The sequence below is a fragment of the Bacteroidetes bacterium SB0662_bin_6 genome (assembly GCA_009839485.1).
GTDB lineage: Bacteria > Bacteroidota > Rhodothermia > Rhodothermales > VXPQ01 > VXPQ01.
The window spans coordinates 173014-230684 of sequence record VXPQ01000046.1 but is presented as its reverse complement, the minus strand read 5'-3'; the positions used below and the strand labels follow the sequence as shown (position 1 = coordinate 230684).

Genomic DNA, 57671 nt, shown 5'->3' with positions numbered 1-57671 from the left:
CAGGGTAGACGAAGTGATCACAGGAATAGAGATCCCCATTGTGCTCGAGCGCGAGCGCATCGCCGCACGTTTCGCGAAACACACAAAGGCCTGGTTGCCTCCCGATCCAGGATTCAAGCGCCACATCAAAGAGTTGGACGAAGTATTGACCGACATCATTGCGCACCCATTCATCGAAGATGGTGCACAGGAACCGGCCATACTGCTCCGGCTCGACCGACCACTCGGAAACAACGGCCTCATAGGTAAAATCAGGGGAAACAAGCGACAAGTGATCCAACCCCGGCTCGGTTGCCACACGCTCTACAATCGGGATGAATTGCATAAACCCGCTGCCGATCTCCTTCAAAAACCGGTAGACCTCAAGTGGATAGTCTCCGTTATGACGCTGGACGACCGTCAGCGTGTTAAAGGCCACGTCGTATTTCTTCAGATAGGAAAGCCCCTGTATCACCCGATCGAAAGTAGGCTGCCCCCCCTTGTCCACCCGGTATCTGTCGTGTAGCGCGCGCGGGCCGTCGATGGAAAGCCCGATCAGAAAGTTGTGCTCCGCAAAGAAAGCGCACCACGTATCATCAAGAATTACCCCGTTGGTCTGGAAAGCATTCTCGACTTTCCTGCCGTCTGCGTATTCTTCCTGGAGAGCTACGACCTTTCGGAAATATTCCACCCCCAGCAGCGTGGGCTCACCTCCCTGCCAGGCAAAGCTGACGACCGGCGTGTCCTGCGATGCAATGTATTGCCGAATATAGGTTTCCAGGACGTCGTCCTGCATCGACCAGACTGCTTTCTTCTGCGCTTGAGGATAGAGGTTTTCCTTCTCCAGATAGAAACAATATGTGCAGTCCAGATTGCAAAGCGGCCCGATGGGTTTCGTCATCACATGGAAGGCCGTCTTCGAATCGTTCGCTACAGGCTCCATAACGGGATTCAGATCATGTTCCTTTTTCATGAGGATGTCTTTTCCAACCATTATCCACATGTCCGAGGGCCTTCCGGACAAAATGCGGGTTAGCGATATCGGGTAGACGGTACATCCCTTCCCATATCCTGATGTCTCTGTTGCGTTCGCAGGTGCCGCAGACGGCGGCGGTCGTCCATCAAGTGTTCAATGGGTTTCTGATCCCTGCCCTCTTGCTCCCACGATCCCAATTCGGCTCGAATTTGTTCGGCCTTCGCCAGTAGCCGCTCAACAACCTCCGGGCGCTGCGCAGCCAGGTCGTTCGTTTCGCCGGGATCCGTTTCCAGATCGAAAAGCATGGGCGCTTCGAGTTCGTCCAATCCTGAATCCCACCACACAAGCATCTCGGACCGACGCGGCAGATGCAACTTCCACCGGCCCTCACGCACGGCTTGCAGGTTCAGCCCGTTGTAGTAATAAAACATCCGGTCAGGAGCTATGGTCTCTTCGGCGCCGGAAAGCACCGGCCGGAGGTCCATTCCGTCGATTACCCGGTCTTCCGGCAGGCGGGCCCCTGCCAGGCCGGCTATCGTCGGTAACAGGTCCATCACATTTATCATTGCGGCGTTCGTTCGCCCGGCAAGGACCCCACCGGGCCAGCGCATGATGCAGGGTACGCGCATGCCCCCCTCGAAGGTAGAGCCTTTCCCGCCGCGCAGCGGTGCGTTCGATCCATGCGTAGGCGACGGACTGGCTCCATTATCCGAGGCAAAGATCACGAGGGTGTTTTCCGTGAGGCCGAGCTCGTCCAGTGTTTTCAGCACCTCGCCCGTACTCCAGTCGATCTCCTCCACCATATCTCCGTAGACACCGTCCCGGGATTGCCCCGCAAACCTCGGATTCGCCATCCACGGGGCGTGCGACCGGGTGTGGGGGAGATAGATGAAGAACGGCCGATCCTGGTGCGCACGGATGAAGTCGGTCGCGCGTCGGGTGAAATGCTCCGTAATCGTCGTGATATGAGCATCCGGATCCACGATGCCATCGTTCTCAAGGAGCGGGGTGGATCCATCCGGGTTCGAGTTACCCACCATGCCGTAGAAGAGGTCGAAGCCATGCCGGTTCGGGTGGAACTCCGAAGAAGACGTAAATCCCTCGTGGGTCTGGTAATTGAAGCCCTGGGGTACGCCGAGGTGCCATTTGCCGATACAGGCCGTCGCATACCCTTCGTCCTTAAGTAACCCGGCTACCGTGATTTCGCTTTCTTGCAGGCCCAGGTCCGAATAGACCCCGCCCACAGCATAGGGCATCCCGCAGCGAGACGGATAGCGCCCGGTCAACAGGGAAGCTCTGGAGGGGCTGCACACGGAGCACGTCACGCGAAAATCCGTGAAGCGCATGCCCTCAGCAGCAAGGCCGTCCAGATTGGGCGTGCGGATGGTTTCCGAGCCGTAACAGGCCAGGTCGCCATAGCCCAGGTCGTCGGCGAAGATAACAATGACGTTGGGTGGTCGTCCGTCCGGTGTATCGTCCAGGCAGGCAGAAAGACCCGGCACGGTAGCGGCCACACCGGCGGTTGCCGCCAGTTTCAGGAATTCCCGCCGGCTTTGCTCCCCCGGTTTGTTCTTTCGGAAGGCGCCTCCCGATATATCACGTGGTTCGTTCATCGATACCCCCTCTCGTTTTACGGTCCTGCCTGTTCAAGAAGCAGTGCTCTGATTTCATCGTGGCCGTAGTGCGTTGCCAACCACATGGGTGTATTTCCCTGCGGCGTGGGCCCTGTCCCGGCCCTGGCATGAACCTCTGCACCGGCATCGATCAGATATCGGACCAGTTCCAGGCTACCGCTAAAGGCCGTCCAGTGCAGCACGGTCCAGCCGTTGTGGATGCTTCTCTGGTTGACCCCGGCTCCGGCTTGAATCAGGAGATGCCCTGTTTCAGCCCGTCCGGCCATTGCTGCCCGAAGCAGTGGCGTCCAACCGTGGATGCCCTTCGCGTGTACATCCGCCCCGCTTGCCAGGAGCAGCCTCGCCATCTCCACCTGCCCCATCTTCACTGCCCGGTGCAGCGGCGTCCATCCGGCCGTGCCCCGGGCATCTACTTCGGCGCCTGCCGCAAGGAGCCGCCGGGCGATCGCTACGTGCCCCGCCACCGCCGCGCGATGCAAGGGGGTCCAATCGCCTATACGAGCATTCACGTCGGCGCCCTGTTCGATGAGCGTGGAGACCGTCTCGAGGTCTCCCGCCTCCGCGGCGCGATGAAGCAGGTCATCAGGGCGATTCTGGATAGTCAGGGCCGCCACAAGCATGCAGGTTACCAGCATCACGGCCACGTATCGTATTTCCCTGATCCTGTGCATCTTTTCCATAGGTGTTGATCAGAACGATATTGGGACACCAGCTGCTCTTGCAGTGCACGACAGGCCTTGCGACAGCACGAAGGCGGTTGTGTCGGCGCCTGTTAGCCGCAAGAATGTTCTCCGCTCCATCGTGGCGATTCGCAGAGAGCGGGTGTTATCGATAACATTTACGAAGAAGCTGGCATGATGTCAATAGCATGGGGGAGTTAAAGCATGGAATGTGCCCGCAAAATCTATTGAACGGGCTGTCCTCTATAGCATGTCCGGCAAACAGACCGGGCCTTCACCCTGACCGCCTGATCTTGCCTATCCCGGTGAACGGGATGATGCGCGGAGTGCTCGCCTGATAATCCGTATAGGACGGGTATTTGGAAAGCGAGATGGACTCGGCAAGCCGTGACGAGCCGAAGAAAACCATGGTCAGCAGAATGAACCCCGGCATGGTCCAATTGACGAGTTGCCCCGAGGCCGCGATCGTGAACCAGTAGAAACTCCACCACATGCCGAGTTCGCAGAAATAGCTCGGATGCCGGGACCAGGCGAACAGGCCCGACGTTATGAAGCCCTGCCCGACCGGTTCGCCGGCCGCGATCTTGTGCTTCTTTTCCTGCTGAAAGCGCCACATCTGTTCATCGCCCACGATTTCTCCGATCCAGAGGGTGAAAAACACCAGCGCCGTCACGATATCGATCCAATTCAGCGGCGCGTCCTGATGCATCCAGGCAATATGTATGGGCGCCGTGAACAGCCAGACGATGAGCATCTGCCCGGGAGCGATGAACACCAGGTTCAGCAACTGAAACCGAAAGGGGCCGATGCGCTTGCGGATCTCCAGCCAACGGTAATCTTCCCCGCCTTTGGCGAATCCCCCTTTGCGCGCATAGTTGAAGGTGAGCCGTGCTCCCCACAATAAAACGAGCAACGTCATCAGGTTTACCCGGGCGGATTCGAAATCCAGCGATGCGGCGACGATCAAACAGTAGATCGGCGGGCAAGTCGTCCAGAGGCGGTCGACCCAGGAATACTCGCGTGTGATCACCGACAAGAGGTAGGCGATGATCGCAAGGATAATGCACAGGTCCAGCGCTGCGCCGTAAGGCGTTCCAACCAATGGATGGGGTATGAAGTTGAGGTCAGGCATAGCGGGAGGCGATGGGCTCCTGAACGGGGTGATCGGTTCGGGCTTTCTTGATCATCGTGTACTCGACAGTGTTTTTGGCGAGGCCCCTTCCAGGCCGGGGATTTCCAGGCGGTCTCGGCATCGGCGAGACGCTCTACGTCGAGGTTGATGTGACCTTACTGGCGAATCCTGTTATTCTGCTGCCTCCGGCTTTGTGGCGCAGATCGTTCCCCCGTGTATCGATTCCAGGAAGGCGTGGACCTCTGCCTCGCGCGCGGGTTGGCGGCGGATTACCGCCTGCACCTGGGGATCGGCGAGAATGTGCTCGGACGGATAGCGCTGCCGCTTTTCGACGTTGATGTCCGTGAATCCCGCAGCGGCGAGGTCGGCTTCGTACTCGGCGACCTGGACCGGAAGGCAGCCGACCAGCGACGCCTTCGAGTGCGCGATGAAGTCCGGCATGGGGTGATCGGAAACCAGATCCGAGATCATTACACGGCCGCCGGGCCTGAGCGCGCGCATTGCCTCGGCCAGGACGCGCGGGCGGTTGGCCGACAGGTTGAGGACGCAGTTCGAAATGATGATATCCGCGACGCCGTCGGGCACCGGCAGAGCCTCTATCTCGCCCAGCCGGAACTCGACGTTCGCGAAACCGCCCTTGAGCGCATTGGCGCGCGCCCGTTCCACCATCTCGGAGGTCATGTCCACCCCGATGACCCGGCCCTCGGGCCCGACGCGTTCCGCAGCCAGGAAGCAGTCGAAGCCGGCGCCCGAACCGAGGTCGAGCACGGTCTCGCCCGGAGCCAGCGACGCCAGCGCCACAGGGTTGCCGCATCCGAGACCGAGGTTGGCGCCCTCGGGGACGCGGTTCAGTTCGTCCTGGCCGTAGCCGACAGCGCAACTGATCTCGTCGGCGGTAGTTTTCGCGCCGCTGGCGGTTGCGGCAGAACCGTCGGTTCCAGGGTCGTCGTTTGCGGGCTCGCAGCAGGTGTCTCCCGTCACGGCTGCGCGGGCGTATCGTTCGCGCACGGCGGTGCGTCTTTCGGTGGCATTGAGGGTCAATCTGTACCTCCTTGAGGGATGGGCGCCTTTGGATCGCGCACCCGTTACAACAGGATACGTCCAATGAGAAAGATTGTGATGAGAACCAGTAAGCCGTTGCTCGTGTTTCCTTCCTGAATGGAGAGGATTTTGGGGTGATTGTGCGGGTGGGGTAGGGAAAGCGGGCAGGAGTTTAGGGCGAATCCTGTGGCGCACGTTCCGGCAATATTGCCGGGAGGGAGTCAGCGGCATTCGCTGAAAATGTCGCACGGGAACCGGTAATGGGTTACGGAATACGCTATCGCGGGTCTACAGGAGGGCATTGAAGCTCGAAAAAAGGAGGGATTCGGGATGACGAACGTAGCGTTATTGCAGGAAAAAGAGGCGGAAATAAAATCCGCCGTCGAAAAAATACTGCGTGATTGCCTGAAGACGGATGTTGTCTTCGACGATATCGTCATGAAGATGGAAAAGTTTTATTTCGATGACGAAGTCGAAGAATATCTTCGGATACGAGTTATTTTCGATGGGGAGCAGGAATTGCTGAATCTCAAAACGGCGAGGGGCTTGAACAGGAATCTTCGCAATGGGCTGGAGGAATTCGGTATGGAAACGTTTCCGGTTACTACCTTTGTGGAAAAATCAGAGTGGGAGGAGAGTTATGCGGTACGTAAAAAACATGCTTGATGCATCAAGGGAATTGGCTTATATCGATAAGCGCAAGCCGAGGCAGGTGAATCTGCGGCGAGCAACGAGTACCGCCTACTATGCATTGTTTCATTGTCTGGCGCAGAATTGCGCGGATGCGCTTGCTGGCCGTAGCTATTCGAATCGTAATACGCGGGCGTGGAATCAGGCTTATCGGGCATTGCAACACGGTGATGCAAGGAAGCGATGCCAGCGCAAAGGGATCATTGGGCGATTTTCTCAGGATATTCAGGATTTTGCAGAGGTGTTCTGTGAGATGCAGGCCCAGCGTCATCAAGCGGATTACGACCCGCATGTTACGCTGCACAGGTCGGAAGTCGTCGGCGACATTGACAGGGTGGAGAACTGTGTCGATCGCTTCGGGAAGGCTTCGATACAAGATCGCCGGACCTTTGCTATTTATGTGTTGTTACCGTTGAGGTCGTGAGGGGTGTTTCCCGGGAGGAGCCTGATTTCCGGAGCATTAAGCTCCGGCCTCATTGAAACATTTCTACGCGGGTGAAGCTGGGGCCGGGGACGCCCGCCCTGAACGGGGAGAACTTTGCGGTGATTACTAAGGAGAAGCCGGATGCGGGGAGGAACAATGTGGTTTGTTTTTTGTCATCATACAGGAAGGAACGCAAATCATTGTGCATCCCGGAGGATACCATGAATACTCCCCAAAGCTGCAAGTGCTGCTCTTGTGAGAAGTGCTGCTCTTGTTGCTGCTGCTGCCGTAAAGCGTAACGCCTTGCTTCTATCAGGTCCTGTTCTCCGAACGCATGTGGAGTAAGGAACCTGCATGAATCTGCAACTCATCAAGGCTATTGTCATCCTGCCCGGGACGGCCCTTGTTTTTATTCCGGGGGCAATACTATGGCTTTCGGCGGGCTCGCCAGGGGCTATGGCGCTGGCAGGGCCTGAAGATCCCAGGTTCTGGATAGGTGCTTTACTGGGAGTCACCGGCCTCTTCTTTGCCGCCTGGACGGTCAGGTTGTTTGTGAAGGTTGGCAAGGGCACGCCTGCGCCGTGGGCGCCGCCGAAGAAGCTGGTGGTTCGCGGTCCCTACAGCCATGTCCGGAACCCCATGCTCACGAGCGTAAATGTCATGCTCGTCGCCGAGTCGTTGCTATTCGGTTCGTGGTATCTGGTCGGCTGGATGCTCGTCTTCTTCCTGCTCAACACGGTCTTTTTCGTATTTTTTGAAGAGCCGGGCCTCGAACGGCGCTTCGGCGAAGACTATCGGCGCTACAAGGCCAATGTGCCGCGCTGGATACCCCGCCGCCGGCCTTGGGACGGGTCGTGATGGGAGTATCGGGCTAACCGAAAGCGATGCCAGGCGGCGTGACGCGCTCACCGCGCCTGCATTTCGGGACGGGGCGAGTTTACAGCGAGGAAGAAAAGGGTCTGATGGAAAGAGACAGTATGAAAGGCATAGGGGGTTGGCTACTGGTCTACGTTGTTGGCTCGATCCCGGTCATATTGTTCTATTCGGCGGGCTTGTCAGGGTGGTTTTTCGACTATCCCGTGTTGCTTATGGCCGTGATCTTCCTGGCGCTTGCAAGTCCGCTATTGCTCATTATAAGGGGGTCTCCCAGGGCGCCGAAGTGGAATATCGCTGCGTTGTGGGCTGCATCCATCCTGATTACCCTGCGGATAATATATGGCGTGTTGTTTCAGCGGATTATAGAGGGTCAGCCGCGATTGAACAGTGAGGAATTGCTCGCCGCATTGCCTATTCTTCTGGGAATAGTGATTTTCTCGCTGGGATGGGCGATCATTTGGACGAAATACTTCAGGAACTCGGTGCGCGTCAGAAACACTTTCTCGTAAAAGAATGCCGGATATCTACCACACCCTGTCGATCGCTGGTTCGAAAGAACGCATCTTTGAAGCCATCAGCACCGCCGAAGGCCTTAATTCCTGGTGGACCCTGACCGCCGGCGGGATTCCCGAATTCGGCGCAATCTACGATTTCGGGTTCGGTCCGGATTATCAGTGGCAGGCCGAAGTCGTCCGGTGCGAGCCCGGGGCCGTGCTGGAATGGAAAATGATCAAAGCCGCCGACGACTGGATGGGAACGCATGTCGGTTTTCGACTCAAGACCGTCGGCGATGCCACGCAGATCGATTTTTATCATACGGGATGGGCCGAAATAACTAACCATTATCGGGTGTGCTCATTCTGGTGGTGCATGTATCTCCGGTTGCTGCGCCGGTACATAGAGCGGGGGGAAGTTGTGCCTCACCATGAGCGCAACGATGCATAGGCGCCTCGCAGGGATTTGTAGCTTCGGTCTTTGCATAGCCTCGACGGATTTGCACTCGCCTGCGGGAAAAATCCGGAATGTGGAAGGCGCATCCGGCAAACCCTGCAACACGCGTATCTTTATCCCGTACAGGAACGTAAGGGCCCGTATTGCGCCGTTTCGTCGCGAGAGGTAGTTTCACGGTGGTCGCAATGGGGCGACAGGACCTGTATTTTCGGTCATTTCCCGCTGTTTTCCACTCCGCTATGTCCACCTATACGCCGGTCGCTCCCGGCGAGCGGATCCAAAGTCTCGATGTGCTCCGGGGCTTTGCTTTGCTCGGCATTCTCATCATGAACGTACAGTCGTTCTCCATGCCGACCGCCGCCTACGTGAATCCGACGGCGTGGGGTGATCTGACCGGCATCAACCTGATGGTTTGGCTGGCCAGCCATGTCCTGGCCGATCAGAAATTCATGACGCTGTTTTCGATCCTGTTCGGAGCGGGCGTCTGCCTGTTCGCGGACCGGGCTGAGGCCCGCAGTGGACGATCCGCTTCCGTACACTACCGGAGGATGTTCTGGCTGCTGGTTTTCGGCCTGCTCCATGTCTATTTCCTTTGGACGGGGGACATTCTGGTGCCGTACGCCATATGCGGCTGCGGGATATACCTGTTCCGCAACCGCTCTCCCCGGAGACTCCTTGTGCTGGGAATTTGTGTTTTCTCGGTGGCCACATTTCTGAATCTCTTTTTTGCCTGGGGACTGATGAATTATGCGTCTCCGGAAGCTGTCGCCGGCGTGGCGTCTTTCTGGACGCCGGACGCTGCCGCGCTTGAGGCGGAACTGGCTGCGTACCAGGGAGGATGGATGGCCCAGCAGGCCTACCGTGTGCGTGCAGCCTTTGAAATGCACACCTTCGTTATGCCGGTGTTCATGCTATGGCCGTGCGGCGGGGCCATGCTGGTGGGCATGGCGCTCTACAAATGGGGCGTGCTGAGCGCAGCGCGGAGCAGCCGGTTCTACCGGCGTATGATCGTTATCGGCGTGGCGGCGGGCCTGACGGCGATTGGCGCAGGCGTGTGGTGGAATTTCTCCGGCGGTTGGACCTGGCAGAGTTCTTTCTTCACAGGGGTGCAGTTCAACTACTGGGGCAGCACGGGCGTGGCGCTCGGTTATCTGGGCCTGATCATGCTGGCGGTGCAGAAGGGCGTCTTTTCGAACCTGCAACGCCGTCTTGCCGCTGTGGGCCGGCTGGCGTTCACGAACTACATCCTGCAAACCGTTTTGTGCACGCTACTTTTCTATGGGCACGGGTTCGGGCTCTTCGGGAGTGTCGAGCGCTATCAGCAACTCTTTGTCGTACTTGCCGTATGGCTTATTCAGTTGTGGCTGTCGCCCGTCTGGTTGCGGCGCTACGCGTACGGCCCGCTGGAATGGGCTTGGCGCGCCCTGACGTACTGGTATATTCCGAAGATGCGTTTGCGCGAAAGCCCGGCGCAGTGACGGGAGCGCTTCGCGCCTGACCGTGCCATGAATCAAGGACCTGATTCTCAAATGCACAGCATCCGTATTCCTTTTGCCGCACCCTTCGGTATGCCCGTACTTTGTTTGGTTCCTTCCCGGCTTCTTCGGGCGTTTCCCGCTTAGCTCCACATGTCTTCCTCCATACTGGACATACTGATCGCCGCCGGTTTGCTGATAGGGTTGGCGCGCGGCTTGTCGACCGGGGCGGTACGCCAGATCGTGGGGCTTGCGGGTACGGCGCTGGCTATCGTACTTGCTCTTGAACTGATGCACCCCGTAGGGAACGCCATCGGCGGGATTTTGGGCGCCGGGGCAGGCATCGTTCCGATTCTGGGCTTCATTGTCGTGTTTGCGGCAGTCCAACTGGCGCTTTACGTGCTTGCGAAGGTCATCGAAACCAGTCTCAAGATGCTCAGGTTGAGCATGGCGAATCGGGCGGCTGGGGCAATAGTCGGCCTGTGCAAGGCGGCGCTTCTGCTGAGTGTGCTGTTTCTGGTGCTGAATTTCTTCAACATCCCGAATCCCGAAAACCGCGAGGCCTCGGCATTGTACAGGCCGGTAGCCGCGGTTTTCCCCGCAACATGGGACTTTGTCGCCGAAAGATTTCCTGCCGTCCGTAATCTGTCGGACCGGTTCGGGGAGGAGGTCCGGGAGCGGTTCGACGATGTGCTACCCGGACCCGAGGATATGATGCCTGAACCCGACGGTGTGACGCCTGGGCCTGACGAGGCGTTATCCGAACCCGACGACACACTGCCCGGATCCGAAGATGCACTGCCCGGATTCGAAGACGAAGCGGCGGGGGAATAGTGACGCCCAGGGCCTGTTGTTTTCGATACGTGAAAACAGGCGTATAAGGCAAGAAATTTTTACATTGCTGTTGCCTGTACACGTCTGGTACGTAACCCCGCGAAAACCGAAAGAACGTTAAGAGGTCAACCATGGAACCGTTTTGTCTGATCATCGACGGCGGCAGGGTGTCCACCGAAGAACATTTTGAGGTACTTAATCCTGCCAAAGAGGAACCGGCCGGCCTGGCGCCGCTCGGGCAGAAAAAACACCTTGACGATGCCGTAGCAGCCGCAAAAAGAGCGTTCGGAAAATGGCGTGAAGTGCCCGAAGCCGATCGGCAGGCGGCCTGCATGGAGGTCGCCTCAAAAATCGAGGAAAATGCGGAAGAACTGGCTCAGCTCCTGACTGCCGAGCAGGGCAAACCCCTTAACGGTCTTGGCTCCCGCTGGGAGATCGGCGGAGCTGTGGCCTGGGCCCAGTATACGGCGAGCCTTTCCCTGCCGGTGAAGGTCCTTCAGGACAACGAACAGGGCAAGGTCGAACTGCACCGCAAGCCGCTCGGTGTCGTGGGGTCCATCACCCCCTGGAATTTTCCGGTTATGATCGCGGTCTGGCACAGCATTCCCGCGATCCTTTCGGGCAATACTGTGGTGTGCAAGCCTTCGCCTTTCACGCCCCTGTCCACGCTGCGGCTCGTGGAAATCATGAACGAGGTATTGCCGCAAGGCGTGGTCAATTGCATTACCGGAAAGGACACGCTCGGACCGGCAATCACGGCCCATGAGGGGATCAGCAAGATTATTTTCACCGGTTCCTGCGCCACCGGCAAGAAAGTCATGGTGAATGCGGCGGAAACCATGAAGCGGCTTACGCTTGAACTCGGGGGAAACGATGCTGGCATCGTGCTGCCCGATGTCGATCCGAAGGAGATCGCCGAAGGGCTGTTCTGGGGCGCCTTCATCAATAGCGGCCAGACCTGCGCTGCGCTGAAGCGGCTCTACGTTCATGAGGATGTGCATGACGAGGTGTGCAGCGAACTCGTCGCCGTTGCCGAAAACATGAAAATGGGCGAGGGCACGGGCGAGGATGTGATTCTGGGTCCGGTTCAGAATGCCAAACAATATGACATCGTGGCGGATCTGGCTGCCAGCGGCAAGGCGGGCGGCCGGGTGCTCCTCGGGGACGATCCGGAGAAATACCGGGACAAGATGGGCGGCAAGGGATATTTCTATCCGCTGACGATCATTACGGATCTCGACAACGGCGACCGGCTGGTGGACGAGGAGCAGTTCGGTCCTGTCCTGCCCGTCATCCGGTACAGCCAGGTCGAGGAGGCCATCGAGAAGGCGAACGACAATCCGAGCGGCCTTGGGGGGTCCGTCTGGAGCCGGGACATTACACAGGCCAGGGAAATCGCGAATCGCATGGAGTGCGGTTCGGTCTGGATCAACAAGCACGGCATGATCCAGCCCAATGCCCCGTTCGGCGGGGTGAAGAGCTCCGGGTTCGGGGTTGAGTTCGGCGAAGAAGGCCTGCTGGAATACACGGATATCCAGGTGGTCTTCTCCTGAATGGTGATGGCGCCGGCCCCTGTTTGGACCGGGTCTTGCAGATCGGGCAAAGCCGGGGTACGTCTGCGGTTCCGCTGATCGTCTCCGTCACACCGGGGCCGCTTTCCGGCGCATGCCGCGCAGGATCAGGAGCCCCCCGATCACGGTGGCGCCGCCGATAATCTGGATGAGGCTCACCGTTTCGCCCAGCAGAAGGTAACTCGCGGTCAGTGCCGTAAGCGGAACCAGATTGCCGTATGCAGCCGTGTGCGAGGCGCCTACATGGTTCACTGCGTTGTTCCACAGCGCCAGGACCAGGCCCGTGGAAAGCCCCCCCGAATACACGATGATTGCCCAGTGCCTCGGGGTCACAGCGCTCCAGTCCGTGTGGGCAATCTCCGGCAGGCCCATTCCGATCAGTACGGGAAGGGCGAACATCAGTGCAAGGAACGTCAGTCCGGTTGCGGAGACATGACGCAGCATGGGTTTATTGAGTGCCGTATAGCAGCCCCAGGAACAGGCAGCGCCCAGCATCAGCACATTCCCGAGGAATATCCCGCTGTCGAACGAAATCGTTCCGGCGCCGCCCACCACGATCACCATGGCGCCGACCAGTACGAAGGGAAGGGCAAACCACGTTCTTCCCCGGATTCGCTCTGTACCCAGCGTAGCGCTCAGTAACACCGTCCACAGGGGCACGCTGGTCATGATCAGGGCCGCGTTGCCCGCCGTGGTATGATATATGCCGTGAACGAACAGGTGCTGGTAGACGATAAAACCCAGCGCGCCCAGTCCGGCGATCCGAAGAGGGTATTTTCGGAGGGGCTCCCAGACGGGTAAACCTGTTTGCCGGCGCCGGTACAGGTAAATCCCGCCGAGCACGAGAATCGAGATCGAAAACCGGAAGCTGTTGATCATGTGCGGATGCATGACCTCCATGACCGATTTCAGCAGCGGATAATTCACTCCCCAGACGGTCACGACAAAGAGAAGAGCCGCTTCCGCGTGCCATTTTTTTCCGGAGGATTCACTTACCCGCAAGACGGAATACGTTGCCGCAAGATGGAGTCTGATATTTTTCAGGATACTCTGGCTCGCCTGCGACATTTGCCTTCGCATTCGCTGCCGGGTTTTCGTACCTTATCCGCGATGTTGTGTTCTTGTTCGCAGAAGCTTCATGCAGGAAAAGAGTATTCAGAAGCTCTACTATTCGATCGGCGAAGTCAGTGAGATGACGGGCCTCGAAACGCACGTCCTGCGTTACTGGGAAACCGAGTTCAGGGAGCTGAAACCCCGAAAGAACCGCGCCGGGCGCCGCACCTACACGAGCGAGGACATCCGCATTGTGGAGCGCATCCGGTACCTGCTGAAAGACAGGGGGTTAAAGATAAAGGCAGCAAAGAAGGTACTTTCTGCGGAGGAATCCGGGGCGGGGGGCGAGCACATGCGCAATCTCGCCGAATTGCGGCGCTTTCTCAAAGAGGCGCTCGACCAGCTTGAAGCGAACTGACCGGACCGATCCTCATAGCAATTCTTGTCGGGGCCGTCGTTTTCGTCATTGTGGCGACGGCCCGTTTTCGTGCGCATCCGTTTCTTGTGCTGTTGATCGCGGCCTATCTGGTCGGGCTTGCAGCGGGATTGCCGGGAAATGAGGTCATTACAGCTATCACGGAGGGGTTCGGCGGCACGATCGGCTACATAGGGATCGTCATCGCCGCGGGTACGATCATTGGCGCCCTGCTTGAAAAGACCGGCGGGGCGGCGCTCATGGCCCGCTCCGTGTTGCGCTGGATCGGCAAGGCGCGTTCGCTGCTCGCCATGGGCATCACCGGCCTGTTCGTGTCGATCCCCGTTTTCTGCGATTCCGGGTTTGTCGTGCTGTCGCCGCTGAACCGTTCGCTGGCCAGACAATCCGGCACATCGCTCGCCTCCTTTACGGTGGCGCTGAGCATGGGGCTGTACGCCGGCCATGTGTTCATCCCCCCCACGCCGGGCCCCCTTGCCGCCGCAGGAGAGCTGGGAGCGGACATAGGCCTGGTGATGCTGCTCGGCTTCGCTGTTTGCGTACCTGTCATTGCCGCGACATGGTTTTTCGCGCAGGTTGCCGGGCGCCGCATCGTCATAGAAGGGGAGCATGATGCGGAACAGGCAGGCGAAGCGCCTGGAAACGTCTCTCCCGTCGACACTGCCGCCGGGGATATCCAGCTCCGTTCCGCATGGCTGGCCTTTCTGCCCATTCTGCTGCCCGTGGCGCTCATTGCGGCGCAGTCCATCGCGTCGTTGCCCGGGCGTCCGTTCGGGGAAGGGAATCTCTTTGTCCTGCTCCGGTTCATCGGGAATCCCAATTCGGCGCTGCTTCTCGGGGTAGCTGCGGCCTGTGCGGCGGTATGGCGCTCGGGCGGACGCGTACGCATGGAATGGATATCGGAATCGCTCCGAACGGGCGGCCTGATTATTCTCATCACCGGGGCAGGGGGCGCTTTCGGCAAGGTGCTTCAGGCGACGCCCATAGGGGAATACCTCGGAGGTCTTCTCGGTTCGATAGGGCTGGGGGCTTTCAGCATGCTCGTTCCGTTTCTCTTGGCCGCCTCGCTCAAGACGGCGCTCGGCTCCTCGACCGTGGCCATCATCACCTCCGCGTCCATCATGTTTCCGCTGCTGCCGGCATTGGGGCTGGCGTCGTCGTTCGGGCCGGTGCTGACCACGCTCGCCATCGGGGCCGGCTCCATGACAGTCTCGCACGCGAACGACAGCTACTTCTGGGTGGTGAGCCAGTTTTCCGGGATGACGGTCTCGCAGGCCTACAAGCTGCATACGGTCGGTTCCGCCGTGGCGGGCGTGACGGGCATCGTGGCTGTGCTGCTGCTGGGTTTTGTCCTGTCGTAGCTCGGGCGGGCGGGAAAACATTTTGAACTCGCGCGTATCATGCCATCGAAAAAAATCCTATCTTCGGGTCTGTTTTCGGGACGTGGCGCAGTCCGGTAGCGCACTTGCATGGGGTGCAAGGGGTCGTGGGTTCAAATCCCGCCGTCCCGACATAATACACTGTTGTTTCTGGCGGCATAGACCGTCCTTCCGGGTGATTTCTCACCCGTTTTCGTCGGAAATCGTCGATCGAAAGGCGACAGGATCATGCCTTTGAGCAGAAAACTCCGTTACGGAATGGTAGGCGGTGGTCCCGGCGCCTTCGTCGGAAAAATACACCGCAAGGCCGCTGCCCTCGACGGATTTACGACGCTCGCAGCGGGAGTTTTTTCGACGGATCCCGCCAAATCGCGGCAGCATGGGGAGGCGCTGCATCTGGATCCGGCCCGCCTCTACGACTCCTTCGAGGAAATGGCCGAGCGGGAGGCGGCCCTTCCCGAAGACGAGCGCATCGACTTCGTATCGATCGTTACGCCCAATTTTTTGCATTTTCCGATAGCGAAGGCGTTCATCGAACGCGGCGTACATGTCGTATGCGAAAAACCCATGACGACCACGCTCGAAGATGCAGAGGAACTATGCCGGCTCGTGGCGGCCCACGATGTCGTGTTCGCCCTCACGCACAATTACACGGGCTACCCGATGGTCAAGCAGGCCCGCGCCATGGTGCAGAACGGCGAACTTGGCGAAATCCACAAGGTGGTGGTCGAGTATCCGCAAGGCTGGCTTGCCACGAAGCTGGAAGACGCCGGCAACAAGCAGGCCGAGTGGCGCACGGATTCCTTGAGGGCCGGCGTGTCCTTGTCGGTGGGAGACATCGGTTCTCACGCGGAAAACCTTGCGCGCTATATCACCGGCCTCGAAATGGAGTCGCTCTGCGCCGACATTCATACGTTCGTGCCGGGACGGACGCTCGAGGACGACGCCAGCATGCTGATTCGCTACCAGGGAGGCGCGCGCGGCGTATTGCATTGCTCCCAGATTTCCGTAGGCGAGGAGAACGACTTCAACATCCGCGTCTACGGCGCGGCCGGCGCGCTCGCGTGGGGCCAGCAGAATCCGAATTACCTGCGCTTTCTGTCCAACGACGGGCCCGAGCGCGTGTACAAGCGAGGAAATCCTTACCTCGCGGAAGCGGCCCGGCGCAACACCCGGATTCCCTCAGGACACCCCGAAGCGTTTCTGGAGGCGTTTGCGAACATCTACGTGAATGCGACGCACGCCATCGAAGCGCACCGCACCGGAGCGGAGGTGGACGACATCACAATGGACTTCCCTACCGTGCAGGACGGCGCAGCAGGCGTGCATTTCATTCATACGGCGATAGAAAGCGGCAAGGAGCGGGCCTGGGTGGACGCTTCGTACGCGCCGCCGGGGTAGGGGGCGTTTCTTTCGTTTTCACAGGAAACCAACGATACCATACAGCGACAGCACTATGTCTTTGAGCAGAAAACTCCGTTATGGAATGGTGGGCGGCGGCCCCGGCGCCTTCATCGGCGAGGTACACCGCAAGGCGGCTGCCCTCGACGGGCTTACGACGCTTGTAGCGGGGGCTTTTTCATCGAATCCCGCCAAATCGCGGCAACAGGGGGAGGCGCTGCATCTGGATCCGGCCCGTGTGTACGATTCCTTCACGGAAATGGCCGAGCGGGAGGCTGCCCTTCCCGACGACGAGCGCATCGACTTCGTATCGATCGTTACGCCCAATTTTATGCATTTCCCGGTCGCGAAGGCGTTCATCGAACGCGGCATCCATGTCGTGTGCGACAAACCCATGACGACCACCGTCGAGGAAGCGGAGGAATTATGCCGGCTCGTAGCGGCGCATGACGTCGTCTTCGCCCTCACGCACAATTACACGGGCTATCCGATGGTCAAGCAGGCCCGCGCCATGGTGCAGAACGGCGAACTGGGCGAAATCAACAAGGTGGTGGTGGAGTATCCGCAAGGCTGGCTTGCCACGAAGCTGGAAGACACCGGCAGTAAGCAGGCCGCGTGGCGCACGGACCCCTCGAAGGCCGGCGTGTCATCGGCGGTGGGGGATATCGGTTCGCACGCGGAAAATCTGGCGCGCTATATCACCGGCCTCGAAATAGAATCGCTCTGCGCGGACATTCATACGTTCGTGCCGGGACGGGCGCTCGAGGACGACGCCAACATGCTGATCCACTACAAGGGAGGGGCGCGGGGCGTGTTGCATTGCTCCCAGATTTCCGTAGGGGAGGAAAACGGCCTTAACATTCGCGTCTACGGCGCGAAAGGCTCCCTCGCATGGGTGCAGGAGAATCCGAATTACCTGCGCTTTCTGTCCAACGACGGGCCGGAGCAGGTGTACAAGCGGGGGAACCCCTACCTCGTGGAAGCGGCCCAGCGCAGCACCCGGCTTCCGTCAGGGCACCCCGAAGCGTTTCTGGAGGCGTTTGCGAACATCTACGTGAATGCGGTGCATGCCATAGCCGCACATCAAACCGGAGCGGAGGCGGACGACATCACAATGGACTTTCCTACCGTGCAGGACGGCGCGACAGGCGTGCATTTCATTCATACGGCGATAGAAAGCGGCAAGAAGCGGGCCTGGGTGGATGCTTCGTATGAGGCGGTGTAGGGGGGTGTATGGTGAGTGAGGCCCGGCAGTTCTGACCAGAAAGGAAGGAGGAATGCGATGGTTCACCACGATCCGAGACGGTGGTTCGGCGTACTGGCGCTCGTGGCTGGATTGGTGGGGGCCTGCGGAAGCAGCGATCCGGCGCCTTTCGACGAAGCGGCTCCCGTGGACCTGACACCTCCGAAGCTTGAGGAGACGGGCGTGTCCGCGTTCGCGGCGCTCGCCCTCGACTGCGTGACGAAGGAGTATCCGTACGGCCTGCGGGTGCGCTTGGAGAGCGACGACGACCTCGGCTTGCCCCGGGATCTGACGCCGGTCTTCTACGGCTGCTATGACTGGCACTCCGCAGTCCACGGACACTGGCTGCTGGCGCGCCTGACCCGCCGGTTCCCTGATGCCGAGTTCGCTTCCGATGCGCGGATGGCACTCGATCATAACTTAACCGATGAGCGGGTTGCCGGCGAACTTGACTTCGTTTCGAAGGAGGGCCGGCGCGGGTTCGAGCGTCCCTACGGCCTGGCCTGGCTTCTCCAGCTCGACGCGGAGCTTCACGAGTGGAGCGCCGATCCGGAATCCTCGGATGATGACCGAGGGCGGGCCGCCCGCTGGCGCGAGACGCTCGCGCCCCTGGTTGCGAATGCCGTGGAGCGGCTCGTTGAGTTCCTGGACAAACTCGAATATCCTGTGCGCGTGGGCGAGCATGAGCAGACGGCCTTTTCAGCGGGGTTGATCCACGACTGGGCGATGTCCGTGGGCGACCAGTCCATGCAGGATCTGCTGGCGGCTCGGGCGGGTGCCTGGTACGGCGACGACCGTGACTGTCCGGTGGACTACGAGCCGTCGGGGCAGGACTTCCTTTCGCCCTGTCTTGCCGAGGCCGACTTCATGCGGCGGGTGCTGCCGCCCGGAGAGTTCGCCGCTTGGCTCGACGGCTTTATGCCGGGCCCGCTACCCAGGATGCTGGAACCGGTACACGTTCCCTTTGACGAAGAGGATGCTTTCGGGCATCTGCACGGCCTGCACCTGAGCCGCGCCTGGATGCTGCAGGGCATCATGAGCGCGCTTCCGGAAGATGACGACCGAAAGGCAGCGATGGCGGCGCTCGCGGCCCGGAATGCCGAGGCCGGCTTCGCCGGGGTAGATCCAAACAACTACGTCGGGAGCCATTGGCTCGGCAGCTTCGCGACGTATCTGTCCACGCAGCGGGGCATCAGGCAGTAGCGGCCGTGCGCGGCGACTGTGCGCTGGCAGAGTTGGCCGGGTCTCAATGATCTTTTTTTACTCAAAAGGGGGTATTCAAGGCACCTACGCAATCCCGAAAACCTCCCGGGCCGTCCGGCTCCGGCCTCATTGAAGCCACCTGCATGACGACATTTCTGGTCGCTCACTCGGCGCTCGCCCTCGCGGCCCTCACCCTCGCCGCATGGGTGGCTTTCGCCATCGGCGCCCTGTTCGATCATTACAGGATCCCCCGGCTGGAGGATGTGGCCCCACCAGGCCCCGACGATTCTCCACTTCCCCGCCTTTCCATCATTGTCACCGCCCATAACGAGGAGCGCTCGATAGAAGGCGCCCTGCGGTCGCTTCTCGCCCTCCGATACCACGACTACGAAATCGTCTTCGTCAACGACCGCTCCACCGACTGTACGGGAGAAATCGCCGAACGTCTGGGCGCCCGGGACCCGCGTCTCAACGTCCTGCACATCGACGAACTCCCGGCGGGTTGGTTCGGCAAGCCTCACGCGGCCCAACGCGGCGCGGATGCAGCCACCGGCGACGTCCTCCTCTTCACCGACGCCGACGTGGTCTTCGCCCCCGACGCCGCAGCGCTTGGCGTGCGCTACCTCGTCCGGCAGCGACTCGATCACTTGGCTGCGGCGCCGCGACTCACGCTCACTGGCGTCATGCTACAGGCTTGCACGATTACATTTCACCTCCTGGTCGGCGCCAGACAGCGGCTCTGGAAGGTGCAGGATCCGCGCAGTTCCGCCTTCATTGGAGTGGGCTCCTACACGATCATGCGCGCCGACTCGTACCGCGCCGTCGGGGGACACGCACGGGTCGCCCTCCGGCCTGACGAGGATATCCGGCTGGGCCAGGCCGTGAAGATGCGGGGGATGCGATCAGCCTTCCTGAAAGGAAAGGCGATGCTGGAGTGCACCTGGTACCACTCGCTCGGCGATTTCGTTCGCGGGCTTGAGAAGAATCTGTTCGCCGCCCTGGACTACAGTCTCTTCCTGGCGACGGGCGCCACCGCCACGCTAATTTGGCTCGCCGCCGCACCGCTCGTCCTCGCACCGCTGCTTCTGGCCAACGGGCAGCCGCTTGCCGGCCTGCTCTTTGCCGCCTGCCCGCTCATCTACTGGGTAGTCGCTACAACCGCCTCACGGGACGACTCCTACCCCTGGTGGAGCGCGCTGCCCTTCCCGCTTGCGGTACTCATTTTCGTCTATGTGCTGTGGCGCTCCACGTTTCTCACCATCTTCCGCGGAGTCATCTGGGGAGGCCCGCCAATCCCGTTTTCCAAGTTGCGCAAGGCGCGGATTCGGGTGCGGGGCTGACCAACCGAAGAGGGCTGGACGTTTTTTGTGAGGTTCTTTTTCGGGTACTGACGGCGCGCTACGGGGATATGCTGTGGGAGTGCTGGTATCTATTGCTTGAAGAGCATTTCCGGAGCCTTAGCGCTCCGGCCTCATTGAAGTAAGAAGGCTTGGCATCCTAAACACCACCTCGGAGGTGATATGAATGAAAAGGAGCAAGCCAATGAAAACGATCGTTCGGTGCGTGCTCGTCTGTTTGATGGTCACGGCGGGTTCGCGCACCGTCGCCGGACAGGCGCCGTCAACGCCGGAGCGGCGGGCCGGCGCGGCCTTCACCGTCTCGACGCTTGGCCTCGGTGCCGATGTCGCCGTCCCGATCGCCGAGAGGATGAACATCCGCGGCGGTTTCAGCCTCTTCAGCTACAGCTACGATTCCGAGAATGACGGGATCGTGCTCGACGCGCAGTTGCAGCTGCGCTCGGTTTCCGCGCACCTCGACTGGTTTCCGTTCGGCGGCGGCTTTCACCTGAGTCCCGGAGTGATGCTGTACAACGGCAACGAGGTCAACGCGGATGCGCGCGTGCCTGGCGGCGACGCGTTCGATCTCGGCGATGAGGATTTGATCAGCGATCCTGCCAATCCGATAGTCGGCACGGCTGTCTTCTCGTTCGAGACGAAGGTGGCTCCCAGCTTCCGGATTGGATGGGGCAACATCATTCCCCGCGGCGACCGGCGATGGAACGTTCCATTCGAGCTCGGGGTCGTCTACTCGAGAGCGCCGCCGTCGGCGCTCAGCTTGCGCGGCCACGCATGCGAGAGCACCGGCGACAACTGCCGGAGCGTTGTCACCGATCCACAACTGCAGGCGGACGTGCGAGAGGAGCAGGACGAAATCAACGATGACATCAGCGTGTTCCAGGTGATCCCCGTCATCTCGATCGGATTCAGCGTCAGCTTCTGACCTAGGGAACGGGCGGCAGCGGTCCGCTCTCACCTACTCACGACCCTTAAACAAAATATATGCGGCGAAGGCCCGCCGGTCCGCAGATGATACCTGCTCAAAATCCGAAATAGCATCTTTCGCTTCCTTAATACTCCGGATCACATCCGACTTTTGCAGTACCTCGTCCGGAGCGTAATCCGCACGATGGCGGCTTTCCTGCATTCGAGCGAACGTCTCGGCGAATGCACGAATGTCTAATGGAAATTGGCCGAGGCTGTTTTCATCCCGGCATCGTTGTTTGGTAGGACGATGATTCAGTGCTCGGTATGTCAGTATCCAGGCATTTGTCTTGCGAACCGAGCTGGAGCCACCTATGAGCGTATCCGCACAGGAGCGCGCAAGGCAGTGAAACAGAGCATAGTACGTTGTACTAACAGCGCGGCGGAGATCGGTGTTTCTCGGCTTCCCCTGCCCGACTGGGATCAACTCCCATGCCGTCCTGATGAAATTTTCCGGAGACATGAGTCTGGTGACGGTCGCTGTAAAGAATTATTTATAGCATATTCGGCCCTTCGAAGAAGAACAGGGCAGAGGCTGCGGCGCCAACCGCAACTTACGTCTCTTCTTCCCACCAGGGAATGTTGTACGCCGGATCTTCCCACTCGGACTTCTCGATGAACGAGGTAATCGGGTAAGCGGTTATGTCCAGCTTTTCCAATTCGGGGTAAATGCGCCCGACTATCCTCGCCGTCCAACGGGTATCGAGGTTGTTCTGATCGCCATCGAAAATAATCTTTATCCGGAGGATCTCGTCTCCGTCATGGTCAAGATCATGCTTGACTATGATGGGATCGAAGGTGAATTCTTCAGGACTGAAGCGTTTCGCCAGGTCCCGGGCCACGATGTCCCTGACCTTGTCCAGGTCCTGCTCCGATATTTTTGTTCTGATCATGATATCCCCCGTTCTGTATTTTCCGACAAGAGGGCAGGGCGGCGATTTGCTGCGTTGTCTTTACCTCTCCAATGGTGCGTTACGGATGCCTGTGTTGGCGGTTCCTTGCTTCTCAACCTTGTTACAATCGGACGGGCGGCTCGTAACCTCGGCAACAAAGGTGGTTCGGGTTGATTGGACAGATTTTGCGGAATTTAGGGTATACTGTTATGACCTTGTCCCGACCCGATCAACCAGAGGAGACTCATGCCGAGACGCACCCGCAGAACCCACTCTTCTTCGTTCAAGGCGAAGGCAGCCCTCGCCACCGTGCGCGGCAAGGGCGCGCTGGCCACACTCACCACGGCCCTTCTCGCCGCGGGGTGTCTGCAGGATGCCCCGCCCCCTGACCACACCGCCGTCTTCACCGGCGACGCGGGCGAATGGGTCGAGCTCTCCCACGCCTTCGGACCCTCCACGATCTACTGGCCTACCGACACGGTAGGTTTTCAGCTCACCGAACTGGCGTACGGCTACACGGACGCCGGCTTTTTCTACGCGTCCTACTCCTTCGCCTCCGCCGAGCACGGCGGCACCCACCTCGACGCGCCGATCCACTTTGCGGAGGGGCGCATGACGGCGGACGAGATCCCGCTCTCGAGCCTTATCACGTGTGCGCGGTAGTCGCTCGACTGGCCGTAGTCGATGCTGCCGACGCCGATCCCGATTACCTGCTGTCGGTCGAGGATCTCACCGCGTGGGAGACCGAGCACGGTCAGATTGCCGACGGCGCCGCGCTACTCGTCCGCACGGGGTGGTCGTCACGCTGGAACGACCGCACCGCCTACCTGGGCACGGATCTCACGGGCCCCGAGGCCGTGCCCGAGTTGCACTTTCCCGGAATCGGCCCGGAAGCCGCACAGTGGCTGGTGGACAACCGCAACGTCGCGGCGGTCGGGATCGACACGCCCAGCATCGACTACGGCCAGTCGAGCGACTACCGCGCACACGTGATCCTGTACAGCGCAAACATCGTGGGGTTCGAGAACCTGACGAACCTGGACGCGCTGCCGGCGACGGGCGCCGGAATCGTGGCGTTGCCGATGAAGATTGTGGGAGGGAGCGGGGGGCCGCTGAGGATTGCGGGGTGGGTGCCGAGGTGACGAGCCCGCTATGCTGTCCGCTCCGCTCATTCCGCAGCCTCCGCCCGGCATTCCCAGGCCGCCGCGTCCAGTAACCGGGCCGCTCGCTCCGCATTCGAGGCCGCCCGTGCCGGATCGACGGCAAACGCTGAATCTTCCGGGTGCCGCCACAATCTCGCCGTTTCTTCCCATGCGTCCGCCGAAGCCTCTAACGCCTCCACAAGCTGCCGCACACACGTTTCGTCCGCCGTTAATTGCGCCGGTCCGCCCGACAGCAACGGCAAAAGCAGTAAGCCGAATATCCATCTCATTTTTATGCCTCCATGTTGTCGTTTTCGTACAATTTCCGGAGTGTTAACGCTCCGGCCTCATTGAAGCGGGCTACGCATCCGCAGTATGCTACCCTTCGGCAAAGCTACAGTTTTCTGTATCTCCAAGATCATATGAAGTACCTTCTGCAGGATCAAAAGATTTTCGCCCGTGCGTATTTGCAGTATATTGCAGAAAAGAGCGGTAATCAGCCGGTCCTGAAGGCCCTTGATTACGTACGGAATAACTCTCCGAACTTCGCTACTCAATGGGATGATGCGGACTTTAAACCGATCTTTGCCGAGTTCGAGAAACTGTTCAAAAAACTGGGATGGCGCCGATGAGCAGAATACTCCTTCCTTTGGACGATCCTAACCGGACAGATCCCACGCCCGGCAAGCTGCTCCTGTCCCTTGAGGATAATATCCTGACGCCTCCGGGCGCCGGAGATTCGTGGTTCGAGATATATGACGCATGGATAGCGGATACGACCGGGGAGGCGGAACCGCCGCGCGGGTATGAGGAATGGGACGAGCCGTGTGCCGTCGAGGATTACGACGCCGAGCATGAGCGGCTGGTAAACCGCATGAAAGAACTCTGGGGCGACCGTTGGGGTACATGGGAGGAAGAATAATGACCTTCTGGCAAGCCTTCAGGGAGCTGTTCGTCTATGCGGTTATCCGTTTTCCGGACAGGGCAGCATTTCCGGAGCGTTCTTGTCACTGTCCTGATAGGCACTATTGGATGTAAGTCCCTCTTAGTAAAACAAACAAGAATCATGGCAAAGAAATGCTTCTTATCATTTCTGTTCTTGTTATTTGCCATACCTGTATTTGCGCAAAATAATGAATTTTATGTTACTGCGACAATAGCAAGGCAAAATACAAGCTTTATACTCGAATCTCTGGCGGAAGAGATCAGAGTTGAGCCCTTTGGCGCTGGTTTTCAATATGAAAGACCGATAGCAACGAACAGCGCCCTTATTGTCGATGCTTCGTTCACGTATTATCGTACGGATCAGGATAGATCGAAATGGATGAGTTTTAGTGGAATTTTGGGTGGATTTCGCATGTATCAAAATATAAATAATAACATTCGCGTTTTTCAGACTGCCTCCATAGGGGGATCGTACCTTCGTCATAAGTTGCAGGAGGATATTACTAACAAAGAAGATCGTGACGTTGAACTTCTGTTTTATACGGATATAGGCATCGGGTACAAATTAGGAAACGTAACGGAGGTCAAAAATGCTATCTATATTAAGGCTTATGTGGATATAGACAGTACCGCACCCAAGGTTCAAAATTTTAACTATGTAGGTTGGCAATTGTCGATAAGACTTTAAGCAAGGCGCGTATTGACAAAGCTGGAGGGCGCCTGCAAGGCCCTACCCAATCCCGAAAACCTCCCGGGCCGTCCGGCTTGTAACCTCGGCCACTTTTTCCAGCGACACCCCTTTTTCCAAGGCCAGCCGTTCCGCCACAAAGCGTACATAGGCGGGCTCGTTTCGTTTGCCTCTGTATGGCATAGGCGCAAGCCAGGGCGCATCGGTTTCGAGCACCATCCGGTCGAGGGGGATGCTGCGTACGCACTCGGCCAGACCGGCATTTTTGAAGGTTACGATGCCCCCGATACCGACCACAAACCCGGCCTGCACGATGCGCGCGGCCTCTTCGGGCGTACCCGTGAAGCAGTGAAACACGCCTCGCCGGCCGTCCATCTCCTTTGAATTCCCCCATTCCTCTTCGACAATCCGGATCAGATCGCCGAAGGCTTCCCGGTTGTGAAAGACGATAGGCAGTTTCCGGTCCATAGCCAGCCGGATGTGCAGGCGCAGAAATTCCTGCTGCCGGTTGTCAAAGGAGCGGTCCCAGTAGTAATCGAGGCCGGATTCGCCTACGGCCACCACATGCGGATCGTCGCATAGCGCCGCCACCGCATCGAAATCCGAAGAGGTTGCCTCTTTCGTTTCCGTTGGGTGCAGGGCGGCCATGGCGTACAGGCCGTCAAACCGCTTGCACAATTCCAGGGCGCGATGCACGGATGGCACGTCGATAGCAGGCAGCAGTATCCGCGTTACGCCGGCCTCGCGGGCCCGGTCGATCACGGCCTCCAGATCGCCTTCGAACCGGTCGAGATACAGGTGTGCATGCGTATCGATAAGCATGGCGGGAGGTTTGTGCAGAGGGATGGTGCGTCTGCGAACGAAGTCCGCAGGCCCGGGATCCCCAAGCAGCCATCGTTTGCCCCGTTCCTCTCCTGAGTTCAAGCTCCTTACGTGTTTCAAACGCACTCTTCTCGGTGATTGAATATTTAAAAATGATCCAGATAGCCGCACCGTGTGCCCCATCATGTCCGGATCCATACCCAGAGCCAGTGTGCGATGGCCATGCCACCAATCGCCGAACTCAGCAGGTTGTTTACGAATCCGCCGATTCCGAATACAGATCTATCTATAAGGTTACAATAATGTTACACATGTAGTCTGTAATGTTACAGTTAAAATATATAGATGGCTTGTAAAACACTTGGTGTGTTGATAATCTGTAATAATCTCCCATATCCACGGCTGGTCATACCCCAAGCCAATCATGTCGGCCCTCACCAGGTTCATCGCCAGTGTTGGCGCTCTTGCCGGTCTTGTATTTCTGTTCGTGGTTTCCTCCGCAGAAGCTTCTTCGGCTCGATTTTTCCAGCAGCAGGTCCGGGACGGCAAAGCCGCGTCGGTTCGCGCGGAAGACGCGCACGACGGAGTTTCCCGAAGGGCGCGCATCACAGGGCGGGTGCCCTGCGTGGATGGAGAAGCCGCCGGGTATCCCTGCAAGGATCTGGATTTGCTGGCTTTTTTCCCCCGGGAGGATATGGGGGGATTTTGCCCTTCTTCGTCTGCGTACGACTGCTTCAATGACATCTGGGGGTGGACCGATCCGGTTACGGGTGTCGAGTACGCGCTGCTCGGGGGGGTCTACGGCGCTGCGTTTTTCGATCTGCGCGATCCCGAAAACCCCTTGTTCGTCGGAACGTTACCGATGACGCCTGGCAGCCAGGCCAGTTGGTGGCGCGATATAAAGGTCGTGAACGATCATGCCGTCATTGTAGCCGATGCTGCCCGCTCGCACGGCATGCAGGTGTTCGATCTTGCGCAACTGCGGGATGTGACCGATGCCCCGGTGACCTTTGAGCCCACCGCATTGTACGACGCCTTCGAGTCGGCGCATAATGTGGTGGTCAACGATATATCGGATCATGTATATATCGTGGGTATAGGTGCTCAGCAGGCGCCGTCCGGATTTTCATGTGGTGCGGGCCCGCATATCGTGGACATGAGCGATCCGGCGCAGCCCGTGTTCGCAGGGTGCTACGATTCCTCCGTAAGAGGTCGCACAACCAGTAGCTACACGCACGATGCGCAATGCGTTCGTTACAACGGACAGGATGCAAGATACGCCGGGAAAGACATTTGCTTCACTGCCGACGAGACAGGCGGAGCTATTACGGATGTGACGGACCCGGCTTCGCCCGAAGAACTCGGTGTATTCGGATACCCGAATCCTCGCTACACACATCAGGGATGGCTGACGGAGGACCACCGCTATCTTTTCGTAAACGACGAACTGGATGAGGGTGAAGAGACTAAGACCCGTACCTTGATCTTCGATGTAGAGGAACTGGACGATCCCGTTTTTGTGGGCGCCTGGTACGGGCCGACCACCGCTGCAGATCATAACCTGTACATCCGCGGGGACAGATTGTACGAAGCGAACTATACGGCCGGATTGCGTGTCATGGATATTTCCTACGACGGCGAGTTGTCGCTCGATGATATCCGCGAAGTGGCGTACTTCGATGTTCATCCTGCCTCGGATGCTCCAAGCTTTGACGGAGCCTGGAGCAGTTATCCCTATTTCGAAAGCGGAATCATTGCGGTTTCCAGCATCAATGACGGGTTATTTGTTCTTGCGCCGCCGTCCTTATCGGTAGGCGTAAGCGCAGAGAGCGAGGAGTTGCCTGTCGAAGTGGTGCTCCTTGGCAATTATCCGAACCCGTTCAATCCGGAGACGACGATACGGTATGCATTGCCGCAGGCCGGCAGAGTTCGTCTTACGGTGTACGATTTGCTCGGACAGGAAGTGGCGGTGCTCGTCGACGGTTCCCTGCCTGCGGGCCATCACACGGTGCGGTTCGACGGGGGCAATTTACCGAGCGGTTCGTACGTGTATCGCTTACAGGTCGGGGAAGAGGTCATGGCCCGCACGATGACGCTGGTCAAGTAACAGGGAGGACCCGTCGGGCCGGGAGGCTCTGCCGCTCCCGGCATGTGCTGCACAGGCTTCCGGGTGGTGAACAGTCGGAGGCGAGCCCGCCCCCGGAACCTCTCGACCTCGTGTTCATTGATCCCAACAGGTCTTTATCTTAAAAGAGGAGAGCGAAAATACCCCGGACCGCCATGAGGCCATGGTCGGGCGTGCCGGAAGCCTCTCCGAGATACGTTGGCGACCTGATGACCCCCTTGTTGCGCTCCATTCTTCCGTACAAAGCAGCGACCCTGGTTCTGGCGCTTTATACCCTTCCGTCGCAAGCCCAGGACGTGCGGATACGCCTGCTCGACAGGCAGGCGCCCACAAGCATTACGCTCTCCGCATATGAGGGCGTCGTGCGGCTTCACGCCGGGGAGTACACCGACGCCCTTCTGGAGATGGAGACCGGGCAGACCGTGCTGATCTCCCCGTACGGACCTTCGAACGAACTCCGGATATCGTCGGATGCGCTCACCTTGTACGCGGAGTCTCTTCGCGCCGAACCGGTGGACGGCGCCTCTTTCGGTATCGGGATAGGAGAAGATGAGGCCGGGCAGGCCCCGAGGCGGTACGCAGGGAATCTGCTTATCTCGCCGGATCAGACCGATCAGACGCTGGAACTGATCAATGCCGTCCCGCTCGAAGCCTATGTAGCCTCCGTCGTATCCACGGAATACGGCCTCGACGACCTGGAAGGATCGAAGGCCATGGCCGTACTCGCCCGCACCTACGTACTGAACGCGCCGACTAAATACGGACCGGACTACGACCTCGTAGACGACACCCGTTCCCAGGTATACCGGGGAGAGGACGTGATTCTTCCTCTGGCTCTCGAGGCGGCTCGCCGTACGGAAGGGGAGGTGTTGACATATCGCGGCAAACCCATTCAGGCCGTCTACCATTCCTCCAGCGGTGGCCACACCGCCGACAACGAATCCGTGTGGTCGTCGTCGCCTGTTCCTTACCTGCGGGGCAAATCCGATCCGTACGGCAAACAATCGCCCCACGCCGAATGGGTTACCCGCGTTCCGCGCCCGAAGCTGCTGGCCGAACTGGGTAAAAAATTCGGCGGGGAAGTTGTCGGGTTCCTTCTGGACCAGCGCAGTCCGGATGGCCGGATCGCCTCGGTTTCCCTGCTCATGCAGAACGGGCAGCGGCGTTCCGTCACCGGAAACGAGTTCCGCCTCGTCGTAATCTGGCATTTCGGGCCGCGGTCGCTCCGCAGCATGCGGTTCGATGCCGAGCGGCAAGGCAACGAATACATCTTTACCGGACAGGGATACGGACACGGTGTCGGATTGAGCCAATGGGGTGCGCACGATATGGCGAAGCGCGGCATGTCCTACAAGGAGATTCTGGATTTCTACTATACCGGCACTACGCTATCCCGTCTTGAGGATACGGATGCGGCAACCCGGATTCCGTCCGGCGTTATTGCAGGGCAAGCGCCTGCCGACACGGCGGTCGAAGAGAGTTCGTCGCCGCCCGTCGAGACGGTTTCGGAAAGGGAGAATCCGGAAGCCCCCGCGAACCCCCGGCCCCAGCCGCAAAAGCGCAGGATCGGCTGGTAACGCTCCGTGACCGGCCCCACATAATGAGGAATGATGCGGCCAGCGCGCCCCTCTCTACCTCCCAAAGGGCGCTTCACGTCCGCGACGCCCCGAATCCGCAGTGTTCCCTACTGATTCCGACGATGCAATCATGACGTCCCGTACTTACGAACGTGCAGTGCTGAGCGAAGTGAACTTGATCAAAGTATCCCTTGACTCGCAACCGCGTTATCGGTAGGTTTCTACCCTTCAACGAAGTCCGTATACCGCAACAATTATAGACCGAAAACACCTTATTGCATCATGGCACGACCGGTTACTTTATTTACGGGGCAGTGGGCCGATTTGCCCCTGGAAACGCTCGCAGAGAAGGCCTCCGGCTGGGGGTACGACGGCCTCGAGTTGGCCTGTTGGGGGGATCATTTCGAGGTGGACAAGGCGCTGTCGGACGACGGTTATTGTCAGGGCCGGCACGATCTGCTTGCGAAATACGGGCTGAAAGTCTGGGCCATCAGCAATCATCTGGTCGGTCAGGCGGTATGCGATCTCATTGACGAGCGCCACGAAGCCATTTTGCCCCCGCATGTCTGGGGGGACGGCGATCCGGAAGGTGTGCGCACCCGCGCCGCGGAGGAACTTGCGAATACGGCTCGCGCGGCCGCCCGGCTTGGCGTGCCGGTCGTGAACGGCTTTACCGGAAGTTCCATCTGGCACCTGCTCTATTCCTTTCCGCCCAACAAGCCGGGCATGATCGACAAGGGATATGAGGATTTTGCCAATCGGTTCAACCCGATTCTGGATGTTTTCGACGAGGAGGGCATCCGGTTCGCACTGGAGGTGCATCCTACGGAGATCGCCTTCGACATCGCCAGCTCCCGGCGCGCGCTTGACGCATTAGATAACAGGGAAGCCTTCGGGTTCAACTACGACCCCAGCCACCTCGGGTACCAGGGCGTGGATTATGTCCGTTTCATCGACGCGTTCCCGGATCGAATCTATCATGCGCATATCAAGGACGTGTGGTGGTCTGAGACGCCCACCGCAGGCGGTGTGTTCGGGGGGCATCTCGATTTCGGGCATCCAGACCGGTACTGGGATTTTCGTTCGGTGGGCCGCGGAGCGATCAATTTCGAGGAGATCATCCGGGCATTGAACCGGATCGGCTACCAGGGCCCGCTCAGCATCGAATGGGAGGACAGCGGCATGGAAAGGGAGCAGGGTGCCGCCGAGGCATGCGCTTTCACGAAGGATATCGACTTTGAGCAACCCGGCGCAGCGTTCGATTCCGCTTTCTCCAAGGACGAACAGGCCTGATTGATGCGGATCGCCAATGCGGTTGCCCTGCTGTTTTTCATCGCCTGGGGGGCATTTCAGCACAATGATCCGGATGCGCTGGCCTGGGCAGGGGTATACGGCGCCGCCGCCATTCACTGCATCCTCTTCGCATTGGGGCGATTTCCCCGGCCGCTTGCCCTGGCCTATATGGTGCTGTGCGTCGTCTGGGCAGTGATCCTCCTGGGAAGTCTCGTAGCCGCCGGCGAAGGAGCGTTTTCAGAGACGGCCCGGGAAGCCTACGGCCTCGTCATCTGCGCCGGCTGGATTTTTGTGTTGTACAGGAGGAGTGGGTAGAAGGTGCCGTTCTACCGTTTCATGAGTGGCTTCCCGCACTCCCTCTTGCTGCCCGTTGCAGGCGGTCCATGATGGCTGCCCCAATCCCGGTCGGTTCCACGGTCTGGCAGTAAATGGTCTCTACCTCCGCTGCGTCACAGCGCCGCATGAAATCGAAGAGGTGGTGTGCGTACGCTTGGGGTGTGGCGACCCGCTCCACAAGGTGCCAGCCTTTTTCGGAGCTGCTCTGTGTATCTTCTCCAGGGGATTCCATTCCGATATATCCCGCTTTTTCCCTGGGCGGACTGGAAGGCGCCTTGTCGACCAGTATCACCCGGGCCGTCGGCGCATAATGCCGGTGTCGTAGGCCAGGGCTTCGCGGCACGCCTACCGGATTGTTCTGAGGGCCTTGCATATCTGGAACTACTTCCCGGAGCGCCTCCAGTGATACGCCCCCCAACCGTAGTACGCGAGGAATATCCGTCGTACAGTCGATGACCGTCGATTCCAAGCCGACAATCGACGGCTTGCCCCGAAGCACGCAGGGAATTCGCCCGTCAAGGTCTTCGAGTACCGCCTGCCAGGTGGTAGGGCTTGGCCTTCCCGAACGATTGGCCGAGGGCGCCGCCACAGGACGGGCACAGGCTCGCAGAAGCGCCCGAGCCATCTTATGCTCCGGTGCGCGCACGGCGATCGTATCGAGACCCGCAGTGACCACAGGAGGCACGTCCGGACGTTTGGGGAGCACAAGGGTCAGCGGCCCCGGAAAGAAGCGCTCTGCGAGACGCTGAGCAACCATCGACGAAAAGTCAGCAATCTGGTCCACCTCTCCAACATCCGCAATATGAGCAATAAGCGGATTGTCCGTAGGTCTTCCCTTGGCCTCGAATATCTTCCGAACCGCTACGGTGTTGAAAGCGTCCGCTCCCAGCCCGTATACGGTTTCTGTCGGAAAGGCAGCGGTTTCACCGGACCGGATGAACGAGGCGGCTTCTTCGGGAGAGTCTGTGACGATGGTCTTCATGGGGAAGACATACGAAACAGGATCGGGATCCGGTCCCGCGAAGTGGAGAAATCGGAATCCGGCGTTGAGGTTAGAATGCAAGGGTGAGAGCGATAGCAATCCTATTAACGATTACGTATACTGCAGCAACCTCCATCGGGCAGGTTGACCCCGCGCCGGGTTACCTGCTGAATACCATAGCCGCACCAAATGTCCGGGCCGTACACCCGGACAGGCGAATAGGCAGGGCTATCACGCAATCTGCTCTGATGGAGGAACGGCCCGGCTCCTTTTGGTCCGGGGTCTCAATCCTCCAAGTCAGAGCAGATAAATGCGAACCACATGGTTTCTGTGGGCTTTAGCCCTTTCCCTTTGTATATCGTCCCCCGTTTTTGCACAGATGTCGAAATCTACAACACTTGATTCGCCTGCGTTCAGTGCGCCGGGGACAGTTCTCGACGAACCATTTTCGTTGAGTTTGTCACCCGGAACGTCGGGGGGCACTGTCCGCTATACGCTGGACAGTTCGGACCCCTCGGAAGAAAACGGGATACTCTACACCGATCCGCTATACATAGATGAAACGACCGTGGTGCGTGCTGCTACTTTCATGGATGGCACGGAGCCTTCGTCCATTGAGACCCGCACGTACATCTTCCCGGAAGACGTGATTCGGCAGACACAGGAAAACATGGTGGCAAAAGGGTGGCCTTCATATTGGGGAGGACACACCGTGGATATGGGCATGGACCCGGAGATTGTCGAAGGGCGGGAAGAAGAAGTCATTGCGGCATTGCTGGCCGTTCCATCCTTTTCCATCGTTCTTCCGTTCGATTCCCTCTTTGACGAACAGCGAGGAATACACCCCAATGCACAGGAACGCGGGAGAGATTGGGAACGCCCCGCTTCCATTGAACTGATTTATCCCCCAGACTTTCCGGCGGAAACCGGACCATTGGCAAGGCATGGAGATCGTGAAGGATTTGCGGTCAATGCGGGCATCCGCATTCGCGGGGGATTTAGTCGCAGAATTACCATGCCCAAGCACTCCTTCCGACTGTATTTTCGAGGAAGTTATGGGCCGAAGAACCTGCGGTATGACCTGTTTGGGGACGAGGGAACGGACGAGTTCGACAAGTTCGACCTGCGCACTGCACAAACCTTTTCTTGGTCTGCCAGTGGGTCTGCACACAATACGATGGTCCGGGACGTGTTTTCCCGCGATACCCAACGGGATATGAACGTTCCGTATACCCGCAGTCGCTACTACCATCTATACCTGAACGGTCAGTATTGGGGTGTTTTCCAAACGCAGGAACGGGCAGATCACTGGCACGGTGAATTATACCTCGGCGGGGATAAGGATGACTACGATGTCATCAAGACGAACGCCTATAACATGGAAGTCGGGGATGGAACAGAAGACGCATGGCGCACCCTTTACGACGAAGCGAACAAACTGGCCGCTTTGACTACTTGGGGGAAACGCGATTCACTGTACATGAAACTGCAAGGGCTGAACCCGGACGGGTCGCGCAACCCCGATTATCCGGTACTACTGGATGCGGACAACCTGATCCAATACATGCTCATTATTTTCTGGACCGGAAACACGGACGGTCCAGCCCAGGTGGATGCCAAAGGGACAAAGAATTGGTTCGGTATGCGCAATCGTGAAGGTGAACGGGGATTTACATGGTTTGTACATGATGCGGAGCATTCGCTTTTCCATGTACCCTCATGGGGTAAGTCTCACAACCGGACCGGCCCCTTTCCCACGGGAGACGAATTCAGGTTTAGCAATCCGCAATGGATTCACCAACAGTTGATGGCATCGAACCAGTATCGGCGGCGGTTCTCCGAACTTGCACAACAACATTTCTCTGATGGCGGAGCCTTGAGCAACGAGGCCGTACTTGCTCGTTGGGATGTCCGTGTTGATGAAGTTCGCCAGATCATCCTTGCGGAATCAGCGCGTTGGGGCGATGTCAAATCTTCCCCGGCCAAGACCCCAGACGACTGGCTTCGAGCAGTAACGTATGTGCGTGATGAATTCCTACCCACGCGGACACCCGTGGTTATCGAACAACTCAAGCGAACATGGCGGTATCGGCACGGAATACCTGGCAATTCTTTGGTGTATGCGCCTTTGTATATAGATGCGTCCGTGTCCGTCGATTCGGACGAACTACCGGGTGGCATATCCCTTTCGCAGAATTATCCGAACCCGTTTAATCCGTCTACAACCGTAACGTACACATTGGACCGTTCCGATTCCGTTGAGTTGTCTGTGTACGATCTGACTGGACGTGTCGTATCTACGCTTGTGGACGGGATACAACTCGCAGGAAACCATGAAGTCCGTTTCGATGCCGGTGATCTGCCGACCGGAACGTACCTGTACCGTTTGCGCACCGGAACCGAAACCCAAACCCGAACCATGATCCTTGTGCGATGAAGAAGTCCAAGAAACACGGTGTGTCAAAGCGTGAACAGAAACGCCTTGATCTGATTGATCGTTGAGAGAACACGCCTACGAAGACCCCGATGTATGAGGGCAAAACGCCTTTGGAAGTGGCGCAGGTTTTACTCAAACCGAAGGAACCCTAACCGGAAACCTTTCACCATTGTATATAATCCCAAATTAAAAACAATCATCGTTCCTCTTCTCCGCTCCTTGGCAGGCCTTTTGAATGCATTGGTGGACTTTGCTCCCGGCTGTCTGCATAAACCTTTACACACCCACCTACTTATGATTCGTCCCCGGTGACTCCTCGTCCTCGTCGATCACTTCGAAGTCGGCGTCCACGGAGCCGTCTCCGGCAGCTTCCTCCTGGTCTGCCCCAGCACCGGCATCCGCGCTCGCTTCTTCCTGTGCGGCGGCCTGCTGCGCCTTGTACATGTCCTCAGCCGCTTCACCCCATGCCTGGTTGAGTTGCTCCAGCGCCGAATCCAGATCGGGAGACTCGTCGTTCTTGCGGACTTCCTTGAGCCGCTCGAGCGCCGCCTCCACCTTCGCCTTCTTTTCGGCGGGAATCTTGTCCCCGTATTCCTTCAGGTTCTTCTCCGTGGAGTACGCAAGCGAATCGGCCTGATTCAGCTTCTCGACCTGTTCCCGCTTCTTCTGGTCCTCTTCGGCGTGCGTTTGGGCATCCTGGCGCATTTTCTCGATCTCCTGGTCGGAGAGTCCGCTGGAAGCCTCGATGCGGATGTTCTGCTTTTTGCCGGTGGCGTTGTCCTTGGCGGTTACGTCAAGGATGCCGTTCGCATCGATATCGAAGGTGACCTCGATCTGCGGGATGCCGCGTGGCGCCGGAGGGATGCCGTCCAGATGGAAACGCCCGATCGTGCGGTTGTGCATAGCCATCTGGCGATCTCCCTGGAGCACATGTATTTCCACGGAGGTCTGGCTGTCCGAAGCCGTGGAGAAAATCTCGCTCTTCTTCGTGGGAATGGTCGTGTTGGCCTGGATGAGCGAAGTCATCACTCCCCCGAGCGTTTCGATGCCGAGATTGAGCGGTGTGACGTCGAGCAGCAGCACATCGCTGACGTCCCCGGAAAGCACGCCGCCCTGGACGGCCGCGCCCACGGCCACCACCTCGTCCGGATTTACCGAACGGTTGGGCTTTTTGCCGAAGAAATTCTCGACCACTTCCTGAATCTTCGGAAGGCGGGTCGAACCGCCGACGAGAATTATTTCGTCGATATCGTCCCTTGAGACCCCGGCGTCCTTGAGCGCTTTTTCCATGGGGGGGATAGTGCGCTCGACCAGATCGTCCACCAGTTTCTCGAACGCGGCCCGCGTGATGTCGAGCGTCAGGTGCTTCGGTCCGTCTTCCGTGGCGGTAATGAAGGGCAGATTGATGTTCGTCTGCGTTTGCCCGGAGAGCTCGATCTTGGCTTTCTCCGCGGCCTCTTTCAGCCGCTGCAGGGCCATTTTGTCCTTGCGCAGGTCGATGCCTTCCTGCTTCTGAAATTCATCGGCAATGTAGTCGATCAGCCGCTGGTCGAAGTCGTCTCCTCCAAGATGCGTATCGCCGTAGGTGGCCTTCACCTCGAACACGCCGTCGCCGAGTTCGAGAATCGAGATGTCGTACGTGCCACCGCCCAGATCGTATACGGCGACGACTTCGTCCTCTTTTTCCTTCTTGTCCAGACCGTAGGCGAGCGCCGCCGCCGTCGGCTCGTTGATGATGCGCCGCACATTCAGTCCGGCGATCTCGCCGGCCTCTTTCGTGGCTTTGCGCTGTGCGTCGTTGAAGTATGCGGGGACCGTAACGACCGCCTCGGTTACTTTTTCGCCGAGGTAGTCCTCCGCCGTCTGCTTCAGTTTCTGGAGCACCATCGCCGAGATTTCCTGCGGCGTGTATACCCGGTCGCCTACCTTGACGCGGGCCGTATTGTTATCGCCGCGGGTCACTTCGTACGGAACGGTCTTGATCTCGCTCTCGACCTCGCCGTACTGGCGTCCCATGAAGCGCTTGATCGAAGCGATCGTATTTTGCGGATTCGTGATCGCTTGCCGCTTGGCGGGCATACCCACGAGCCGTTCGCCATCCTTCTTGTAAGCAACGACCGATGGCGTCGTGCGTGCGCCTTCGGAGTTGGTGATCACGGCGGGTTCCCCGCCTTCCATCACGGAGACGACCGAATTTGTGGTTCCGAGGTCAATTCCAATAATCTTTCCCATAACGAGTATCTCGCTACCTTGCAGGTCTTTATTTTACAGTGGTGTGAATTTGGTGTCCGGAGGACACTATCAAGAATGATGCCGGAGTTTATTCTCCGCCATAATGACAGGTTTCACGGCGACATTTCGTCGCGCGGCGGCGCTCCATACGCATTGCGATATGTATATGATTCGAACCGAACAGCATCTTGCGGGTGAGGGCGCGCGGCGCCGGGGGATCGGAAAATGAAACATCTTCCGAACGCCCTTACGATCGTGCGTATACTGGTGACGCCGGTGGTGCTTATCCTGTTGTACAGCAATGCGTTACCTGGAATAGCTATTGCGTTGGTTTTATTCCTGATCGCGGCGGCGTCCGATTATCTGGACGGGAAGATCGCCCGGGAATTCGAAGCCCGGTCCGAGCTGGGACAGGCGCTTGACCCGCTTGCCGACAAGGTGCTGGTGCTGGGCACCTTCGTAATGCTTTGTGTGATCGTTCCCGAGTTTGTACCATGGTGGGGCGTGGCGCTCATCGGATTGCGCGATATATCGGTGACCTGGATGCGCTCTCAATCCCGGGTATCCGGCGGCGGGTTCACGCTGCCTGTCGCCAAGAGGAAAACGGCTGTCCAGATCGTATACCTGAGCGGGATACTGGTCCTCCTGACATTCGAGAAACTGGAAGGAGCTGCCGGCGCCTGGGCCAGGTGGGTACTCGATACGCCCATCCCGCTTGCAGCCTTTTTGCTGGTCGTTGCGTTTACGCTGTGGACCGGATGGATATACCTGTTCAGAGAAAAGCGCACCGGATAAGGGCGTGACGCCGCCAAAGCCTGAATTTTTCATGGAAACGAATACGAAAAACGAAGCGGACCGCTCGCTTGCCCGGCAGGTGGCGGAACACCTGCTGGATGTCGGGGCTGTTCGCTTTGCCCCGGACGAGCCGTTTACGCTTGCATCCGGCCTGCTGGCGCCGGTCTATTGCGACAATCGCCTTCTCCTTTCCAGTCCGGCGGCGCGGCGCACCGTACGGGACGGATTCGTCCGCGTATGGAACGAGCAGGGGCTGGACGCCGAGGTGATTACGGGGACGGCCACCGCCGGCATTCCGCACGCGGCATGGCTTGCGGACATTCTGGAAAGGCCCATGGCGTATGCGCGGGCGCAATCGAAAGCGCACGGGCGCGGGTGCCGTATAGAAGGGGGGAATGTCGCGGGCCGGACAACGATTGTGGTAGAGGATGCGATTTCGACCGGCGGATCCTCCTGCGCAGTGGTGGAAACGTTGCGCGACGCCGGGGCCGAGGTACAGGCGGTTCTCGCCATTTATTCTCATGGATTCGCTGCGGCGCGCCAGAATTTCGAAAAGGCCAGGGTTCCCCTGCATGTGTTGACCGGCCTGGACGTGCTGCTGGAGGCGGCCCGGGAACGGGAAACGCTGTCCGGAGCGGCGGCCCAGGCGATTCTGGCCTGGCGGGCCGACCCGGAAGCCTGGTCGATCCGGCATACATAAGGCATATATAAACGGTTCAGGGAGTATGCAGGCCATCGTGCTGACCATTGGCGACGAACTGCTTATCGGGCAGGTGCGCGATACGAACGCTTCCTGGCTTGGCGAGCAGTTGACGCGGGCAGGCGTGGTCGTGCGCCGCATGGCCACCGTCGGGGACGACGAACAAGCCCTGCAATCCGAACTCCGGCAGAGTCTGGCCGAAAGCGACCTGGTGGTTACGACCGGGGGCCTTGGGCCTACCGGCGACGACAGGACACGCGAGGCGGTAGCAGGCTTGTTCGGGGTTGACCTGGCGTTCCAGAGCGAAATTCTGGAAGATATCCGGGAGCGATTCAAACTGAGGGGACGCACCATGCCGGAAAGCAACCGCTCTCAGGCCATGGTTCCTGCAGGTTTCGAAGCGTTGTCCAACCAGGTGGGGACTGCGCCGGGGTTGTGGTGCGAAATCCGGCAGGGGGAGGCGGCAGGAAGCATGCTCGCTGTCCTGCCCGGCGTACCGCACGAGATGAAGCATCTTTTTACCGAGGAAGTCCTGCCGAGGATGCGGCGCCGGGGAGGATTGCATACTATCGTACACCGAACCCTCCGTACGGCAGGCGTCGGAGAATCCGGTCTTCAGGAAACGGTGGGCGATTTGTCCGGCCTGCTTTCGGATACGCTCCGGCTTGCCTGGTTGCCCGGGCCCGGGGGCGTGCGATTGCGCATGACGGCATTCGGCGGCAGCCGGGAAAAGGCCGAACGTCGGATAGCCTCCCTGGAAGCGCACCTGCGGGACCGGATCGGCGAACATATATACGGGGCGGACGACGAGACGCTCGAAGAAGTCGTGGGGCATATGCTCCGGGATCGTTCGCTGACTGTGGCGGTGGCGGAAAGCTGCACGGGGGGATACGTGGCGCATGTGCTTACGAATATTCCCGGATCGTCTGAATACGTGGCGGGTGGGGTGGTGGCCTATTCGAACCGGGCAAAGATGGATGTGCTCGGCGTATCGCTGGATGCGCTCCGGCAACATGGCGCCGTGAGTGAAGAGGTTGCGGCGCAAATGGCCGAAGGGGTGAGGCGGCGCCTCGGCGCGGATATCGGGCTTTCGACGACAGGCATCGCCGGACCTGACGGGGGCACGCCGGAAAAACCGGTGGGCACGGTGTGGATCGGATATGCCGACGCGGGCGGGGTCGAGGCGCACCGGTTGCAGCTTGTGCGGGACCGCATGCTCAACAAGCAACTGACCGCGACTTTTTTACTGGAAAAAGTGCGAAAAAATCTGCTTGCAGGGCGCCCATAATGGTTACGAATTGCGTATTGTATGTGTCTGTAAGGGGCAGCAGTAAATAAATTGGAATCCACGACCCTGTGTGTGTATATTACATATGTACAACGCACATATTCACATAAAAGACTGACGTCATTATGAGCTCCAACGACTCCGGGACAAATAGGGCCCTCGACCTGGCTGTGAAGCAAATCGAGAAGCAATACGGGAAAGGTTCGGTAATGCGCATGAGCGATGCGCCCATTGCCCGCATCGAATCTATTTCGACGGGATCGCTGGCACTGGATGCTGCGCTCGGCGTGGGCGGCGTGCCCCGCGGGCGCGTCATAGAGATTTACGGGCCGGAGTCATCGGGCAAGACCACGCTGGCTACGCATATCATTGCGGAGGCGCAGGCAACGGGCGGCATGTGCGCGTTCATCGACGCCGAGCATGCGTTCGACATCAATTACGCGGAGAAGCTCGGCGTAAAAGTCGACAGTATGCTGGTTTCGCAACCGGATACCGGGGAGCAGGCGCTCAACATCTGCGATATGCTCGTGCGCAGCGGGGGGTTGGACGTCGTGGTGATCGACTCGGTAGCGGCGCTTGTTCCCCAGGCTGAGATTGAAGGGGAGATGAGCGACCACCAGGTGGGGCTTCAGGCGCGGCTGATGAGCAAAGCGCTGCGAAAATTGACCGGTACGATAAGCCGCACCCGAACCTCACTCATTTTCATCAATCAGATCCGCGAGAAAATCGGGGTCATGTTCGGCAATCCCGAAACGACTTCCGGCGGGCGCGCGCTCAAGTTCTACGCATCCGTGCGGATGGATATTCGTCGCATCGGGGCTATCAAGGAAGGTACGGAGGTTGTCGGCAACCGGACGCGTGTGAAAATCGTGAAGAATAAAACGGCGCCGCCTTTCCGGCAAGCAGAATTCGATATTATCTATGGAGAGGGCATTTCCGCGCTCGGCGAGTTGATCGATCTGGGTTGCGCATGCAAAATCATGCAGAAATCCGGTTCCTGGTATGCATACGGCAACGAATCCGTAGGGCAGGGACGGGAAGCCACCAAGGAGTGGCTGCGAGAGCACGACAAGGAACGCGAGGAGATCAAGAGGCGGGTCCGCGAGGAATTGGGGATGGTTCCGGAAGACGGCGAGGAGGTATCCTCGAATGGCGTGGCGGCCTCATAGAAATATTCAGGAATAAAGAACGAACGATTCATTTCTATGAATGCCAGGGACGCCAGCAGTCACACGGGCCTCCGCTACCAGGCCGATGAAAAGCCTCCGGTGACCCTGTCCTTTGGCCTTGGCTTGCAGCTCGCTGCGCTCAGTATAGCCATCTTCATACTGATCACGACCGTCGTGATGCGCGGTGCAGGAGTGAGCGAAGCCTATCTGTTGTGGGCAGTGTTTGCCTCCGTCGCGGTCGTCGGGGTTTCCACTATGCTGCAAGCGATCCGCGCTGGCCGAATCGGTGCGGGTTTTGTGCTTGTTATGGGGCCGTCCGAAGCCTTCATCGCGGTGTGTATCATGGCGCTTATCGAAGGCGGACCGGCACTGTTCGCGACCCTGGTTGTTGCCTCATCCCTCGTTCCCTTTGTGCTTGCCAGGCGGCTTTCGCTGTTCCAGCGGTTCCTGACCCCGGCTATCGTGGGAACGGTAATCATGCTGATACCGATTACCGTATTGCCGGCCCTCATCAATATGCTATCCGTGCCCGGGAGCTCGGCCCTGGCTGCTCCGCTGAGCGCCCTTGTAACGCTGCTCATCGTCAGCGGCATCGTGCTGAAGGCGAAGGGGATATTGCGTTTTTGGGCGCCGGTTATCGGTGTGGTTATCGGCTCGGTAGTGGGCGGCTTTTTCGGGCTGTACGAGGTCGATCGCATCGCTGAGGCTTCGTGGATTGGCCTGCCGGCGAACGAATGGGCGGGACTCGATATCAATTTCGGGACGGCTTTCTGGACGCTTCTTCCCGGATTCCTCTTCGTTGCCCTGATCAGTTCCATCCGAACGATCAGCAGTGCCATCGCCATCCAGCGGGTGTCGTGGCACAAGAGCAGAGCGGTGGATTTCCGGGCGGTGGAAGGTGCGGTAACCGTGGATGGCATAGGCAACATGATCTCCGGCCTCCTCGGAACAATGCCCAATACAGCCAACACGCTGGGCGTATCGATGGCCGAAATCACGGGGGTCGCCGCCCGCAGTGTCGGGATTGCCACCGGAGCCGTGTTCATTGTTTTGGCGTTCCTTCCGAAAGTCCTCGCCGCAGTTCTGGCGATACCGGGCCCGGTCTTCGCCGCTTATTTCGCCGTAATGCTGGCGGCGCTCTTCGTAGTCGGCATTAAAATAGTTCTCCAGAATGGAATCGACTATCGCAAGGGCATGATTGTCGGTATCTCGTTCCTTGTCGGAGTCGCCTTCCAGAGCGGCCTGGTATTTCCCGAGTACACCCTGGATTTTGCAGGCGGTCTTTTGCGGAACGGGATGAACGCCGGCGGTCTCACAGCTATCCTCCTGACGCTGTTCCTGGAGCTCACGCGGCCCCGCCGCAGTCGGATGCAGATGACATTCGACATGTCGGCCCTGTCAAAGATCAGGGACTTTCTGGGTGCGTTCGTATCCCGCAACGGCTGGGACACGGCAATGGCAGCCCGCCTGGACGCCGCCGCGGAGGAGACTTTGCTGACGCTCATTCCACAGGGGGACGCAGGAGAGAAACACGCCCAACGGCACCTGCGCCTTACGGCGTACAAGGAAGAAGAGGACGCCGTGCTTGAATTCGTTGTCTCGTCGGGGGAGGAGAACCTTCAGGATCAGATCGCCCTGCTCAGCGAACACACGGAGGAAGCACCCATGGAGCGGGAAGTGTCGCTTCGGCTGTTGCGACATCTTGCGTCCTCGGTTCGCCACCAGCAATATCACGAGACAGATATCGTGACTGTGCGCATGAAAACCTGAACCCCCCATTTTAAACGATCAGCAGCCACTATGAGTTCCGGCAAAACAGGTCCGGGACCCTTCGGGCCGGGCCTGCCGTGATTCCCCGGATCATCGATGAAATGATCGAAATTGTCCGCCTCCTGCTAACATGAATGCTAACGGTCACACGGGCATCCGCTATCAGCCCGACGAAAAGCCTCCGGCGACCCTCGCCTTCGGCCTTGGCTTGCAACTTGCTGCGCTCAGTGTAGCCGCCATCATACTGATCCCGACCGTCGTGATGCGCGCGGCGGATACGACCGAAGCCTATGTGTCGTGGGCCGTGTTCGCCACGGTCGCGGTTGGTGGGGTAGCCACCATTTTGCAGGCGGCTCGCATCGGCCGGATCGGCATGGGTTATTTGCTCATTATGGGGCCGTCCGGAGCTTTCATCGCGGTCTGTATCACGGCAGTCGCCGAAGGCGGACCGGCACTGCTCGCCACCCTGGTCGTCATCTCATCCTTCGTTCCCCTTGTGCTTTCCTGGCGGCTTTCGCTGTTTCAGCGGTTTCTGACCCCGGCTATCGCGGGAACGATAATCATGCTGATACCGATTACTATAATGCCGGCCATCTTCAATCTGTTGCCGGTGCCCGGGGCCCCGGCGCTGGCTGCTCCGCTCAGCGCCTTTGTAACGCTGCTCATCATCAGCGGCATCACACTAAAGGCGACCGGGGTGTTACGTCTATGGGGGCCGGTTATCGGTGTGGTCGCCGGCTCGGTAATTGGCGGCTTTTTCGGGCTATACGAGTTTGATCGAATTACTGCGGCTTCATGGATTGGCCTGCCGGCGAACGAATGGCCGGGTTTCGCCCTCGACTTTGGGCCCGCTTTCTGGGCGCTTCTTCCCGCATTCCTGCTTGTCGCCGTAGTCAGTTCCATCCGCACGATCAGCAGTTCCGTCGCCATCCAGCGTATCTCGTGGCGCAAAAGCCGGGCGGTGGATTTCCGGGCGGTGGAAGGCGCCATGACCGTGGATGGCATAAGCAACCTGATTTCCGGTCTCACGGGTACGATACCGAATACGGCCAACACTCTGGGCGTATCGATGGCGGAACTCACCGGGGTCGGCGCCCGCAACGTCGGGGTTGCCACCGGGGCCGTGTTCATTATCATGGCGTTTCTTCCGAAAGTGCTCGCCATCGTCCTGGCGATACCGGGCCCGGTCATCGCCGCTTATTTCATCGTAATGCTGGCGGCGCTCTTCCTGGTCGGGATTAAAATAGTCGTTCAGGACGGAATCGATTATCGCAAAGGCATAGTTGTCGGCATCTCGTTCCTCGTCGGGGTCGGCTTCCAGAGCGGCATGATATTTCCCGAGTACATCTCGGAGTTTGCAGGCGGTCTTTTGCGGAACGGGATGAACGCCGGCGGTATCACAGCCATCCTCCTGACGCTGTTCCTGGAGCTCACGAGGCCCCGCCATAGTCGGATACAGATGGTATTCGATATTTCCGCGCTGTCAGAGATCAGGGACTTTCTCGGTGCGTTCGCGTCCCGCAACGGCTGGGACACGGCAATGGCAGGCCGCCTGGACGCCGCCGCGGAGGAGACCTTGCTGACACTCATTCCACCAGAGGGTGCGGAAGGGGTGCACAGCACACGGCACCTGCGTCTTACGGCGTACAGGGAAGAAGAGGACGCCGTGCTTGAATTCGTTGTCTCTTCAGGGGAGGAGAATCTTCAGGATCGGATCGCGCTACTCAGCGAACACACGGAAGAAGCGCCCATGGAGCGGGAAGTGTCACTTCGGCTGTTGCGACATCTCGCGTCCTCGGTTCGCCACCAGCAATATCACGAGACAGATATCGTGACCGTGCGTGTGAGCACGTAAGGTCACGGCGTGAATGCTCAACACCTCTGCAATTACACACGGGAGAGGATACATGGAGTAGCGGCCCGAAGGCAAAAGGGCATCAGAAATATGTATTGTCGGACAGGGTGCGATACAGTATTTTCGAACCACTTCCTGCGAGACTGGTATTATAATATGACTACTGATCCGACAAGCCCCTTCAACAAGCGTTCGCTATCGGATTCACAATGCTTGAGGAATCGGGGATGGTTCGGGAAGAGGATGAGGAGAGCTTTCGAACGGTGTTGCGGCCTCATATAAGTATTCAGAAATAAAGAACAATAATGACCGGGAAGCGCTTGGCAAAAGGAGAGGTTTTTCGCTCTGGAGAACCCATAGCGATTGTAGGCATGGCGTGCCGGTTTCCCGGCGCAGAGAATATTGCGGCTTTCTGGAAGCTTCTTGAAAACGGCGGGAACGCCGTAAAGGAGGGTGTGCCCGGTTCCGGACCAGGGCGCTGGGGCCAGATTTTCTCTGACGACACAGTGCAAAGCGAAGGGTGTCGTTACGGCGCGTTCGTTGACGACATTGACCTGTTCGATGCGGAGTTTTTCCGGATTTCTCCGGTAGAGGCAGAGCTGCTGGATCCGCAACAGCGACTCATGCTGGAAACGAGTTGGGAAGCCCTTGAAGATGCGGGAATAGATCCGGACAGGCTGAGAGAGAGCCGCACGGGCGTATACACCGGGATCAGCAACGACGAGTACCGAATGCTGGTACTGGAGTCAACCAAGCCCGCAGAGGCTGCCAGGTGCCTCTACGCCCTTAGCGGCACCAACCTCAACGGCGCCAGTGGAAGAGTCTCGTTCGTACTGGGTCTCACGGGACCGGCAAAGGCGATAGATGCTGCATGTGCGTCGTCCCTGGTGTCAGTCCATGATGCGGTGGCGGACCTGCAGCAGGGCAAGGCCGATCTGGCCATTGCAGGCGGCGTCCAGGCTATCCTGAACGGCCTCATCTATGAGCTGCGCGCGGATGCGATGATGCTGTCCCCGGATGGGCAGTGCAAGACATTCGATGCGTCCGCCAACGGGTACGTGCGGGGGGAGGGCTGCGGAGTCGTGGTGCTGAAGCGGCTGAGCGAGGCCGAGGCGGACGGCGATCGAATCTGGGCGGTGATTCGGGGCGCGGCGGTGAACCACGGCGGGACCGGCGTCGGGCTGACGGTCCCGAACACACCCGCGCTGGAAGAGGTGATCGAAACGGCGCTGTCGGACGCAGGAATCTCTCCCTTGGAAGTGGATTACCTGGAGGCGCATGGGACCGGGACGACCGTCGGTGATCCGATCGAGATCAATGCGGTGGCCGCTGTCTACGGAAAGGGGCGCGAATTGGATAATCCGCTGCTGATTGGCTCGGTGAAAACCAACATCGGTCATCTGGAATCGGCTGCAGGTGTGGCCGGACTGATCAAAGCGGCACTGGTGCTGAAACGGGGGGTGATTCCCAAACACCTCCATTTCCGGGATCCCAACCCGAGCCTCGATTGGGACCGGCTGCCATTGCAGGTTACATCGTCCATGATGGACTGGCCGCGCCGCGACGGACGACCGCGACTCGCGGGGGTGAATTCCTTCGGGATATCCGGAACGAACGCCCATCTTTTAGTGGAGGAATATTGTCCTCCGGACGCTGCGCCCGCTGATGAACAGTTGTTCGGGGGCCCTGCAAGGAAAGTGGCGGTTACGGCGCCGGGGATGGCGGCGGATCTGCCGTTGCCGGAGAAAGAGTGCGGCCTGCGCGAAACCCGTTTTCTGCCGCTTTCGGGTAAATCCGATGGGGCGCTTCGAGACCTGGCGGGGCGGTACCTTGCATGGCTCGACGAACATGCCGACGAATTTGCTTCCGACAGCGAGGCGGCCCTTGCGGACATGGTGTGGACGGCGGGCGTGGGACGCAGTCATTTTACCCACCGGGCAGGCGTCGTATTCAGCGACCCCGCGTCGCTGCGCGAGGGTCTGAGTACCCTTGCAGAGGCAGGCATGCCCACTGCGGCGCAAACCCCCTCCCGGATAGCGTTTGTATATACCGGGCAAGGAAGCCAGTGGGTCGGCATGGGGCAGACACTCTACGAGACGGAACCGGTGGCGAGAGCGGTTCTGGATCGTTGCGAGGCGGTATTCCGGGATGCAAGAGGGGCCTCCCTGCTGGATGTAATGTTCGGCCGGGCCGAAGAGCAAGGGCAACTGGACGACACGGCATGGGAGCAGCCGGCCCTCTACGCGCTGGAGTGCGCGCTGACGGCACTCTGGGCGAGTGTGGGGATCAGGCCCGACGTAGTGATGGGGCACAGTGTCGGGGAAATCGCTGCGGCGCAGGCGGCAGGGGTATTCAGCCTGGAGGATGGTATGCGGTTTGCGGCCACACGAGGAACCCTGCTGTCAGGAATCGAAGAGGGCGCCATGGCCGCGGTTTTCGCACCGCCCGAAAGAGTGGCGCCGGCAATCGAGGCCCTGAATGCGGCATCCGCCGGGATTGAGGTAAGCATCTCGGCGAACAACGGAACCCACCAAGTGATCAGCGGCCCGGTCGAAAAGATCGAGGCCTTCTCAAAGCACTTCGAATCAGAGGGAATTCAGGTAAGGCGGCTGAACACGGCCAAGGCATTCCACAGCGCCCTGGTGGAACCGGCTCTGGATGCGCTGGAAGCGTCTCTTGATGAAGTCACAATCAAGCCCCCCTCTCTGACCCTGGTCAGTAATCTGACCGGTCGAGCGGTGAATTCCGGCGAAGCGCTGGACGGAGCGTACTGGAAGCGGCATGCCCGGGAGCCGGTAGCGTTTGCTCCAAGTATTGAGACGCTGTCGGACCTCGGGGTCGATATGGTGGTGGAGATGGGCCCGCACTCGGTACTGGCTACGATGGCGACCCTGGCCTGGCCCGATACGGCAGGCGATCCGCCCGTAGTTTTGTCGAGCTTGCTGCGGCCCTCTTCCAAAGTATCGCAATCGGAAGCCGACCGCGCATATACAACGGCCGTCGCGGAGGCCTATCGGGCGGGACTCCCGATTCATTTTCCGGGGCTGTTCGCGGGAGAGACGCGGCGACGGATATCGCTGCCGGGTTATCCTTTCCAGCGCCAACGCCATTGGATCGAGGCGCCGAAGCGCCAGCGCCGGGGTTCGGGGCATCCCTTGTTGGGCATGCGGCACGAGTCCGCCCGCGGCGAAATCACATTCGAGACGGAAGTGTTTGCTTCCGATCCGGTGTGGATGAACGACCACCGGGTATTCGGCCGGGTCGTCGCCCCCGGTGCGCTCTACGGCACTATGGCCTGTGCGGCGTCACTTCTTGAGGGGAGCGGATCGATCGTCGTAGAGAACATGCAGTTATATAACCCGCTTGTCTTCGAGAAGGAGGAAGAAGAGGGGGAAGAGGGCCGGAAAATGCAGGTTGTGCTCAACGCTTCCGAGCAGGCGTCGTCGCACGATTTTCAGATATTCAGTAAGGGAAGTGAAGGGGAATGGATGCTTCATGTGGAAGGTCGCCTGTTGCCGGGCGCCCCGGATCCGGAAGCGGGTGAGCGGATCGATTTTGAAAGTCTGAAGGCCAATCTCTCGCCGGCAGATGTGGCGGGCTACTATCGCCAGAGAGCGAGTACGGGGGTTGACCTGGGTCCGTTTTTCCGCACGCTTGGGAGGGTTTGGTCTCGTCCGGGCGAGGCCCTGGGTGAGGTGTCTCTTCCTGAAACACTGACCAGGCACGGACTGGATATGCATCCGCTCGTGCTGGACGGCTGCTTCCAGGTGGTGGGCGCAGCGCGCAATCTGGCAGGGACCGAGGCTGGGGCCACCTATCTGCCGTTCGGCTGGGAACGGCTGTGGCTGGCGGGGCCGTTGCCTGATCGGGTCGTCTGCCATGTACGCCTGAGCGATGCATCAACCAACGGGAAGACCGATTCGGGCGAGCCTGCCGAGGTTCTGAGCGGCGAGATGCGCATCTACGATCTGAATGGGGCGCTGCTCGGTCGCCTGAGCGGATACACGGTCAAAAGGGCGACACGGGCTTCCCTGCTCTCGGCGATCGAAAGAGTGCAGGATCTGCTGTATGAGGTGGTGTGGCGCGAGCACGCCCTTCCACCCGGAATGGTCCCCGCAGACTTCTTCCCGAGCCCGGCGGTTGTCGAGGCCGGCTCGCAATTGTTCGCCGGGTATCTGACGGACGCAGGCGTAGATCCCGAAGACCGGGACCGTCTGCTTACAGACCTCGAGCGATGGTCCCGGTCCCGTGCGCTCGCGACGCTGGAAGAGCTGGGTTGGCGGCGCCAGGCGGGCGAAACCGTGGACACGGAGGCGTTGCGAAGCCAGTTGAACGTCCTTCCCGAGCACAAGCGTCTCTTCCGGCGGCTCTTCGAGATGCTTGCCAAATCGGGCGTGGTGGAAGAGACGGACGACGGGTTTGTCGTGATCGTGGGACCGGAGGATGCATTGCCTGAGCACATGCCTGTTGACCTTGAGGAGTTTGCCACCCGTATGATGGGTCTCTATTCCCATGGTCAGACCGAGATCGGGCTGTTTCGGCGCTCCGGGCGTGCGCTGGCCGAGGTGCTTCGCGGCCGGGAAGATCCCCTGACACTACTGTTCAGCAGCGGAGAACCCACGGCGGCCGATCTCTATCTGAAGGCGCCCGTGGCGCGTGCGGCGAACCGGATGCTGGGAGAGGCGGTTCGGGCGCTGGTGGCTGCATTGCCGGAAGGACGGCGCCTCAGGGTGATCGAGGTCGGGGCGGGCACCGGATCTGCAACCGCATCCGTACTTCCGGAACTTCCCGAAGGACAGTTCGACTACGTCTATACGGATATCTCCGCAGGCTTCTTTTCCGAGGCGGAGGCGCGCTTTGGAGATGGGGGCGGGTGTATTGAGTACCGTCCGCTGGACATCGAGAAGGACCCGATCGAACAGGGTTTCGACTCCCATGGATACGATCTGATGATCGCGTCCAACGTGCTGCATGCAACGCGATATCTGGAGGAAACGCTGGGACACTGCCGGGACCTGCTTGCCCCATCCGGACAGTTGATCGCTCTCGAGAACCTTAGTGGCCTGGGCTGGATGGACCTGACGTTCGGTCAGTTGGATGGCTGGTGGCGGTTTGCCGACGACTACCGCCCGCATCACGCACTGGCAAGCCCCGCCGTGTGGCGCCAGGCCCTCGGTGACGCGGGTTTCGGGGAAGTGGAATTTCTGGGAGTAGATGAATCCGACTCGTCGAAAACACCGGATAAAGGTGTGATTGTAGCGCAAGGTCCGATTGAGGTGACAGAGCCGGGAGGCATGTGGATTCTCGTAGCGGACGAGGGAGGGGTTGCAGAGAAGCTGGCAGTCGATTTGGCTGCGCGGAACCAGACCGTCGTGCTGGCGGGCAGCGAAGCCGCCGAAGACGAGAGGTCGGCAGCGGCTGGTTCCGGGGTTTTCAGGACGGCCGTGGAAATGGATCAGCGCGAGTCCTGGGGAGCGCTTGTGACCGGTTTGCCTGACGATGTACCGCTCAGCGGTGTGGTGCATCTTGTGGGACTGGACGGTCATGGGGAACAGACTACAACCGAGGAAATAGCCGAAGACGTGAGGCGAGCGGGAGCGAGCGCACTGGCCCTGGTTCAGGGCGTCGCAGATTCCGATGTGGTCCCCTCCAATGGCGTCTGGATGATCACACGGGGCGCCCAGGTGCTGGAGCGGGAACGGGGTGGAGAACTCGCGGGCGCAGCGCTCTGGGGCTTCGGCAAGGCTATAGCTCGTGAAGCGGTGCATCTGCAGCCCAGGATGATTGATCTGGACCCCGGCGAGATGGCGCCGGAGCCCGATCTCACCGAAGAACTCTTATATCCTGATTCCGAAAATCACATCGCGTATCGATCGGGGCGCCGTCAGGTGGCGCGCCTCGTTCGAGCGGGCGACGGGCCGGAACGGCTGGCTTTCCCGGAGGAGATGGAATGGGTGCTCGCTCCGGATCCTGCCGGGGTGTTCGACAGACCGTATGTCCAGCCGCTGCCGGCACGTCCTCTCGAGCCGAAGGAAGTTCGCGTGGCTGTCGACGCGGCCGGACTCAACTTCTGGGATGTATTCCGATCACTCGGCTTCATCGAAGAAGGACTGTTGGGCAGAGAGATGTGTGGCCGCATCCTCGAGGTAGGCTCCGATGTCTCGACCGTTTCGGTCGGTGACCATGTGGTCGGATTAGGTTTCGGTGCGTTCGGGCCCCAAATGATCACACGGGAGGAACTGGTGGCGCCTGCGCTATTCGGATTCTCCGTGAGTGGACTTGCGACGGTGCCAAGCGCCTTTGTGTCGGCTGCGCTGTCCTTTGAATATTCCGGGCTTGAGGCTGGCGAACGGGTACTGATTCATGCGGGTGCGGGCGGTGTCGGCCTGGCGGCCATCCAGTTGGTGCAAGCTGCTGGAGCAGAGGTCTTCGCTACCGCAAGCGCACCGAAGCAGGCATATCTCCGGTCACTGGGCGTAGAGCACATATTCGACAGCCGCCAGACAGCGTTCGGCCAGGAAATCCTCGAAGCCACAGACGGCGCGGGGGTGGACGTAGTACTGAACAGCCTGACGGGGGAGGGTTTCATCGAAACGAGTCTGTCCTGTCTCAGGCAGGGCGGCCGGTTTGTGGAAATGGCCAGACGAGACATCTATAGCGAGGAAGAGATGGCGGCTGTGCGTCCGGATGTAGGCTATTCCATCCTGGCATTGGATGTCCTCAAAAAAACCGAACCGGCGTGGGTGGGGAAAGTCCTGCGGGGTGTGATGAAGGGTCTTTCGGCAGGAGAACTGAAACCGATTATCCACAGCAGGTGGCCGCTCACCGAAGCCGGGGCCGCATTGAGTTTCATGCGATCGGCCCGGCACCTCGGGAAGATCGTCGTGACGCCGCCCCCGCTCATGACAGGGCGTTTGCGGCAGGATCGAACCTATTTGGTGACCGGCGGTCTGGGAGGGATCGGATGTGCAGTGGCCGACTGGCTCGCAGACCACGAAGCAGGAGCGATCGTGTTAAACGGACGCCGGGCGCCGGATGCCGAAGCAGAGGAGACGATCCGCAAGTTGCGGGAGCGCGGCGTGACGGTGCAGGTGGAACTTGCGGACGTGACGGATGCCGCCGCAATAGATCAGATGCTGGAACGGATAGATGCGACGCTACCACCGCTCGGAGGTGTAATCCACAGTGTGGGCGTACTGTCGGACGGCGCACTGACCAACCAGAGTTGGGAGCGATTCGAAACGGTGCTCTGGCCGAAGATACTGGGTGCCTGGCATCTGCACCGGGCGACAGAAAACCGGGATCTGGATCTCTTCGTCCTCTTTTCGAGTCGGGTTGGCGTGATGGGCAATCCGGGCCAGGCAAACCATGCCGCGGCCAATGCCTTTCTGGACCAACTCGCTGGTCACCGCCGCGCACAGGGACTCCCCGGACAGGCTATTGCCTGGGGAGCGTGGTCAGAGATTGGTGAAGCCGCGGAACAACGCGAGCGGATCGATCGCCGGCGTACAGCACTCGGAGGCCGCTGGTTTACCCCGCAGCAGGGCCTCCGGGCATTCGAACAACTGGTGCGTCAGGACGCCACGAATTCCGTGGTAATGTCGATGGATTGGGCAGTGTATGAAGAGGCGGCGGAAGACCGCCCTCCACTGCTGGAGGACTTGCTGTCTGTTGCTCCGGAGGCCGAAACCGATGCCCGCACCTCGTCAGAGGACCTGCTGTCCCGGTTGAGGGGAACCCCGGCGGGACGCGAAGAACTGCTCGTTTCCTTCCTGCAGCAGGAAGTGCAGGCAGTGCTGAGGCTATCCACGGCGCCGGCGGCTACGGTAGGGTTTTTCGACCTGGGGATGGACTCGCTTATGGCGGTGGAATTACGGAACCGCCTGAATCGGGCATTTGCCGGAGAATACGTGGCCTCCAACACGGTCGTGTTCGATTACCCGGACATCGCTACACTCGCCGCTCATCTGGTCGGAGAACTTGGCGAAGTCGGGGATGCCCCTCCTCCGCAGGTTCGACCCGAGCCACAGCCCCAGGTGCAAGCAGAAGGAGAGGACAACGGGATAGCGATTGTGGGTATGGCGTGCCGATTCCCCGGTGCTCCGGACATTTCAACCTTCTGGCGCCAGCTCGAAGCGGGAGTGGACGCGGTAACGGACGGACGCCGGGATAACGGCTCCTGGGACGGCGTGGCCGGAGATCCTGCTTCTACGGATGCTATTTCCCGTCGCGGAGCATTCGTCGAAGAAATTGACAAATTTGACGCAAAGTTCTTCCGTATTGCGCCCATCGAAGCGCGGATGATGGACCCGCGACAGCGTCTGTTGCTGGAGACTACCTGGCATGCTATCGAAGATGCGGGGATGGAGCCCGACGGTATCAAAGGTAGCCGCACCGGGGTGTATGTCGGGGTCGGCAACGGCGACTATCGGGATGTCGCAGCTGCCAGTGGGGAAACGCATGGGTACCTCGGCACCACCATGAGCGTAACGGCCGGCCGGATTGCTTTTGTTTTGGGTCTTACCGGTCCGGCCGTGCCGGTCGACATGGCGTGCGCATCGTCTCTCGTGGCGATACATCAGGCGCTTTCCGCATTGCGCCAGGGAGAAGTCGACATGGCTCTCACCGGGGGGGTGAGCGCGGTTTTGTCTCCGGAAATCACACGATTTATGATGGAGCTCGGGATGTTGTCTGCGAGCGGGCAGTGCAGCACCTTCGATGCGGCTGCAGACGGCTTTGTACGGGGGGAGGGTTGTGGGATGGTGGTCCTGAAGCGGTTGCGTGAAGCGAGAGCGGATGGAGACAGGATATGGGGGGTGATCCGGGGCTCCGCGGTAAATCAGAATGGAGCAAGTGCGGGGCTGATCATTCCGAACGGGCCATCGCAAGAGCGAGTGATTGAGGAGGCATTGTTGCAAGCAGGAATTTCTCCCGCGGAAGTCGATTATCTGGAGGCGCACGGCGCGGGGTCGGGTTTGGGCGACCCGATCGAAGTGCAGGCGGCGGCGGCAGTTTACGGCAGGGAGCGGGCAGCGGAGCGCCCGCTGCTGATTGGTTCGGTAAAGACGAATATCGGCCACCTTGAGTGCGCGGCGGGGGTTGCAAGCCTGATCAAGGCCGTTCTTGCAATGAACAAAGGGGTCATTCCCAAACATTTACACTTTGACAATCCAAGCCCGCATCTTGACTGGGGGCAACTGCCGGTACAGGTCACCTCCGAGGCGACAACGTGGCCGGCCCATTCTGACCGGCCGCCAAGGGCAGGGATAAGTTCCTTCGGACTTTCGGGTACGAATGCGCACATTGTCGTGGAAGGATATGAATCTTCCGAGGGTGTTCTATCCACACCCGATGCAGGGCATGGGCCCACGGGTTCCGAGCGATCTGTTGCGGCCTGTTTGCCTGATTCCCTGCAAGAGTCGGTTGCCCGGCAGCCCCTGGCGGAGCAAGACCTCGTTGAGAGAACTGTGCGATTATTGCCGTTATCAGGGAAGTCGGATGAGGCGCTCCGGGAGCTGGCGGGGCGCTATCTGGTCTGGCTCGACGAGCATGTCGGAGCGTTTTCTTCGAATGGCGCCGCTGCATATCCGACGCTCTCGGATATGGCCTGGACAGCAGGTGTGGGGCGCAGCCATTTCGCACATCGTGCCGGTATCGTGTTCCGGGATGCCGACTCGCTTAGGGAAAGGCTTCGTGCACTTGCAGAAGCGGATGCAGAAATACGTGCGGATCAGGAGCCGCAGGCAACGACGAAAATAGCCTTTGCTTTTGCCGGAAAAGACGCCCAATGGAGCGATTCGGGCAAAGAGTTATACGATAGCGAACCGGTGGTACGGGCGGTTTTGGATCGCTGCGAAGAAGCATTTCAGGAGGAGCGGGGGCTTTCCTTGCTGGACGTGATGTTTAACCGACCGGGGGCCGCGGGAAATATGGACGATGCTGCCTGGGCTTATCCTGCTATCTACGCGCTGGAATGCGGGCTAACGGCGCTCTGGTCGAGCGTGGGGATTCAACCGAGCGTGGTGGTTGGACACGACCTTGGGGAGATTGCGGCGGCTCAGGCAGCAGGGGTGTTCGGTTTGGAAGATGGATTACGGTTAGCAGCGGCAAGGGGTGCGGCAGCGGCAGTTTCCGCGGATGCAGAACAACGGCAGCCTGTAGCAGACGAGTTGGAAGCTGCGCTAACAGGTGCAATCATTGCTTCCCCCTCTCTCACGGTCGTGAGTAGTGTGACAGGTCGGGCCGTGGCGTCAGGTGAAACACTCGATGCGGCATACTGGCGCCGGCAGGCGCAAGAACCGGAAGTATTCGACAAGTGTGTGGAGACGCTGGCCGATCTGGGGGTGGAGGTGATTGTGCAGATTGGTTCGCATTCAATATTGGGACCAAAGACAGATAAAGTCCGGCCGAAGAAAACGGCAGGCAAGGGCACGAACAGGAATGCTGCGGAATCGCCGCTTGTGCTGTCGAATCTGCAGAAACCATCCGGAGACGGGTCGCCGATACATGGCGGGGACGGGTTCGTGGCGGCGATTGCAGCAGCGTACGAAGCGGGGCTCCCGGTTGCATTCGCCGGATTGTTCGCGGGGGAAACACGGCGCCGGATTTCTCTGCCGGGCTATCCGTTCCAGCGCCGGCGATACTGGATCGATACGTCGAAATAGGGCCTGTTACCACTGTGCAGCGGCGCTCTGCGGGGCCTGGTCAGAAGATGTGCATATGCATCGATTCCTGCGCAGAACAGGAATTGAATCGACCGGCCTCCCCGCCGTTTCCTTCACGAATATTCGCCTCTGTTGACGGCATCAATAAATTCGCGCACAGCCTTTGCGCATTCTTCCGGTTGCTCAAGCGGGAGAAAATGGGTCGTTTCCGGCAGGAAGTCGTAATCCACCGTCATAATATGGCTGAGGTCAATGGTCGGCAGATATGAATAGGGCAGGGTGGGATCGGCTCCGACAATTTTGGTCGGGCAAAGCATGGTGTCAAGGTCCACCAGTACGGAAAAACTCCTGACATACTCGATGATCTGCGCTTCATATTCTCGCGGACATCTGAGCTCGTAATCCTGCCCGTTCGAGGATTTGCGAAGTGTAGTCTGCGCCATCAGGTCAAAAATCCCGGGCATTACGCGGTGGAAGGCCGGCATGTAGCGAAGAAGCTCTGCGAAGTCTTCCGGCCTCTGGAATCTGGCGGAGCGTTTTCGCGTCATGGCGGCTACGTAGGCCGCAGCGGCATCGAATTCTTCCTCCGTAACATGAGGCGGCTTACATAGAGGAGGGTCGAACAGAATGCGTGCGACAAATTCCTTGCCCTGTCCAGGCGACATGAGGGTCGTCAATGCCGACAGGGAATGAAATACGCCAAATTTCGGTTTTTTCCCGTAGTGGTTGTCAATCCCTTCAAGAAGACGGGTCTGGTCACTAATGATGCTCGGCACATTATGCTCATTCTGGGTCCCGACCGCATTCCAGCCATGGTTCCTCAAATCATAGATGATCAGGTCGAAATCGTCGGCAAGCAATGACCAGAAGGGGTAATAAAGATCGATCGCCAAGCCGTTACCGTGACTCAGAACGAGTCGCTGCCCCTCCGGATACCCATGGCGCCGCAGCGTAATGATGGAGTTGTCCTCCATGAGGACATCGTCCGCGGAAACAGGGTCGGGTATTTCCCAGGCGGTTTCTAAGGTCATGATCCAATACCCGGTCTTCCGGCAAAGCCCTCGTTCAACGGAAACGATATTAACTCACATAGAAGGTACGCGAAAGCAAAGAACTTTCGGTACACCTCAGGCGATTGCAGCACATATTTTCCGCCGTATTGCTAACGAACAGGACTGGCAGGAGGGTTCGGGACTAATTCATGAGCTACCGCAGCCGCAAAACGGTCGTTGCCCAGATTGTCGAGCCGCCATCTGATTGTCGGCAGATGAGGAAACCTGAATATGCTCGTGCTCGCACCAAGATACATCTGCGGCGGAATTTCGAATCGTGACATATCCAGGGCAAAACCTGTTCCGAGCGCCTTGATCAATGCCTCCTTCATGGTCCAGAGTGCAAAGAACAGGTGGAATTTCCGATCTCCGGTTGCCGAAGCAAGTTCAGCTCGCTCCCTCGGAGCAAAGATCATTCTGATCTCTCCGTCAGGATCGTGACGGGCAACGCGTTCTTCCACGTCCACGCCAAGGCGCCCTGACGGCGCAAGCGCAATCAATCCGTGCCTGCCGCTATGGCTGACACTGAAACTGATAGACGCCGGCGCCCCGCGCAAGACAGCGAACGGCTTGCCGTGTCTGGAAGTATCGAATGCGAGCTGATCGTTTCTGCAGCCAAGCCGATCGCAAAGCACAGCACGCAGCGCCGCACGGCATAAGGCGGATTCCCGTCGGGGACGGGCATATCGATAACGGCGCAAACGCGCCTTTTCCGCCTCGTCAAGCCACGCCAGAGCGCATGCTTCACGCGCCGCATTGGGTGTCAGATCAACATGCAGGACAACTACATCGTCTATTCTATTGAAGGAATGCCACCAGCATTCGTCAATAGAGGGAGATGCCATGATTCCGTAGGGATCGAGCGTCTCACAGCCCGACGATTCTTGTATCCCTGCATGCCGCGTGCTCACCCCGACTGGGCATCGAGATATGCACCAAGGGCCCGCAAGCTGGTAATTTGCGCGAAGTCTTCAGGAGGAATCTCCACGTTGAACTTCTTGCCAACCAGTTTAATGAATGCAACCGCGTCCATTGAAGATACATCGGAGTCGCTGAGGCCGACGTCGAGATCGGCTGAACCCGATATGTTCAGGTTCTCATTGGCAAGTTCCTGGAGTCGATTTTCTGTTGCTGTCATGATCAGGTTGTTCTCCTGTTGTTATAGTGATCGTATGCACTCGTGTTTGAAAAACATGCCCGGGGCATGCCTTGGGTTTTGTGTAACCAGGAGAAAGAATTGGGACTGCACCTCCAGACTGTAGGCCCGGCTTTCTGCCCGGTTTCCCGGCGCCCTGATATCCATCCCGCAATTACACACGGGTTAGAGTATATGGAATGGATATTACAAAGACAAAAGCGTCGGCGGAAATATTTATTGCTGTGCGGGGCGCCATTCAGTATTTTCGCACTACTTCCTGCAAAATCAGTATTACGAGATGACTACGGACACGACAAACCCCCGCACAGGCGTTCGCTATCAGGCCGACGAATCGCCTCCGACCACGCTTTCCTTCGGCCTGGGCTTTCAACTCGCCGTGCTTTGCATAGCCGGCATCGTGTTTACTCCGATGATCGTTATCCGGGCCGCTGGAGGAACCGAGACCTTTTTA

At 59.1% G+C, this 57671-nt stretch carries 47 protein-coding genes and 1 tRNA gene (2 of these 48 only partly in view); 34 read left to right on the top strand and 14 right to left on the bottom strand.

Translation table 11 applies throughout. The features are described from left to right. From F4Y00_08930 to arsM, 5 genes are all read right to left on the bottom strand, one after another. Positions 1–922, bottom strand: partial view of an anaerobic sulfatase-maturation protein gene (locus F4Y00_08930; GenBank protein MYE05076.1) — the 5' portion only. It extends 440 nt beyond the left edge of the window; only the first 922 of its 1362 coding nucleotides appear in the window; it begins with the start codon at positions 920–922; the stop codon falls past the left edge of the window. An 89-nt stretch (positions 923–1011) separates the two neighbouring features. After that, positions 1012–2568, bottom strand: a complete 1557-nt coding sequence (locus F4Y00_08925) for a sulfatase (protein MYE05075.1) — start codon at positions 2566–2568, stop codon at positions 1012–1014. 17 nt (positions 2569–2585) lie between these two features. Next, positions 2586–3269, bottom strand: coding sequence for an ankyrin repeat domain-containing protein (locus tag F4Y00_08920; GenBank protein MYE05074.1), 684 nt, complete (start codon positions 3267–3269; stop codon positions 2586–2588). A 274-nt stretch (positions 3270–3543) separates the two neighbouring features. After that, complete coding sequence (locus F4Y00_08915) at positions 3544–4401, bottom strand: DUF1295 domain-containing protein (GenBank protein MYE05073.1); 858 nt, start codon at positions 4399–4401, stop codon at positions 3544–3546. 171 nt (positions 4402–4572) lie between these two features. Continuing rightward, positions 4573–5673: an arsenite methyltransferase gene (gene arsM, locus F4Y00_08910; GenBank protein MYE05072.1), complete on the bottom strand. Its 1101-nt coding sequence runs from the start codon at positions 5671–5673 to the stop codon at positions 4573–4575. A 99-nt stretch (positions 5674–5772) separates the two neighbouring features. On the opposite strand from arsM, the gene F4Y00_08905 reads away from it, so the two are divergent. The 8 genes from F4Y00_08905 (at position 5773) to F4Y00_08870 (ending at position 12245) form a co-directional block, all read left to right on the top strand. Continuing rightward, on the top strand, positions 5773–6108 hold the full coding sequence (locus F4Y00_08905) for a hypothetical protein (protein ID MYE05071.1): 336 nt from the start codon (positions 5773–5775) through the stop codon (positions 6106–6108). Continuing rightward, entirely contained in the window at positions 6101–6556 is a 456-nt protein-coding gene (locus tag F4Y00_08900; protein ID MYE05070.1) for a hypothetical protein, read from the top strand. The genes F4Y00_08905 and F4Y00_08900 overlap by 8 nt, the downstream gene beginning before the upstream one ends. A 354-nt stretch (positions 6557–6910) precedes the next feature. Continuing rightward, the gene (locus tag F4Y00_08895; protein ID MYE05069.1) at positions 6911–7414 is read left to right on the top strand and encodes an isoprenylcysteine carboxylmethyltransferase family protein; all 504 of its coding nucleotides are present in this window, start codon (positions 6911–6913) and stop codon (positions 7412–7414) included. 119 nt (positions 7415–7533) lie between these two features. Next, positions 7534–7941 (top strand): hypothetical protein, encoded by a 408-nt coding sequence (locus F4Y00_08890; GenBank protein ID MYE05068.1) that lies wholly within the window; start codon positions 7534–7536, stop codon positions 7939–7941. 4 nt (positions 7942–7945) lie between these two features. Then, on the top strand, positions 7946–8377 hold the full coding sequence (locus F4Y00_08885; protein MYE05067.1) for an SRPBCC domain-containing protein: 432 nt from the start codon (positions 7946–7948) through the stop codon (positions 8375–8377). A gap of 245 nt (positions 8378–8622) precedes the next feature. After that, a complete protein-coding gene (locus tag F4Y00_08880) occupies positions 8623–9861 on the top strand; it encodes a DUF418 domain-containing protein (GenBank protein ID MYE05066.1) in 1239 nt (412 codons plus the stop codon). Between the two features lie 150 nt (positions 9862–10011). Beyond that, entirely contained in the window at positions 10012–10692 is a 681-nt protein-coding gene (locus tag F4Y00_08875) for a CvpA family protein (GenBank protein ID MYE05065.1), read from the top strand. 131 nt (positions 10693–10823) lie between these two features. Beyond that, a complete protein-coding gene (locus F4Y00_08870) occupies positions 10824–12245 on the top strand; it encodes an aldehyde dehydrogenase family protein (protein ID MYE05064.1) in 1422 nt (473 codons plus the stop codon). 87 nt (positions 12246–12332) lie between these two features. Here F4Y00_08870 and F4Y00_08865 read toward each other — a convergent pair whose 3' ends face one another. Then, positions 12333–13343, bottom strand: a complete 1011-nt coding sequence (locus tag F4Y00_08865) for a DMT family transporter (GenBank protein ID MYE05063.1) — start codon at positions 13341–13343, stop codon at positions 12333–12335. Positions 13344–13401: 58 nt separating this feature from the next. On the opposite strand from F4Y00_08865, the gene F4Y00_08860 reads away from it, so the two are divergent. The 8 genes from F4Y00_08860 to F4Y00_08825 all read left to right on the top strand — a co-directional run bounded on the left by F4Y00_08860 (position 13402) and on the right by F4Y00_08825 (position 21255). Next, on the top strand, positions 13402–13734 hold the full coding sequence (locus F4Y00_08860; protein MYE05062.1) for a MerR family transcriptional regulator: 333 nt from the start codon (positions 13402–13404) through the stop codon (positions 13732–13734). Beyond that, on the top strand, positions 13731–15110 hold the full coding sequence (locus F4Y00_08855) for a GntP family permease (protein MYE05061.1): 1380 nt from the start codon (positions 13731–13733) through the stop codon (positions 15108–15110). The genes F4Y00_08860 and F4Y00_08855 overlap by 4 nt, the downstream gene beginning before the upstream one ends. A 76-nt stretch (positions 15111–15186) precedes the next feature. Further along, positions 15187–15260, top strand: a tRNA-Pro gene (locus F4Y00_08850). Between the two features lie 96 nt (positions 15261–15356). Continuing rightward, positions 15357–16529, top strand: a complete 1173-nt coding sequence (locus tag F4Y00_08845; GenBank protein ID MYE05060.1) for a Gfo/Idh/MocA family oxidoreductase — start codon at positions 15357–15359, stop codon at positions 16527–16529. Positions 16530–16584: 55 nt separating this feature from the next. Continuing rightward, on the top strand, positions 16585–17754 hold the full coding sequence (locus F4Y00_08840) for a Gfo/Idh/MocA family oxidoreductase (protein MYE05059.1): 1170 nt from the start codon (positions 16585–16587) through the stop codon (positions 17752–17754). Positions 17755–17811: 57 nt separating this feature from the next. Further along, positions 17812–18975 carry a DUF2891 domain-containing protein gene (locus F4Y00_08835; protein ID MYE05058.1) on the top strand — a complete coding sequence of 388 codons (1164 nt, stop codon included), beginning with the start codon at positions 17812–17814 and terminating at the stop codon, positions 18973–18975. Positions 18976–19118: 143 nt separating this feature from the next. After that, positions 19119–20315 (top strand): glycosyltransferase, encoded by a 1197-nt coding sequence (locus F4Y00_08830; GenBank protein ID MYE05057.1) that lies wholly within the window; start codon positions 19119–19121, stop codon positions 20313–20315. Positions 20316–20517: 202 nt separating this feature from the next. Then, complete coding sequence (locus tag F4Y00_08825) at positions 20518–21255, top strand: hypothetical protein (GenBank protein ID MYE05056.1); 738 nt, start codon at positions 20518–20520, stop codon at positions 21253–21255. 595 nt (positions 21256–21850) lie between these two features. On the opposite strand, the gene F4Y00_08820 is transcribed toward F4Y00_08825, so the two are convergent. Beyond that, the gene (locus F4Y00_08820) at positions 21851–22189 is read right to left on the bottom strand and encodes a hypothetical protein (GenBank protein ID MYE05055.1); all 339 of its coding nucleotides are present in this window, start codon (positions 22187–22189) and stop codon (positions 21851–21853) included. Between the two features lie 246 nt (positions 22190–22435). Here F4Y00_08820 and F4Y00_08815 point away from each other — a divergent pair, with 246 nt between their 5' ends. Together F4Y00_08815 and F4Y00_08810 are read left to right on the top strand one after the other, a co-directional pair. Continuing rightward, complete coding sequence (locus F4Y00_08815; GenBank protein ID MYE05054.1) at positions 22436–22852, top strand: cyclase family protein; 417 nt, start codon at positions 22436–22438, stop codon at positions 22850–22852. Next, entirely contained in the window at positions 22840–23331 is a 492-nt protein-coding gene (locus F4Y00_08810; GenBank protein ID MYE05053.1) for a cyclase family protein, read from the top strand. Before F4Y00_08815 ends, F4Y00_08810 begins: the two co-directional genes overlap by 13 nt. Before the next feature lie 26 nt (positions 23332–23357). Here the strand turns inward: F4Y00_08810 and F4Y00_08805 are convergent, their stop codons facing one another. After that, entirely contained in the window at positions 23358–23621 is a 264-nt protein-coding gene (locus tag F4Y00_08805) for a hypothetical protein (GenBank protein ID MYE05052.1), read from the bottom strand. A 132-nt stretch (positions 23622–23753) separates the two neighbouring features. Between F4Y00_08805 and F4Y00_08800 the strand changes: the two genes are divergently transcribed. The 3 genes from F4Y00_08800 to F4Y00_08790 all read left to right on the top strand — a co-directional run bounded on the left by F4Y00_08800 (position 23754) and on the right by F4Y00_08790 (position 24964). Further along, positions 23754–23963 (top strand): hypothetical protein, encoded by a 210-nt coding sequence (locus F4Y00_08800; GenBank protein ID MYE05051.1) that lies wholly within the window; start codon positions 23754–23756, stop codon positions 23961–23963. Continuing rightward, complete coding sequence (locus F4Y00_08795; GenBank protein ID MYE05050.1) at positions 23960–24253, top strand: hypothetical protein; 294 nt, start codon at positions 23960–23962, stop codon at positions 24251–24253. The genes F4Y00_08800 and F4Y00_08795 overlap by 4 nt, the downstream gene beginning before the upstream one ends. Before the next feature lie 144 nt (positions 24254–24397). Further along, positions 24398–24964: a hypothetical protein gene (locus tag F4Y00_08790; protein ID MYE05049.1), complete on the top strand. Its 567-nt coding sequence runs from the start codon at positions 24398–24400 to the stop codon at positions 24962–24964. Between the two features lie 42 nt (positions 24965–25006). Here the strand turns inward: F4Y00_08790 and F4Y00_08785 are convergent, their stop codons facing one another. Next, the gene (locus F4Y00_08785) at positions 25007–25786 is read right to left on the bottom strand and encodes a TatD family deoxyribonuclease (GenBank protein MYE05048.1); all 780 of its coding nucleotides are present in this window, start codon (positions 25784–25786) and stop codon (positions 25007–25009) included. Positions 25787–26210: 424 nt separating this feature from the next. Between F4Y00_08785 and F4Y00_08780 the strand changes: the two genes are divergently transcribed. The 4 genes from F4Y00_08780 (at position 26211) to F4Y00_08765 (ending at position 31096) form a co-directional block, all read left to right on the top strand. Beyond that, positions 26211–27893: a choice-of-anchor B family protein gene (locus F4Y00_08780; protein MYE05047.1), complete on the top strand. Its 1683-nt coding sequence runs from the start codon at positions 26211–26213 to the stop codon at positions 27891–27893. 173 nt (positions 27894–28066) lie between these two features. Further along, positions 28067–29488: a SpoIID/LytB domain-containing protein gene (locus F4Y00_08775; protein MYE05046.1), complete on the top strand. Its 1422-nt coding sequence runs from the start codon at positions 28067–28069 to the stop codon at positions 29486–29488. Between the two features lie 282 nt (positions 29489–29770). Continuing rightward, positions 29771–30781 carry a sugar phosphate isomerase/epimerase gene (locus tag F4Y00_08770; GenBank protein ID MYE05045.1) on the top strand — a complete coding sequence of 337 codons (1011 nt, stop codon included), beginning with the start codon at positions 29771–29773 and terminating at the stop codon, positions 30779–30781. Between the two features lie 3 nt (positions 30782–30784). Further along, positions 30785–31096 (top strand): hypothetical protein, encoded by a 312-nt coding sequence (locus tag F4Y00_08765; protein MYE05044.1) that lies wholly within the window; start codon positions 30785–30787, stop codon positions 31094–31096. Positions 31097–31115: 19 nt separating this feature from the next. Here F4Y00_08765 and F4Y00_08760 read toward each other — a convergent pair whose 3' ends face one another. Then, complete coding sequence (locus tag F4Y00_08760; protein MYE05043.1) at positions 31116–32099, bottom strand: threonylcarbamoyl-AMP synthase; 984 nt, start codon at positions 32097–32099, stop codon at positions 31116–31118. Between the two features lie 310 nt (positions 32100–32409). Here F4Y00_08760 and F4Y00_08755 point away from each other — a divergent pair, with 310 nt between their 5' ends. Continuing rightward, positions 32410–34536 carry a T9SS type A sorting domain-containing protein gene (locus F4Y00_08755; protein ID MYE05042.1) on the top strand — a complete coding sequence of 709 codons (2127 nt, stop codon included), beginning with the start codon at positions 32410–32412 and terminating at the stop codon, positions 34534–34536. A gap of 288 nt (positions 34537–34824) precedes the next feature. Here the strand turns inward: F4Y00_08755 and dnaK are convergent, their stop codons facing one another. Continuing rightward, positions 34825–36768, bottom strand: a complete 1944-nt coding sequence (dnaK, locus tag F4Y00_08750; protein ID MYE05041.1) for a molecular chaperone DnaK — start codon at positions 36766–36768, stop codon at positions 34825–34827. Between the two features lie 225 nt (positions 36769–36993). On the opposite strand from dnaK, the gene F4Y00_08745 reads away from it, so the two are divergent. The 7 genes from F4Y00_08745 to F4Y00_08715 all read left to right on the top strand — a co-directional run bounded on the left by F4Y00_08745 (position 36994) and on the right by F4Y00_08715 (position 55009). Further along, entirely contained in the window at positions 36994–37563 is a 570-nt protein-coding gene (locus F4Y00_08745; GenBank protein ID MYE05040.1) for a CDP-alcohol phosphatidyltransferase family protein, read from the top strand. A 31-nt stretch (positions 37564–37594) separates the two neighbouring features. Continuing rightward, a complete protein-coding gene (gene pyrE, locus F4Y00_08740) occupies positions 37595–38263 on the top strand; it encodes an orotate phosphoribosyltransferase (GenBank protein MYE05039.1) in 669 nt (222 codons plus the stop codon). Positions 38264–38288: 25 nt separating this feature from the next. Continuing rightward, on the top strand, positions 38289–39551 hold the full coding sequence (locus tag F4Y00_08735) for a competence/damage-inducible protein A (protein ID MYE05038.1): 1263 nt from the start codon (positions 38289–38291) through the stop codon (positions 39549–39551). 125 nt (positions 39552–39676) lie between these two features. Continuing rightward, positions 39677–40720 carry a recombinase RecA gene (gene recA / locus F4Y00_08730; GenBank protein ID MYE05037.1) on the top strand — a complete coding sequence of 348 codons (1044 nt, stop codon included), beginning with the start codon at positions 39677–39679 and terminating at the stop codon, positions 40718–40720. A gap of 36 nt (positions 40721–40756) precedes the next feature. Then, positions 40757–42490, top strand: coding sequence for a hypothetical protein (locus F4Y00_08725; protein MYE05036.1), 1734 nt, complete (start codon positions 40757–40759; stop codon positions 42488–42490). A gap of 130 nt (positions 42491–42620) precedes the next feature. Then, entirely contained in the window at positions 42621–44345 is a 1725-nt protein-coding gene (locus F4Y00_08720; GenBank protein ID MYE05035.1) for a hypothetical protein, read from the top strand. A gap of 305 nt (positions 44346–44650) precedes the next feature. Then, a complete protein-coding gene (locus F4Y00_08715; protein ID MYE05034.1) occupies positions 44651–55009 on the top strand; it encodes an SDR family NAD(P)-dependent oxidoreductase in 10359 nt (3452 codons plus the stop codon). Between the two features lie 113 nt (positions 55010–55122). Here the strand turns inward: F4Y00_08715 and F4Y00_08710 are convergent, their stop codons facing one another. The 3 genes from F4Y00_08710 to F4Y00_08700 form a co-directional block, all read right to left on the bottom strand. Beyond that, entirely contained in the window at positions 55123–56040 is a 918-nt protein-coding gene (locus tag F4Y00_08710; protein MYE05033.1) for an alpha/beta hydrolase, read from the bottom strand. A 131-nt stretch (positions 56041–56171) separates the two neighbouring features. Next, positions 56172–56906: a 4'-phosphopantetheinyl transferase superfamily protein gene (locus F4Y00_08705; protein ID MYE05032.1), complete on the bottom strand. Its 735-nt coding sequence runs from the start codon at positions 56904–56906 to the stop codon at positions 56172–56174. 62 nt (positions 56907–56968) lie between these two features. Beyond that, complete coding sequence (locus F4Y00_08700) at positions 56969–57199, bottom strand: acyl carrier protein (GenBank protein ID MYE05031.1); 231 nt, start codon at positions 57197–57199, stop codon at positions 56969–56971. 298 nt (positions 57200–57497) lie between these two features. Here F4Y00_08700 and F4Y00_08695 point away from each other — a divergent pair, with 298 nt between their 5' ends. Further along, a protein-coding gene (locus F4Y00_08695; GenBank protein MYE05030.1) for a hypothetical protein crosses the window boundary here: on the top strand, positions 57498–57671 show its 5' end (the start). It continues 1569 nt past the right edge of the window; only the first 174 of its 1743 coding nucleotides appear in the window; the start codon lies at positions 57498–57500; its stop codon lies off the right edge, out of view.

Excerpts from the sequence above, each read along its gene's own strand:
- F4Y00_08895 (MYE05069.1), top strand. The coding sequence starts at position 6,911 with ATGAATCTGCAACTCATCAAGGCTATTGTCATCCTGCCCGGGACGGCC.
- F4Y00_08785 (MYE05048.1), bottom strand. The coding sequence starts at position 25,786 with ATGCTTATCGATACGCATGCACACCTGTATCTCGACCGGTTCGAAGGC.
- F4Y00_08720 (MYE05035.1), top strand. The coding sequence starts at position 42,621 with ATGAATGCTAACGGTCACACGGGCATCCGCTATCAGCCCGACGAAAAG.
- F4Y00_08710 (MYE05033.1), bottom strand. The coding sequence starts at position 56,040 with ATGACCTTAGAAACCGCCTGGGAAATACCCGACCCTGTTTCCGCGGAC.
- arsM (MYE05072.1), bottom strand. The coding sequence starts at position 5,673 with ATGCCGCTGACTCCCTCCCGGCAATATTGCCGGAACGTGCGCCACAGG.
- F4Y00_08820 (MYE05055.1), bottom strand. The coding sequence starts at position 22,189 with ATGATCAGAACAAAAATATCGGAGCAGGACCTGGACAAGGTCAGGGAC.
- F4Y00_08845 (MYE05060.1), top strand. The coding sequence starts at position 15,357 with ATGCCTTTGAGCAGAAAACTCCGTTACGGAATGGTAGGCGGTGGTCCC.
- F4Y00_08925 (MYE05075.1), bottom strand. The coding sequence starts at position 2,568 with ATGAACGAACCACGTGATATATCGGGAGGCGCCTTCCGAAAGAACAAA.
- F4Y00_08765 (MYE05044.1), top strand. The coding sequence starts at position 30,785 with ATGCGGATCGCCAATGCGGTTGCCCTGCTGTTTTTCATCGCCTGGGGG.
- dnaK (MYE05041.1), bottom strand. The coding sequence starts at position 36,768 with ATGGGAAAGATTATTGGAATTGACCTCGGAACCACAAATTCGGTCGTC.
- F4Y00_08780 (MYE05047.1), top strand. The coding sequence starts at position 26,211 with ATGTCGGCCCTCACCAGGTTCATCGCCAGTGTTGGCGCTCTTGCCGGT.
- F4Y00_08830 (MYE05057.1), top strand. The coding sequence starts at position 19,119 with ATGACGACATTTCTGGTCGCTCACTCGGCGCTCGCCCTCGCGGCCCTC.
- recA (MYE05037.1), top strand. The coding sequence starts at position 39,677 with ATGAGCTCCAACGACTCCGGGACAAATAGGGCCCTCGACCTGGCTGTG.
- F4Y00_08905 (MYE05071.1), top strand. The coding sequence starts at position 5,773 with ATGACGAACGTAGCGTTATTGCAGGAAAAAGAGGCGGAAATAAAATCC.
- F4Y00_08835 (MYE05058.1), top strand. The coding sequence starts at position 17,812 with ATGGTTCACCACGATCCGAGACGGTGGTTCGGCGTACTGGCGCTCGTG.
- F4Y00_08725 (MYE05036.1), top strand. The coding sequence starts at position 40,757 with ATGAATGCCAGGGACGCCAGCAGTCACACGGGCCTCCGCTACCAGGCC.
- F4Y00_08760 (MYE05043.1), bottom strand. The coding sequence starts at position 32,099 with ATGAAGACCATCGTCACAGACTCTCCCGAAGAAGCCGCCTCGTTCATC.
- F4Y00_08795 (MYE05050.1), top strand. The coding sequence starts at position 23,960 with ATGAGCAGAATACTCCTTCCTTTGGACGATCCTAACCGGACAGATCCC.
- F4Y00_08770 (MYE05045.1), top strand. The coding sequence starts at position 29,771 with ATGGCACGACCGGTTACTTTATTTACGGGGCAGTGGGCCGATTTGCCC.
- F4Y00_08815 (MYE05054.1), top strand. The coding sequence starts at position 22,436 with ATGCCGAGACGCACCCGCAGAACCCACTCTTCTTCGTTCAAGGCGAAG.
- F4Y00_08775 (MYE05046.1), top strand. The coding sequence starts at position 28,067 with ATGAGGCCATGGTCGGGCGTGCCGGAAGCCTCTCCGAGATACGTTGGC.
- F4Y00_08865 (MYE05063.1), bottom strand. The coding sequence starts at position 13,343 with ATGCGAAGGCAAATGTCGCAGGCGAGCCAGAGTATCCTGAAAAATATC.
- F4Y00_08875 (MYE05065.1), top strand. The coding sequence starts at position 10,012 with ATGTCTTCCTCCATACTGGACATACTGATCGCCGCCGGTTTGCTGATA.
- F4Y00_08735 (MYE05038.1), top strand. The coding sequence starts at position 38,289 with ATGCAGGCCATCGTGCTGACCATTGGCGACGAACTGCTTATCGGGCAG.
- pyrE (MYE05039.1), top strand. The coding sequence starts at position 37,595 with ATGGAAACGAATACGAAAAACGAAGCGGACCGCTCGCTTGCCCGGCAG.
- F4Y00_08870 (MYE05064.1), top strand. The coding sequence starts at position 10,824 with ATGGAACCGTTTTGTCTGATCATCGACGGCGGCAGGGTGTCCACCGAA.
- F4Y00_08715 (MYE05034.1), top strand. The coding sequence starts at position 44,651 with ATGACCGGGAAGCGCTTGGCAAAAGGAGAGGTTTTTCGCTCTGGAGAA.
- F4Y00_08915 (MYE05073.1), bottom strand. The coding sequence starts at position 4,401 with ATGCCTGACCTCAACTTCATACCCCATCCATTGGTTGGAACGCCTTAC.
- F4Y00_08805 (MYE05052.1), bottom strand. The coding sequence starts at position 23,621 with ATGAGATGGATATTCGGCTTACTGCTTTTGCCGTTGCTGTCGGGCGGA.
- F4Y00_08790 (MYE05049.1), top strand. The coding sequence starts at position 24,398 with ATGGCAAAGAAATGCTTCTTATCATTTCTGTTCTTGTTATTTGCCATA.
- F4Y00_08800 (MYE05051.1), top strand. The coding sequence starts at position 23,754 with ATGAAGTACCTTCTGCAGGATCAAAAGATTTTCGCCCGTGCGTATTTG.
- F4Y00_08890 (MYE05068.1), top strand. The coding sequence starts at position 7,534 with ATGAAAGGCATAGGGGGTTGGCTACTGGTCTACGTTGTTGGCTCGATC.
- F4Y00_08705 (MYE05032.1), bottom strand. The coding sequence starts at position 56,906 with ATGGCATCTCCCTCTATTGACGAATGCTGGTGGCATTCCTTCAATAGA.
- F4Y00_08745 (MYE05040.1), top strand. The coding sequence starts at position 36,994 with ATGAAACATCTTCCGAACGCCCTTACGATCGTGCGTATACTGGTGACG.
- F4Y00_08825 (MYE05056.1), top strand. The coding sequence starts at position 20,518 with ATGAAAACGATCGTTCGGTGCGTGCTCGTCTGTTTGATGGTCACGGCG.
- F4Y00_08885 (MYE05067.1), top strand. The coding sequence starts at position 7,946 with ATGCCGGATATCTACCACACCCTGTCGATCGCTGGTTCGAAAGAACGC.
- F4Y00_08900 (MYE05070.1), top strand. The coding sequence starts at position 6,101 with ATGCTTGATGCATCAAGGGAATTGGCTTATATCGATAAGCGCAAGCCG.
- F4Y00_08840 (MYE05059.1), top strand. The coding sequence starts at position 16,585 with ATGTCTTTGAGCAGAAAACTCCGTTATGGAATGGTGGGCGGCGGCCCC.
- F4Y00_08755 (MYE05042.1), top strand. The coding sequence starts at position 32,410 with ATGCGAACCACATGGTTTCTGTGGGCTTTAGCCCTTTCCCTTTGTATA.
- F4Y00_08920 (MYE05074.1), bottom strand. The coding sequence starts at position 3,269 with ATGGAAAAGATGCACAGGATCAGGGAAATACGATACGTGGCCGTGATG.
- F4Y00_08880 (MYE05066.1), top strand. The coding sequence starts at position 8,623 with ATGTCCACCTATACGCCGGTCGCTCCCGGCGAGCGGATCCAAAGTCTC.
- F4Y00_08700 (MYE05031.1), bottom strand. The coding sequence starts at position 57,199 with ATGACAGCAACAGAAAATCGACTCCAGGAACTTGCCAATGAGAACCTG.
- F4Y00_08860 (MYE05062.1), top strand. The coding sequence starts at position 13,402 with ATGCAGGAAAAGAGTATTCAGAAGCTCTACTATTCGATCGGCGAAGTC.